Here is a 57419-nt window from a genome sequence, read left to right as displayed (position 1 = left end):
GGTTGGGGATCGTGCGCCCGGTCAGCCCGAACATCATCGGTTGAGCGTAGAGGCGAGAGTGCCCCCAGTGACCGGTGGCGCCCAGGTAGCCGGCTTCCAGGGTGCGCAGCCAGCTGTCATGGGAGCCAAGCCCCGCCCACTCGTAGCGCGCGCTCATGCGCAGATCGTCGTCTTCAGCCTGGTAGACCTGCCGCCACATCTCGGTGGCCGCATCGCGGGTCACATAGGATTGCGCGCGGGCCGGCCGCCCCAGGTTCATGATGCCAATAAAGAGCGTGATGAAGATCGGGATCGTCATCACAAACTCGGTCATGGAGGTGCCGCGCTCATCGCGCAGCAAGGCATTGATGCGTCTGATCATTTGGCCAACCCCTCAATACGCGCGCTGTTAAGACCCTGGACGGCAAGCTCAATGGCGATGACCTCATCGAGCATCTGCGAGAAGGCGTTGGTGCCGCTGAGCGAGTGCGGGTGCGTGATCAGGTCGGCGCCAAAGACCGTATCGAAGACGTGGGTGACCGTGGTCACATACGCCAGCGTGCCGGCCGAGTCGTGGAAGGCGTCGGCCAGATCGAAGTTCGAGAGCGCGTTCCACTCCCCGGGCAGCGCTACCGGGCGGATACGCGCGCTCCAGCGAGGCTCCCAGAGGTTGGGACGCTCGTTTTTCTGGAAGGCGTATTCGGCGCGCGAGAGCTTCCAGGTGCCGCCGGCGCGCGGGCTGCGCGCGCTGTAATCGGAGCCCATCACGCTGTAGTTCTTGCGACCTTTCTCGTCGTCCATCATGGACGCGTTGGGCCTGAAGCCAAACATCAGGGTCGACGTGCGCAGCTGCCAGGCCGCCGGGCTTGAGGGCGACTCCAGGATGAAGGGACGCCCCACCGTCCCGGCACCGGCGCTGTTCCAGACCCGCAACGCCGCGCTGGTCCCGCCACGCCGACCGCGCCCCATGCAGTTCTCCCACCAGGTGCGCGCGAGAATGGCGTCGGCCGGACGCACGATATGTTTGGAGTCCAGCAGCGTGCTGAACCCGGTGGCAACGGCCATCGCCATAATGCGCGAGGCCTTCATGGTGCCCGAGCCGCGGTTTTTACCCTCGGCGATCGCGATGCCCGACTTCAACGCGATATCGGCTGCGTGCCAGAGGCGATCATCGCCGGTGCGCGCCCGCTCACAGGTGTCGCTCCAGTTTCCGCGCCGCACCGGCAACGTCGATGCGTGGCGCTGGCTCGCATCAAAAGGCGGCGGCGGATACCCCACCGTCACCGGCGCCTGGTTGTAGATGCCCCGCGCCACCCCCTCGGTCCACGCCCAGAAGGGCGTGATCGCCACCATGTAGCGCTGGTAGTTATCAAACGCTTTGAGCTCCCGCGCATAAAAACGCGAGGTCAGCGAGCGCGAGCTCCAGTTGTAGATATCGTTGGGCAAGGGCAACGAGATCAAGCTGTTGATGGGCGGCGGCAACCAGGCGTAGTCCGGCGCGCCCCACTCGGTGCGCTCCGGCCAGCGCTTAATGCACCCGAACCAACTGTCGATCATGCACTTGCGGCGCTTGCGATAGATCTTGCCCCGGTCACGTCCCTCGGCGCTGACCAGACTTCGCGCCCCGGCGGCGGCCTGGGCCACCTGACTGCAGATCGACGCCAGCGGTGGCACCACCACCGAGGCCGCACACACCGCCACGGCCAGGTATGTGGCCATCATATTGATGTTGGAGAGCCACTGGTTGATGTTGATGTAGGTGTTGACCATCCCCACCGTCATGCGCTTGCCGACGTTGGTGTAGGCCACCATGTTCATGGAGCGGGCCTGAATCGACGCCTGGCTAAAGGCCGCCGCGTCGGTGCTGTGCTGCACGTGCACGTTGGTCGAGGCGGCGTCGCCGGCATCAAAGACCACCATCGCGCTGAGCAGCACAATCAGGCTGGCGGCCAGGGCCAGCAGCACCATCGCCCCGCCCTCATCTCGGTGCATCGATTTCAACATGGAGTTCATTATCATCGGCCTTCCTTCACGGCGTGCGGTGGTTGACACCATGAGGTTGACGGGGAAAGGCGTACTCATGATCCCAGGTGCGGTAGTAGCCGGGGCGGCCACCGGTGCCCGAGAAGAAGCGGCGCTCTCCGAAGAGACCGCCCACAAGGGGCATCGCCAGGTAGTGGTGGAACTGAAAACGCACACCGGTCGAGGTGGCGTTATGCACCACCCCGGGATCTTCTCCGGCAATCAAACCCTCGCCGACGTCGGTCATCATGTAGGCGAAGAGAAACTTGCGGACCGCGCGCCGATCCAGCGCATCGGAATCAAACGCCCGCGCCGCGCTCAACTCAGTGGTGGAGTTGTTGCCCCCCACCGGCATCAGCAGGCTGGCGATGCCCCCGCCCGAGACATCGAGCGCAAAACGCGCGTACATCGCCCGCGCCATCGCCTGCGCCTGCGGGCTGATGCCGCTGCCCACCATCTGCATATCGCCGGCGACCACCGGGGTCATCACAAGCGCCACCGCGATGCGCACGCGCTCATTGACCTCCGCCTGCGTCACCCCGCTTCGACCGCTGTCGGCCTCCGGCTGCCATACCCAGGCCGCCCGCGCCCCCTGGTAACCGGCCACCGGAATCAGCGCGGCGGTGATGTTCACAATCGAGAGCTGCAACAGCCCGAAGGTCAACAACAGGAAGACCGGCATCACCGCCAGCGTCTCGATAAAGACCGCGCCCTGCGCCGGCTTAAAGCGGCGTTGCAGGCGCGCCTCCTTGCTCGAAAGCCGCCCTCGCAACGCGCTGAACGCCCCGTAGAGCAGGCCCCAGCAGAGCGCGGCGATGCCCACATGCAAGCTGGCGCGAAGCGCCAGCGCGCTGGCGACCTGCGAAGACTCCGCCCCGCTCTGCCACATCAAATCAAGATGCGCCCCGGGAAGCTGCCACAACGCCAGCGCCACACAGAGCGCCAGGACACCGCCGCCGTGCAGCATAAACTGCCCGAGCACCTCTCCCGCCCCTTGCGGCGCGCGCCTGTGCACACGCGGCGTCTGGCGTGGCACCGTGCCCCTGTGCTCCTGCGTGTCTTTCAAACCTTTCCTCCACACAGTCGCCCCCTCTCCAAGCATCCATACATCGTGTGCTGCGGGGCGTGATGAACTCTAGTTAGTTCATACTAACGAAAACGTCACCGCAAATTCAATGGCAGCGGCATCACCTCCGCACATCACCACTTCCGCCCCGATAACGCTGTAAGCCGATGGTGATGGCATGGCTTCGGAAATAAGCATGGCACAGGTCCGGCAGGCGATGCCTGAGCATCGTCCAGGCTTTGCGACACCGCCCGCGACGCTCTCAGCGTAGTCAACGCGGCAGCAACGAAAACTCACAGCACACTAAGGCTGCGGCGCAATCGGCCCCACCCCGCCCCCCAACACCGAGATCTGCGCCGGCGTCGCGAACCCCTCGCCGGGCTGCGGCCCCTCGACGGCGCGATCTAAAAATCGCTCCGCCCACTGGTACACATCGCTCTCGGCGATGATCCGCCGCATCGAGCGCATGCGTATGCGCCGGCGGGCCTCATCCATTTGCACCGCCCGCGCCATGGCGTCGGCGGTGGTCTCCCGATCGTAGGGATTGACCAGCACCGCCCCCTCGCCGAGCTGCGCGGCCGCGCCGGCAAACTCACTGAGCACCAGCGCACCGTTTTCATCGACCTGGCAGGCGCAATACTCCTTGGCCACAAGGTTCATCCCGTCGCGCAGGGGCGTCACCAGCGCCACCACCGCCAGGCGGTAGAGTGCGGCCAGCTCCACCGGATTGACCCGGTTGTAGAGGTAGCGGATCGGCTGCCAGCCCGAGGTGCTAAAGCGCCCGTTGATGCGCCCCACTACCCGGTCAAACTCCCGCTTGAGCGAGCGATACTCGCTCACGTTCTCCCGGCTGGGCACCACCAGCTGAAAGAACATCACCTGCTCACAAAGATGCGGATGACGCTCCAGCATCAGCTCAAAAGCGCGCAGGCGGTGGATGAGCCCCTTGGTATAATCGAGTCGATCGATGCCCAGAAACATCCGGTACGCGCCGATCTCGTCCTGCAACGCCCGCACCCGCTCTTCGACCTCCGAGCTTGCCGCGCGCTCCGAGAACCCCTGAAAATCCATCCCGATCGGAAAGGCCCCGACCTCCACCCGCCGTCCGTCTTCGGCCACCAGCAAGGCCTCGCCACCCTCATGGCGCAGCACCCCGCCCACCCCGAACGCCTCGGCACAGCGCACGAAGTTGCGCACATCGCGCGCGGTCTGAAACCCCACCAGATCGTAGGCCAGCAGCGCCCTCAACAGCTCCCGCCGCCAGGGGAGCTTGGCGTAATTCTCCATACCCGGATACGAGATGTGCAAAAAATGCGCGAGCCGCCCCCGATGGCCCAGCTTCCTTAACCGCTGGCCCACCTCAAAGAGCTGGTAATCATGCACCCACACCAGGCCCTCGCCGCCCACACAGCGCATTGTCGCCTCGGCAAAACGCTGATTCACCGCGCGATACTGCTCAAAGTCCGCCGCATCAAAGGTGCACCGGTCCGCAAACCCATGAAAAAGCGGCCAGATCACCGAGTTGGAGAACCCCTCATAATACCCCTCATACTGATCCCGGCTCATCGTCACCGGCTCCAGCGCATAGCCCGCCCGCTCGCCAGCGCGCTGCAGCCCACCGGCCCAGCCCTGCCCGTCCTCCTCGACCACCCCGGGCCACCCTACCCAGCAGCCCCCCTGCCGCTCCAAGATCGGGCGCATCGCCGCGACCAGCCCCCCCGCCCCCGGCTCCACCTTCCAGCTCCCCCCCCTCTGACGCATCACCACCGGCAGGCGATTGGACACCACCGTCAACGGCCCTAACGCTGTCATGCTCGCTCCTGGTCTGGTGCTCGTTCTCGACGTGTTTGAAGCTCCCTACAAGCCTAGGCACCCCCTCGACGCGACAAGCTCGCCAGCGCCCTGGACTCCGCGCTCTTTCGGGCAAGAAGTTTTTGCCCGCCCCCGGATCCCCGTGTTAGCGTCGGTCCTCTGGTCGTTTGGGGCCAGATCACCATGCATCACAAGGAGATTGAAGATGTTGAAACGACTGCTGCTGTCCTGTTTGCTCGTCTCGGGCCTCTCGCTCACCACGATCGCCTGCTCGGGCGACGCCGACGAAGATAACACCATCGAAACCGACGCCGGCGAAGATACCGGGACCGACGCCAGCGAAGATGCCGGCGACGATGCCGACGAAGACGTCGACCCCGGCCCCCAGACCGGTGAACTCGCAGATCCCGACATCACCGCGGCGAGCTGCGAGGAGATCTCAGCCGAAGGCTGCTTCTCCAACGACGACTGCGGCGCCTCCGAAGTCTGCTTCGACGTCAGCCGCGGCGACGACGTGGCCTGCTGCGTGCCCGGCACCCGCGGCACCTTCGAGCCCGGCGACGCCTGCAGCCCGGAGACCGGTGAGCTTGAGTGCGCCTCCGGCCTCTGCGCCCAGTACGACACCGAAGAAGGCGAAGTCAGCGCCTGCACCACCACCTGCACCGGCGAAGTCGAAGGCGAATGCCCCGACGCCTTCCCCGAGTGCGTCTTCGGCATCTGCTCGCCGCCCGCGGCTGAGTAAGACCGTTAAGAGCGGCGAGTCCGACTCCTGAAGCCAACCTCCTCGCCCTCTTGCACACTTTAAAACGCCCGACGCTCTTGCGCGCCGGGCGTTTTTTTATGCGCCGCGCCCTCCCAAACCTGCGCACCGCCCCGCCCCTGGAAACTCGCCGCCCTTCGTTGTAGCCTCGCCGCATACGCCAGCGCCCCAACCGCCCCACCTCCCAGGCCTCGCCTGGAAACACGCGTTCCCGCGCGACCCCGGGCATCGCACCGCCGGCGCTTGCTACCACGTGGCGTGGCACCCTCGCCCCGACCCAATGATGACGCCGGGCAACCTCAACGCCCCGGCCCACTGACCCTGGATGGATGTATGAGAAACCTCCTCAAAGCCACCCTGCTCGCCATCGCCCTCGCCAGCACCACGCTCGCCTGCGAATCCGACACGAGCAACGCGGAGTCCACCGAAGCCACGGCCGAGCAGACCGCTCCCGCCGAAGAAGCCGCACCCGCCGAAGAAGCCGCGCCCGCTGAAGCGCCCCCCGAAGAAGCCGCGCCCGCCGAAGAAGCCGCGCCCGCCGAAGAAGCCGCGCCCGCCGAAGAAGCCGCGCCCGCCGAAGGTCAGGGCCAGCTCGAAGCCCCCTCCCTGGCTCAGATGGAAGACCTCGGCGCCACCGGCGCAACCCGGTGCAACTCCAACGACGACTGCAAGGCGGATGAAGTCTGCTTCTCCAACTCATCGGATCCCACCAACCCCCGCTACTGCCTCGCCGGCACCCGCGGCACGCGTAAATTCGGCGAGCCCTGCGATGAAGGCGTGGGCTCGCTGCAATGCGACACCGGTATTTGCCTCTGGTATCTGACTCCGGATGGCGAGCGCCGCACATGCACCATCCCCTGCGATGAAAGCACCGAGTGTCCCCAGCCGCTGTCCCGCTGCATCTTCGGTGTGTGCAATTCGCCCACCGGCGACTGAACACTCACCCTGCGCCAGACTCCCCGGCCGGCCCCCCCACGCCGGCCGGGATGTTCCTTGTTCAAAACGCACGGAGTTCTCTCATAGCCCCCTGGAAGCAACGCACGCTCGTCGCGCTCACAACCTGCCTGCTCGCCGCCTGCTCCACCTCCCAACAGATGTCCGACGCCCAGCCCCGCCCCTTCGCACTCGACACCTCCGACTGGCCCGAAGAGCGCCGCGCCCTCGAAGAAGACTTCCACACCTGGCTCGGCGAGTTTGTCTCGTTCGATGCAGCCCTTCGCCAGAGTATGCGAAAATTCAATAGCCTGCTTCAGGAGCGATCCGCTGGCCAGCAGGCCCTCGACGCACGCCTCCGAGACCACCTGAAGGGCTCCACCGACCCCGACCTCCGCGCCTGGGGCACCCTGCGCCTGGCCCAGACCTACCTCAACTTCGCCTGCCTGATCGAAGACATCCACACACCCTCCGGTATCACCGCCGAACAAGCTCGCGAGTTCCGAAACAACATCAGCACCCTGGTCTCCGACCTCTTCGCCAAAACCGCCACCACCCTCAACGCCACCACCGAGCAGGGCGTCGACACGTGGAGTCACCAGGCTGACTACCTGCTCCAACACCTCGATCCGCCCACCTCCGAAACCTGCGAATCGACCCTGGCGTTCTGGCGACCTTAATAAGGCACATGTGAGGCGCCCTTCGGGTCCGCCCTTCGTGACTGCTCAAAGACGCACAAGACGCTCCAGCGCTTCGAGGCCTGAGGCAAGCTTCCGCATCGTCACCGGCGTTGATGCGCCCTTCGCCTCGTCTCGAACCTGCTCAGGAATCGCCCTCACGCTCCAACAACACCCTCTTACGCTCCACCCCCCACCGATACCCCGAGATGCTCCCATCGCTGCGAACCACCCGATGACACGGAATCGCCACCGCGATCGTATTGGCCGCACACGCCCCGGCCACCGCGCGAGCAGCCTTCGGTTCACCAATGGCCCGGGCCAGCTCCCCGTAGGTCAGGCGTTGGCCGGGCGGCACGGCCCGCAGCGCCTTCCAGACCCGCTCCTGAAACGCCGTGCCCCGAATATCCAGGGGCAAATCGCAGCCCAGCTGCGGCGCCTCAACCAACCCAACCACCCGGGCGACCAGACACTCAAAGTCGGGGTCTGCACCCACCAGTTCGGCGTTGGGAAACTGGCGCTCCAACTCATGGACCAGCGCCTCGGCCTCATCACCCAGTGAGATCGCGCACACCCCCTTGCCACTCGCCGCCACAAGAATCGCGCCGAGCGAGCACTCGCCAACCGCAAAGCGAATCGCCACATCGGGGCCACCTTTGCGAAACTCGCTCGGCGTCATGCCCAGGCGCTCGGTGGCACTTTCATAGAAGCGCCCCGACGAACTGTAACCCGCCTCAAAGATGGCTTCGGTGACGGTGTCTTTAGAACGCAAGCCGTTGCGAACCCTCGCGGCACGGTGCGCGGCGATATAGGCGTGCGGCGTCAGCCCGGTATGCGCCTTGAAAAGGCGATGGACGTGGTGGGGGCTGAGCTCCACATGCGCGGCGAGCTGCGCCAATGAGGGCGCCTCATCCTGGGACTTGATAAAGCGGCAGAGGCGCGCGACGAGCGCAACCTCGCGCTCGCCACGGGGAGGCTCCTCCGGTCTGCAGCGTTTGCAGGCCCGGTAGCCAGCCGCACGGGCCTGCTCGACCTTCTCGAAGAATACGATGTTCCTGGCCAACGCCTGACGGGAGCCACACGAGGGCCGACAAAAAACGCCGGTGCTTTTCACCCCGTAGACGAAGCGGCCGTCCGCCTCGGGGTCGCGCGCTCGCACTTGCTCCAGACGCGCGGCAAACTCCGCATCGTCGCTCCATTCGTTGTCAGACATGGCGTTTTCTCCGGTCTCATCGCTCCAGGATACTCGACATGTACAGGGTGCCGTGCCGGGCCACACTCCGAATCTTGCTCCCAAATGTTGGTCGGGCGGCCCTCAAGAAGAAGAGCCGGGCTCGCTCGCGAGCCCGGCTCTTTCTCCAGGTCTTTCTCAGGTACGAATCACCTAAACTCACCACACATACAAACGCACATGTCCCCCGAACTCCACAAACTCCAGGTTTCTGTTCGGCAACACCCCCAGCCCCGGACGCCACTCCAACACCACGTCGATCGGAAGGGCCTGGAAGTTGAACTCAATCCCGCCCACCAGCGAGACCGCCGTCCCGAACTGATCGTCCTCCGACCCAATCGCCCCGCCAATCCCCACATTCCACGCCAGCGCGAGCACCTCGGAGCTGAAGAGCGCCGGCAGGTTCACCAGCAAATCAGCCGAAGCGGCCAGCCCGTCGCAGCTCCGCCAACACCCTGCCGTAAACTGCATCGACGTCGCCCCCCCGAAACTTTTCAGCGACAGACCGGAAGACACCAGCGTCGACCCTACGCCAATCCCAAAGCTCCCCGGGTTGCGCTGAGCGTGCGCATCCCCCGCAAACGACGTGCTCAGAAGAAGAGAAGAAAACACCAGGGCCATAAGAAATCGAATCATACCGCTACTCCAGGTCAATGATTTCGCCATCTGTCCAGGTCCAACAAAATTGCACAGCGAAGCTCGACACCGTCACAAGAATGTCACCCGAATGGGTGCATCCACAGTCGCAATGATGCCGAGCAGACCGGCCACGTCCCCCACGCGAACACCTCAGTTCAAGGCACGACGAAATGATGTTCGCCGCCCCGGAGAGGCTGCCCGGTCTTCCTGATCGTGTTAGACGAGATGTGTTGAGCCGAGGCAGACCCGACCCCATGGAGCCCCTCCCATGACCACATTCGTCATCACCATCACGCTAGTCGCCCACCTCGTCTTACCTTCGGTGCTGGTGTCGTGGGTGGCGTTAAGCCGCACAACCTCGCGTCTTTACTGGATTCTCGCAACGATTCTCACGGCGGCCTTCCTCGCCACGATGCACGTCGCCGGAGCCGGCTGGAGCTGGTTTGGCCTCGTCTGGCGCTGGATCTTTCTGGCACTTTTTGTGCTCTGCATCGGACACTTTCTTTACCACCGCTGGCGCGACCTGCCCTGGCTTCCCGCCAAAAAAGCCAAACCCTGGCTGGCAACCCTGCTCGTGGGACTTCTGGCCGCGTACTTTCTGACCTCGATCCCCTACCTCATCTCGGCTGGCTCCCACGACGCGCGCGCCACCGAGCTCTCCTGGCCCCTCGATGGCGAGGACTTTTTCGTGATTCACGGAGGCGGCAACGAAGCCGTCAACCACCACTATCGCGTCGACGCCCAGCGCTACGGCCTGGACATCGTGGCGCTCAACGCCTGGGGCGTGCGCGCCCGCGGGCTCCTGCCCCCCGACCTCGACGCCTACGCAATCTACGGCACCCCCGTGCTCGCCCCCTGCGACGGCGAGGTACTCGCGACGCGCGGTGATCTGCCCGACCAGAAGCCGATGGAGATGGACCCCGACAACCTTCTGGGCAACTTCATCACCCTCCACTGCCACGACCTCACCATCCTCCTCGCCCACCTACGCCATGACTCGCCAGGCGTCGAAGCCGGCGACATGGTCAAAGCCGGCCAGCCCATCGCCGAGGTCGGCAACACCGGCAACACCTCGGAGCCTCACCTGCACATCCATGCGGTCGAAGGTCGCGTCACCGACCACGACACGCTGGCCTTCGAGGGTAAAGGCATGCCCATGACCTTCGGCAGCCGTTTTTTGAAGCGGAACGATCGCGTTCAACCCAACTAAATGCGCCCGGAATCCTTCTATGACCGCTCCGCTAGTCGCCGAGCGCTGGTCGGGCCTCCAGGGCCTCGACCCCTCCCCGGTGCTCCCTGATGGCTGCCGCGATCTGATCCTGCGCGTCCCTCCAGACGCCGCCCCGATCCTGCACCTTAGCCCTCTCGATACCACCGCCCGTGAGGTTCAAACCGCTCCCGGAACCCACTGGCTGGGGCTCCGCCTCTACGCCGGCACCACCGCCCGCGACGGCCGCGCCATCGACGCCGCACAGCTGCTCGAATGCCCCGACAGCCGCGCGCTCATCAATAAGATTCACCAGCATCCCGACGAGGCCGAAGCCCTGCTCCGCGAGCTTATCTCCACTCACCTCGCCAGCCCTCCCCCCGTCTTTCTCGACTACCTCGCGGCACTCTCCAGCACCGAGAACGCGGCGACGTTTCCCCGCCAACTCGGCGTCTCCGATCGCACCCTCCGCCGCCACATCACCCGCGCCACCGGCGCCTCGCCATCCTTCTGGCGCCAGCTCTCGCGCATCCGCCGATGCGCGCGCCAGATCGCCCGCACCGAACTCCCCCTGGCGGACATCGCCCTGAACTGCGCCTTCAGCGACCAGGCCCACATGCAGCGCGAAGTTCGCCGCTGGTTCGGTACCACCCCCGCCCAGATCCGCGCCCAGGCCCCCACCTACGCGCTCCGACTCCGCGAGCCGGAGCGCGGGCTCTAGCTCACGCAGGCTCGTGCAGACTCGGCACCGCCGGCGGCCGAAAATGCGGGTTAACCACAAGCCCCAGCCGGTTGCCGAAGGGGTCGGCCAAAGACGCCACCCAGATCCCCTCCCCCGTATGCCAGGGCTCCACCAGCGCCCGCGCCCCCAGCCCCACCAGACGCTCAAACTCCGCCTGAATATCCCCCACCCCCCAGAGCGTCTCCGAGCCCCCCAACGATGGGGTGAGATCCCCGGATGCAGCCATCAATCCCAATTCATAGCCGCATACATCAAAACCAATATAACGCTCGTTCTCAAAGTAGGGCTCTACGCCAAACGCCTTCACATACCAGGCTCTGGCTTTTTGCAGATCGTCAACCGGGTAAACAACAGTTCGAAGTCCCAACATCTCGGCCTCTCGCGTTTCAGGTAAATGGAGCGCACATCCTACGCGCCGATCCCCACCAACGGTATTGAATAAATCGGCCAGATTCGCCACGACGCTCTATCTTTTTTCCCAATGCGCCCTCTTACGCGTTGACGCCTCCCGCCTGCCAAACATACCGTCGCTCTATTCGCACTATGAACGTTCGTCGCGAGCGCTACCGCGACCGCCCCCGATCGAAGGCCCGGGCACCACACAAGGTGCGCTCGGCTGCAGAGCCCTCGTTATACGTGCGCACCCGAGGCCTCCTGCCCCCCGACCTCGACGCCTACGCCATCTACGGCACCCCCGTGCTCGCCCCCTGCGAGGGTGAAGTCCTCGCAACGCGCAGCGATCTGCCCGACCAGAAGCCGATGGAGATGGACCCCGACAACCTTCTGGGCAACTTCATCACCCTCCACTGCCACGACCTCACCATCCTCCTCGCCCACCTACGCCATGACTCGCCAGGCGTCGAAGCCGGCGACATGGTCAAAGCCGCCCAGCCCATCGCCGAGGTCGGCAACACCGGCAACACCTCGGAGCCTCACCTGCACATCCATGCGGTCGAAGGTCGCGTCACCGACCACGACACGCTGGCCTTCGAGGGTAAAGGGATGCCCATGACCTTCGGCAGCCGTTTTTTGAAGCGAAACGACCGGGTGCAGACGCGCTAAATCAGGCCGGTATTGGGTTGATCCGCCACTCCCATTAGTCCCCTACTCCTCGCTCTCGGGCTCGTACTGGTGCTCGAGCTCGTACTGGTACTCGAGCTCGTACTGGTACTCGTACTGGTACTCGTACTGGTACTCGAGCTCGCGCTGGTACTCGGGCTCTGGCTCGAACCTATTAGAGTTTGCTGAGCATCGCGCCGACACGGCGGAGTTTGTTTTGTTGTTCATCCTTGTTTCTAAAGGGCAAAAGATCCAGGCACGCGCAGAACTCGGCCGCAGATCCGAGAGCGATGCGATAGTGATTCGCACGCGACGGCCCAGACCGGGACGCCCCCTCCGCGATATTCAATAAGAGAGACTCCGATGCACGAACGGTTTGATCTTTGAGGTTCGAACGACCGACTGGAAACTTCTCGTTGTTCAGCCAATCAACGACTTCTTTCGCAAGTTGATAACAGTACAGCCGTTCGTGATTGAAATGGTGCATGCCAACCTCCTTAATAAGTGGACACATTAGATGACGGGGTCGACGACCACACCGACTCGCCCCACTTTGTTATCGAGAGGTTCTCCCCTGGTTTTCGTGCTCCCCCCAAATTTCCTCAGCGAATCCTGAATCTGCATCCAAACCCCAGCTCCAGCACGACTACCAGCTCCAGCACGAGTACGAGTACCAGCTCCAGTACGAGTACGAGTACCAGCCTCCAGCACGAGTACGAGTACGAGTACCAGCCTCCAGCACGAGTACGAGTACCAGCTCCAGCACGAGTACGAGTACGAGTACGAGTACGAGTACCAGCTCCAGCACGAGTACGAGTACGAGTACGAGTACGAGTACCAGCTCCAGCACGAGTACGAGTACGAGTACGAGTACGAGTACCAGCTCCAGCACGAGTACGAGTACGAGTACGAGTACGAGTACCAGCTCCAGCACGAGTACGAGTACGAGTACGAGTACGAGTACCAGCTCCAGCACGAGTACGAGTACGAGTACCAGCCACCAGCACGAGTACGAGTACGAGTACCAGCCACCAGCACGAGTACGAGTACGAGTACGAGTACCAGCTCCAGCACGAGACCGACCTCCCCCCCGCCAGAAATACCCCTCCTCTTCCCCCCTGTTACATCTGTGTGTATTCTCCCCATCACCTGTTACACCCCACCCCCCTCCCCCTGGAGGCCCCCCATGTCCACCGCCCCCCTCATCGAAGACATCCTCAACGTCGAACCCGATGAAACGATGGAGGCCCACATCCTCCAGGGCTTTCACTACCGCACCATCGAGGCCCTCCAGAACTATCTCGATCTCTCCCAGGTCGAGATGGCCAAAGCCCTCGGCGTGAGCCGCCAGACGCTGATCCGCAACCTCAAGGCCAAAAAGCATCACCTCTCCTCCCAGCTCTCCGACCAGCTCTACCGCGTCGCCCGCATCACCCGCCGCGCCATCGAGGTCTTTGGCGAACGCGACGCCGCATCGCGCTGGCTCAAATGCGAAAACGCCGCGCTGGGCGGCCGCCCTCCCCTTCACCTTTTGAAAACAGACGCCGGCGCCGAAAAGGTCGCCGAGCTTCTGGGGCGCATTGAGTTCGGAGTCTACAGCTGATGATGCGCGCCTTTCGCCTCACCGATCAGAAATGGGCCGCCACCGCCTTCGACGGCGAAGGCGCCCGACGCTTCGGGGGCCGCTGGAACCACCGCGGCTCCGCGGTGGCCTACACCTCCGAGAGTCTCGCGCTCGCAACGCTTGAGCAGCTCGTGCACGTCTCCGCCGGCATTCCCCTTGCCGGCCGCGTGGCCATCCGCGTCGACATCCCCGACGACCTCCCCGTCCGCACCATCCTCCCCGACGAGCTGCCCGAAGGCTGGCGACGCGTCGACGGGCTGCGCGCCCTCAAAACCCTGGGCTCCGAGTGGATCTTGAGCCGGGAGAGCGCGGTCTTGCGCGTGCCCTCCGTCATCATCCCCTCCGAATTCAACCTCCTCCTCAACCCCTCCCACCCCGACCTCGCCCGTCTCACCTTCCACCTGCCCGAGCCCTACGCTTTCGATCCCCGCCTCCTGAGCTCCCCTTCCGGTTGAGCCCCCCGATTCCACTCTTCAGTTGAAATCCCCTCCCCGGGTGATAAGGTCTGCCGCATTCGCGACAGCCCCTGAAAACCCAACGCCCCACCCCGGGAGGAACGATGTTCTCTACCTTACGCCCGACCTCCGTCGGACGCGCCGCCATCCTTATCTGTCTCACCACCCTGCTCGGCGCCTGCGCCTCCACCGGCACCCAGCGCGCCTCCGGACAGACCGCCTCCCTCGACCTCCCCGACGCTCAGAAGGTCCGCGAGCTGGCCTCCGCCCCCGCCCCCTCCGTGGACGTCTCCGAGATCGCCGGCCCCATCGCCGTCGAACGCTGGGAGTTGGTTGCACCTCTGCCCACGACCATCGGCCACACGCCACTGACCACCACAAAACCCTGGGAGCAGGGCTTCGCCGCCCTCGTCAACGACACCGACAACGCCGTGCGCTCCCAGGCCGCCTCCTGTGTCGCCCGCCAATTCGGCCACTACTACGCCGCCAACGAGCGCTGGCCCGACCAGGAGCTCCAGACCTTCATCGGCGCGCGCTGCGGCTGGATCGGCGGCAACTTCGCCTCCACCGCCCTGCGCGTCACCGACAACCGCCCCCTCGATCAGGTCGCCGCTCAGTTCGACGACCACATCGCCAGCTTCCTGGAAAGCTCCCGCAAAGCCATCGACGGCCCGATGGACGCCGCCCTCAACATCGAGCGCATCGGCGACGCCACCATCGCCACCCTGGTGGCCGGCGAACGCACCATCACCCTCAAGCCTCGCCCCATCACCTTCGACGAGCGCGGCACCCTTGAAGGTCGCGTCGAAAACTCCCGCTACAACCACATTCAGGCCTACATCGGCGACGGCCCCCTGGGCGCCCGCTCCTGCGAGCGCGACCCGGCCGCGCGCTTCCCCTCCTTCCGCTTCCACTGCAGCGGCGACTCCCAGACCGAGCCCCAGGGCCGCGCCTACGTGGAGTTCTCCCTCAACGTGCGCGACCAGCTCTTCTCCGAGCTCGGCGGCAACACCCTCCTGGTGAGCGACCCGGACGAGCTGCGCTACGTCAGCGCCACCGCCTCCGTCCCCGCCACCACCGAGGGCACCACCTCCACCGAGCGACTCGCCGCACAGATCAACGCCTTCCGCGAGCGCGCCAAACTCACCCCCGTCGCCTTCTCCCAACCCCAGTCCAAAACCCTCGGCGAACTCCTCCCCCACATGCTCGCCGCACAGAGCGACGACGATGAGAGCCTCTTCTCCCTCTTAACCCTCGCCGCCATCGCCGGCTGGGACATCGACTCCCCCATCCTCTCCGGCGACTTCACCATGCGCGTCACCGCCCACAACGACCCGATCCGCACCATGGCCACGCTGCTCACCAGCCCCTCGACCCGCCACATGCTCTTCGACCCCGACTTGAGCCACATCGCCATGGCCGCCTCTCGCCAGGAAGGCGCCACAAGCCTCCTGCTCACCGGCTACAAACGCGTCCCCGGCCTCACCGGCGACCAACTCGTCGAACGCGCCCTCAACACCCTTAACAGCGCCCGCGAGGCCGCCGGAAACCGCCCTGTCATCGACTCCGGCAACTACCAGCAGGCCGCAACCCTGCTCTCCGGCGCCGTCGCCCAGGGCAAAGGCACCCCGGCCGAGGCCACCGACCGCATCGTCAACGCCATGGCACGCAATCTCGAAACCGAAGTCCGCTACTGGACCCTCGCCACCGACAACCTCGAAGACTTCTCCATCCCCGAAGAGCTCATCACCGCTCGCGCCCTTCGCGCCACCGTCTTCGCCGCCCCCTACCAGCACCCCGACGATCCCTGGAGCATCTACCGGGTCGTCATCATGTACGCCAAAGGCGACATCCGCTGATCCCCCGCGACGCGCTCGTCAGGCCCGACGAGCGCGTCGCTCTCACGCGCTGTAGTACTGGACGTTCGCTATGAAGTACCTCACCGCTCCCCCCTCGCCACGCCACCAGGCGCTCCTCCTCGCCCTCCTCCTCCTCCTGGCAGCTGCCTGCGCCACCCCTGAGCCCAACAGCCGCATGGGCGAGGCCCCCTCATTGGACCTTCCCTCCCGAGAGAAGATCCAGGAGATCGTGGCATCGCCCGCCCCCTCCATCTCCCTCGAAGAGCTCGTCGGCCCCCAGCCCGCCGAACGCTGGAACCTGGTCGCCCCGCTGCCCGACACCCTCGGCCACCAGCCTCGCCAGAACCTCGAAGTCTGGGAGCAGGCCTTCGCCCAGAAGGTCGACAGCCTCGACAACACCGCCCGCTCCGAGGCCAGCCACTGCGTCGCGCGCCAGAACGCCCACTACTACGTCGCGCAACAACGCTGGCCCGACAATGAGCTCGACACCTACATCGGCGCGCGCTGCGGCTGGATCGGTCCCGACCACTTCGTGCGGCTTTCGTACCTCAACGCCAACACGCCCCTCGACCAGGTCGAAGCCCTGGCTGCGGACAAAATCAACACCTTCATCAACGAAAGCCGCAACCGATACACCGGCCTCGTCGACTTCGGCATGCACGTCGAACGCATCGGCCAAAACGTCGTCATCGCCATGAGCGCCGGCCGACGCACCATGACCGTCACACCGCGCCCCATCACCTTCGACGAGCAGGGCACCCTGGAGGGTCGCGTCCTCGACGAGCGCTATGACTACGTCCGCGCCTACATCACCGTCGGCAACCTCGACGCCCGCCGATGCGAACGCGACCAGTCCGTACGCTACCCCGAGTTCCGCTTCCACTGCGGCGGCGACTCCGAGACCGAGCCGCGCGGTCGCGCCTACGTCGAGTTCTCCCTCTCCCTGAGCGACCAGCCCTGGTCTGACATCGGCACCATGGCCCTCTTTGTCACCGACCTCGACGACCCTCGTTACGTCAGCGCCACAGTTGCCGTCCCCGACGTACGCGACGCCTCCGACGCCTTCTCCCGCATCTCCTCCCAGCTCAACCGCATCCGCACCCTCTCTGGCATGCAACCCGTCGAACGCTCCGACGCCCAGTCCCGCACCATCAGCAAAGTCTTTCCTCACCTGCTCCAGGCCATTCAAGACAAGGACGCCGCCGCATCCGAACTCTACCAGGGCGCCGTCACCGCCGGCTGGGATATCGGCGAGCCCATCCTCTACGGTGACTTCACCATCCGTCACTACCGCGCCGAGAACCCTGCTAAGGTCATGGCCCTCATCCTCACCAGCCCCACCGCCCGCGATATGCTCTTCGACCCCAACCTCAGCCACATCGCCCTGGCCGCCGTTCAAAACGAGGGCTCCACAAGCCTTCTCATCGGCGGCTACAACCGCGTCCCCGACCTCTCCGAAGATGAGCTCGTCGCCCGCGCCCTCAACACCATCAACACCGCCCGCGACGCCGCCGGCAACCGCCCCGTCTACGACTCCGGCAACTACCAGCGCGCCGCCGTCATCCTCTCCGGTGCCATCGCCCGGGGTCAGGTCACCCCCGCCCGCGCCACCGACCGCGTCGTCAACGCCATGGTCAACAACCTCCAGACCGGCGTGCGCTACTGGACCCTGACCGCCCGCGACCTCGACGACTTCCACGTCCCCGATGAGCTCGTCAACGCTCGCCTCCTGCGCGCCGCCGTCATCGCCGCCCCCTACCGCCACCCCGACGATCCCTGGCACCTCTACCGCGTCATCATCATGTACGCCGAAGATGACATCCGCTAAATCGCCCTGAGGCAAAACGACAGCAGCCCCGCTTGATTCAAGCGGGGCTGCTGACTTCTCCTTCGATACCTGCCGTCCAGGCTTTACTCCGCCGGGGCGGTGACCACGACCTCGGTCGTCACCGAATCGTGTTGCGACGAAATCTCCAGACTATGCGTCCCCGCCGACAGCTCCTGCTCTCCCGGGCCCGTGGGCAGAGTCGCCTCAATCCGAACCCCCTGCCCCGGCGCCACAGGCGTCTCGGCATCCCCACCCTCGGTTTGGAGCTGAAGGCCAACAATACCCCCACCTTCCATCGTGATCTGCCCGGTGAGCTCGATAATGCCCTCGGTCGTCCCCGTATTCGTTCCCAGAACCACAACCTCCAGCGACTCGCCCTCAACCACCGTCAGCGTGCTCGCCTCGGTAACAATGCTCAGCTCAAAGAACGCACCTTCCTCGTCGATGATCGGCGCTCCCGCAACCACCACATCGGCAGTGACCGTCGTCTCACCCAGGACGACCTCCGCGCTGTAAGTGCCGGCATCGCCTTCGGCAGTCATCCAGGTAAAGCTGCCACCTTCAGCGCTCCCCGCCGCCACCGCGATCTCCGCCGTGTCGGTGAACTCCCCAAGCGTCAGCGTCACCGTCGCCGTGCCGTCCGCGTTACCGGTGTTCTCCACCGTAAACGCCACTTCCACAGCCTGACCTTCATCCACGCTGAGCGTGCTGCTGGCCTCATCCAACTCCAGCGAGAAGCTCGCCTCTGCAATCACATCGGCATCATCGTTGGTGTCGGCGCCTTCCGCCACAGGCCACGGCAAAAAACGCCATGGACGTGATCAGCAAGAGGGCCAGGATCGTGCTCTTTTGGGTGTGAAACGTCATATCAAACATCTCCTTTCCAGATGGATCGGTTGCGCTCATGGCATACGTGCCGCGCACCCGCGCGCAGCCACTTCATCGACGAGCAGTTAAGGGTTGCGGTGGGTTAGCAAGAAGGAAGCAAACCCGCAAGCCCACGCGGCCAGGTTCACCCGGGAGTCCCCCTCCGACATCCAATAAGCGGCTACTCCGGGTCCAAACATCACCGGGAGGCCCACACGCCTTGTCGAAACGCCCCTCTCCACGCATCCTCATACCCTGTCCAAGCTCCAACTCCGAGCTCCATCAGGCCCCCCCGCCTGCACGCAACTCCCACGCCCCACGCTCCCGACGGACTCGACCACCGTGCACACCCTCATAACAAACATCCTCGGAGGCGTCGGACTCTTCCTCCTCGGCATGGCCCTCTTAAGCGACGGCCTGCGCTCCCTGGGCGGAAACGCCCTGCGCGCCTGGTTGCAACGCCTCACCGGCAACCGCCTCTCCAGCGTCGCCACCGGCACCGTGGTCACCGCACTCGTCCAGTCCTCCAGCGCCACAACCCTGATGACCATCGGCTTCGTCAGCGCTGGCTTACTCTCCTTCACACAGTCGCTGGGCGTCATCCTGGGTGCCAACCTCGGCACCACCATGACCTCCTGGCTCGTCGCGCTCATCGGACTCAAAATTGATATCGGCGCCTTCGCCCTCCCCCTGGTCGGCATCGGTGCCTTCATTCACCTGCTCGCGCGCGCCAGGGGCGCCAAACTCGGCACCGCGCTCGCAGGCTTCGGCCTTATCTTTGTCGGCATCGACGTCCTCCAGACCGGCATGCTCGAGGTGAGCACCCGCGTCTCCCCGGCCGACTTCGCCATCGACGGTTTCGGCGGCCGCCTCCTCCTGGTCGGCGTCGGCATCGTCATGACCGTCATCATGCAATCCTCCAGCGCCGCCGTCGCCGCCACCCTGACCGCCCTCGCCACCGGCGCCATCGACGTCACCCAGGCCGCATCGCTGGTCATTGGCCAGAACGTGGGCACCACCATCACCGCCGCCATCGGCAGCATCGGCGCGACCATCCCCGCCCGACGAACCGCCCTCGCTCACATCCTCTTCAACGTCCTGACCGGTTGCATCGCCCTGGCCGCCCTTCCCCTCCTGATACCATCGCTAAACGCCCTCCTCACCGCCCTCCACGTACACGACGATGCCACCCACATCGCCGCCTTTCACACCGCCTTTAACCTCATCGGCGTCCTCCTCCTTCTCCCCTTCATTCACCCCTTCTCCGCACTCATCGAACGCCTCATCCCCGGCCCCGTCCGCCGCTTCACCTCCCACCTCGACACCTCCACCCACAGCCTCCCCCCCATCGCCCTCGACGCCGCCGCGACCACAATCTCCGAGATGCTCTCCGCCCTCCACCGCGCCACACTCGCCAGCCTCGACGAGCACAGCGACCGCAACGCCCATCCCGACTTCGAGCCCCTGGCCAGCGAACTCCGCGAAGGCATCGCTCAGACCCGCGCCTTCTTAAACGGCGTGCAAACCTCCGCCTCCGACGAACGCCTCTTCGCCCGCCACCTCTCCCTTCTCCACGCCCTCGACCACCTGGAGCGCTACCTGCGCTGGACCACCGAACACGGCAACCTGCAACACGCACGCATCAACCCCAACTTCTCCAACGCGCGAAAGCTCCTCATTAACCTTCTGCACTGCGCCCTCGACTCCCCCGATCCCCACGACACAACCTCCGTCGCCCAACTCGCCGAACTCTCCGCGCTCCTGGGCGCCGAACGCGAACGCCTGCGCCCTACCCTCATCCGCAAGAACGCCGCTCACGCCTCCGTCGACCTCTTCGCGGAACAGCGCTCCCTCAACGCTCTCACACGTATCGCCTACCACACCTGGCGCGCTCGCCATCACCTAACCCTCCCCGGCGATAGCAACGCCGACGTCCTCGACGCCATGAACTAACCTCCACAGACACTCTCATCGGGGTTGAGCCTCCCTCCAATCGCGCTACTATCACCCTCCTCCCTCAACTCCACTCTGCGCCCCGGCCCCCTCCCCATGACCTGGTGGCTCGAAGCACTCCTGGCAGCCTCTCCCATCGTCCTCATCCTGGTGGCGATGGTCCTCTTCAAACGCTCCGCCGCCACCGCCGGCGTCCTCGGGCTGCTCCTCACCCTCGCGCTCACCCTCCTCCACTTCGGCTTCCCCTCCCTCGCAAACTCCGACGCTCCTCGGATAACCGGACTTCTCGGCGCACTGGCCGAAGCCTCCTTCACCGCCGCCTCCATCCTCTGGATCATCTTCGGCGCCCTCTGCATCCACCGCCTCCAACTCAGCTCCGGCGCCATCGACACCCTGCGCCAACACCTCGCTCACCTCACCGACGACCCCAGGCTGATCGCCATCCTCATCGCCTGGTTCTTCGCCCTCTTCCTCGAAGGCGCCGCCGGCTTCGGCACCCCCGCTGCCCTGGCCGCACCTTTTTTGGTGGCCTTCGGCTTCTCCGCCGTCCACGCCGTCGCCATCACCCTGATCGGCTATGCCGTCGGCGTCTCCTTCGGCGCCCTCGGAACCCCCGTCATGGTGCAGCTCGCCACCACCCCCTTCAGCCCCCTGGACATCGCCCGGGCTACCTCCGAGCTGAGCATCCTCAGCGGCGCAGTGCTGCTCGGCCTGATGGTCCGCCAGGCCCACCAAAACGCCCCGACCACCCCCGCACCCGACGCACCCCGGGCCTCCATCGCCGGCTGGTACCTGCTCGCCGCAGCCGGTTTCCTCCTCCCCATGGCATTCATCGCGCGCCAGGTCGGCCCGGAACTTCCCACCATGGGCGCCGCCCTCGTCGGCACCACCCTCCTCATACTCGCCATCAAACTCCGCGGTCGAAACACCACCGACACCCCTCAACCTCCCCCCCAACCCGACGACGCCTCACCTGCCCCCATGCCCCTCTGGAAAGCCGCCTCCCCCTACCTCGTCGTCATCGTCCTGGTCCTCCTCACCCGCCAGCTCGACACCCTCAGCGCACTGCTGCGCTCCGTCGACATCAGCTGGCAGCTCTTCGACCTCTTCCACGGCCACCTCGAACCCCTCTTTCACCCCGGCACCATCCTGATACTCGCCTTCCTCATCGGCGCCCGCATGCAATCCGCCTCCTGGCGCCAGACAGGTCAGGCCGCCTTAGCCGCCTTGCACATGCTGCTGCCCGTCATCCTCACCCTCATCGCCATGCTCAGCATCTCCCGGCTGATGGTGCACGCCCACATGATCGACGCTCTGGCCGAAGCCGCCGCCCACACCGGCTCCGCCTGGCCCCTCTTCGCTCCCCTCATCGGCGCGCTCGGCACCTTCATCACAGGCTCCGCCACCGCCTCCAACATCATCTTCACCGACTTCCAACTCACCACCGCCGAACACCTCGGCCTCAATCCCTTACGCCTCGTCGGCGCCCAGGGAGCCGGCGCCGCCATCGGCAACGCCATCGCCCCCCACAGCATCATCGCCGGCTGCGCCTCCGTCGGCATCAACGGACACGAATCGGAAGTCATCAAACGCACCCTCCTCCCCGCCACACTCGCACTATCCCTTACCGGCCTGCTTGTCTGGCTCCTCCTGAACTAGACGCTCCGCCCCACAAAGCGACATCCGCCCCCTCTTTAACATCACATTCCAATATGCAAATCTCGCCAGCAAGATTTGCACATTGGCCTCCCTAACTTAACTTCTCGCCAGCGAGATCCGCTACTCGGAACCCCGAGTTGCCATTCTCGCCAGCTAGATCCCCTACTCGGAACCCCGAGTTGCCATTCTCGCCAGCTAAATCCCCTACTCGGAACCCCGAGTTGCCATTCTCGCCAGCTAGATCCCCTACTCGGAACCCCGAGTTGCCATTCTCGCCAGCTAAATCCCCTACTCGGAACCCCGAGTTGCCATTCTCGCCAGCTAGATCCCCTACTCGGAACCCCGAGTTGCCATTCTCGCCAGCTAGATCCCCTACTCGGATGCCCGAGTTGCCATTCTCGCCAGCTAGATCCCCTACTGGACGTCTCCAGCTGCACTTCTCGCTACCGAGATCCCCTACTCCACGCGTTGACCTGCCGTTCTTGCTACCAGGATCCGCTACTCCACGCGTTGACCTGGCGTTCTCGCTAACGAGATCCGCTACTCCACGCGTTGACCTGCCGTTCTCGCTACCGAGATCCGCTACTCCACACGTTGACCTGACGTTCTTGCTACCAAGATCCGCTACTCCACGCGTTGACCTGCCGTTCTCGCTACCGAGATCTGCTACTCCACGCGCCGACCTGCCGTTCTTGCTACCGAGATCCCCTACTCCACGCGTTGACCTGCCGTTCTTGCTACCGAGATCCCCTACTCCACACTTGGACCTGACGTTCTCGCCAAAAAGATCCCCTACTCCACGCGTCAACCTGCTCGCCTCGCCGCCGAACAGAATTACTCGTCCTCCACCCTCCCCATCGTCGCGCTCAACCCGGGAGCGCGAACCATAACCTGGTGCAACCCGTACGACGCACCGATCGCATTCGCAGAGACCTGCCGCGGCGTCGTCATCGTATCGAGCAGTGTTACAAACTCCCCGACCACCGCCGACTCCCGCCACGCCTCCAGGTCCAGCGCCGTCGCGCTCGCGCTGCGCAGCTCGATCACATGCGCCGCGTGCTCCCGACTCGGCAACGCCAGGCTCGCCACCAGAAGGTTGCGCTCCGCCGGCACCGCCCCTTCTCCCTCCCCAAACACGAACACCTCCAGCTCCACCTCGAGATGCCCGGGCTGCTCAGCCCCCTGCGGCGCATCCACACCGCGAATCCCGCGCAACAACACCCGCACGGGCCCGGCCTCATCGGCCTCGCCGCCCAACCCGTAGCGCATCGCAAGCTCCCCCTGATGCATCTTCAAGCGCGTGCGATGCGTCAGAATATGCAGGTGCGTCGTCACCCCCAGCACGGCATCACGTCCCAACGCATGCAGCGGCGCCACCTCCCCCTCAATATCCGCAAGGTTCGTCCCTACCCCCGCAAAGTACGTCGACGTCCCCACATCATAACTCAGCCCGGCCGGCATCAACGCCACGTTGTCCAGCCCCAGGTCATACCCGCGAAAGGTCACCAGCGTCAGCGGCTCAAGACTCCCGCTCAACCGCTCCGTGAAGAGCGCATTGAGTTGTTCTCTCACGGGTTTCTGCACCCGCTCCGGCAGGCTCTCTAACTTCAAGTCCACCCACAGACCGCCAAGCCTCGGAATCTGATTGGTATCCAGGCGAATCGCCAGCTGGCTCTCCCCCACGCGCACAAACTCCAGAGGCGCCACCACCGAGAACTCCCCGGCATAAGGCTCGTCCTCCCGCTCTCCCAGCAGCGGGAGATCCACATCGAATCGCCCCGCGATCTTGCCCCCGATCCTCAAACAATGCTCACACGCCTGATCCGGCCGAAGCTCCAACTCCAGAAACTCATGCTCCAGGCGCACCGGGATCTCTTTTCCCGCCACGCTCAAGACCCCGTCCTCGATCGGCAACGCCCCCAGCACCTGGCGCCCGACCTCGCGTTTCATCAACTCCCCTATCGCCGAGGGCCGAAACGCCACCCCCATATGCAGCGGCACCGCCATCGCCTCCTCCCCTGCCTCCGCACTCCCCAGAGGCCGCGTCGCTTCAAGCCCTGCGATCTGCGCGGCCAGCGCCTCCGCGTACGCCTCCTTCACATCCTCCTGCGTCAACGTCGGCTGCGACACAGCCTCGCCATCCGACTTCGTTCCCGTCGTAGAACAGGACATCAGCCAGGCACACAGACACACCAGCACAGCGAGAGATGAAAGGCGGCACATACGCATCGGAGAGCTCCGTTTCGAAATAAGGCAACAGGCGTTCGAAAGCACCCTCTCCCTTACTCGCCACCGCGATCGCGTTCAAGCCATCCCCCTTCCCCATCTCCCCTCTCCGGGAACTCGCCACCTCCTCATCGCTCGCCAACTCCCCAATAGAAAAGGCCGGCATATGCCGGCCCTCTCCAGATGCGTTCACGCCACGTTGGCGCTCTACTCACCTGCTTAATCGGCAGCGAGCACCACCACCTCTGCCCTCATCGACTCCGCGTGCGGCTCGCAATAATAGGGGAAGGCTCCCACATCATTGAAGGTCACCTCGGTGCTATCCTCCGGAGCGAGGTCGCCGCTGCTAAACACAGCTCCCGGCTCCTCCTCGGGAGTACCCGAGGTCACCGTATGCGTCTCCGTCCCCACGTTGGTCCAGACCACCGTCGTCCCCTCCACCACCGTGAGTGACGCAGGGCTAAACGCAAAATCATCAATGGCCACCGCGCACACCTCTTCGGTGTCCACGCACGTATCCCCGCAGCGGGTCAGGCCAGCCTCACACACGCAGCTCTCGCTGCTGGCCTCGTAGCTCAGATCCCCTGCGCACTCCTCCGTGTTGTCGACATCATCGGCAGGCTCGTCGGCCTCACCACACCAGCGCACCCATGGCGAGCGCGGAGGTCACAAGCCCCATCATCACTCTTTTGTACAGCATATCCACTCCATGATCTCGGAGGCGACCTCGGGTCGCCCCCTTCGTAAAAGAAACGTTGAAGAGGTAAACGAGCATCCTGCAAGGGCAAGCACAACGTTGGGCGCCGCGCCTGTCCGACCTCGCGCAAAAGAATCGCGATCAGCGTCGCCCGAGTATCCGCCGCAGCCGTCGCCGCAGCGATGGGGTCGGGCTCCTCATCTGCGTCGGGCTCGTCCTCAACGTCGGGCTCGTCGTCTGCGTCTGCATCCTCACCGGCATCCATCTCCATATCGGGCTCTTGAGGATCGTCCTCACCGCCACACGCGGTCGACAGGGAGAGCGAGCCTACCAGAAGGGCCATCAGGCAAAGTGAAAAGCAGCGTGTCATCGGTACTCCATCGTTCGAGTTCACAGACCGCCGTTCGCCCTTCAAGACGCCCGGCGCAGCGGGGTTACACACGGAGTACGCTCGCCGGCCACATCCGGTTCATAACTTTTTTCAACGCCCGACCTTCACCACGTTATGTTGTGCTCTGACCTCTATGCCAACGACGGAACCAGTAGAGCCCCTGCACCCCGATTGAATACTCCAGGAACGCTCCCGTACTCTACCCTGACCCAGTCGAGTACTCTCCCCGACGGCCGTGGAACACGTGATGTTTTGCAGAGCGCAAGGTGCATGTCGTCACGTCCGGTAGAACGCGGTCATCGATGCCGGATGCAAACCCCACGTTTTGAACGAAGTCTTATGAGACGCGCATGCTTTCATTGATGATGACGATACCCTCGACACCACAAAACGCTCACGCGAACAACGAACCCGTCCCCCCCGAAGAGCCCCGAATTTGGTACGGATGGCAGCTCATTGCGTTCGACGCCCTCGCGCTTGCCATAACCACGTATGCGTTTGGCAACTTGGGCTACGGCGCACCTTCCTCTATCGACGTAGTGCTCAGCGCCGGCATCATCATCTTTGCCCTCGGCTCTCCCGCCCTACATCTCATTCATAAGCAGCCCTGGCAGGCGGCTTGGAGTCTGGGGCTGCGCGTCGGGACCCCGCTCCTCGGAGCGATGACGATGGACAGTGGCGGCTACGGCGCAGTCAGTGCCATCGGTCCTTTTCTGGGTGCCCTCGCCGGAGCTGCCTTAGCCCCCCTTGTCGACTACGCCTTGCTGGCGTTCAAGACCGACACGACCTCACAGAATGGGTCCGTGTAGGTTCTTCTTCATTCGAGGCGTCGGCACTTGTGACAGGTCGCTAGCACGATGATGGTTGTCGAAAGGTGACATAGCCATTCTCGCCAGCAAGATCCACAACTCCACGCGTCGACCTGCCGTTCTCGCTACCTGGATCCGCTACTCCACGCCACGACCTCTCCTTCGCCCTTCCGCCGGATCATCTGCATCGATGGTCTGGCGCGCAGCGGCGATCTAAGAGACTGCCTCGGCGCCTGAGGCACCTTCCCCTCCTCCCCCCGACACACTCCACCTCCCTCCCCCTGGCTCTCCCATGACCTCCGAATTCACCACGCCACATCGCATCGCCGGCCTGCGCCGCACGACCACCGAGGACTACCTCACACGCATGGCCAGCTTGCAGGCCTACATCACCGAACACCTCGACGAGGACCTCTCCCCGGAGGTGCTCGCAAAGGTCGCGATGATGTCCAAACACCACTTTCACCGGGTGTTTCGGGGCATGTTCGGCGAGTCGGTTGCGGAACATCTGCGCCGGCTTCGGCTGGAGCGCGCGGCCATCGAGGTGCGTCGCAGCGAGCGCACGTTGCTGCGCATCGCGCTCGACGCCGGTTACGGCTCCCACGAAGCCTTCACCCGCGCGTTCAAGTCCCACTTCGATCTCACCCCCTCCCAGCTCCGAGAGACCCTCCCCCCGAACTACGACCGCCGTCTGGCGGCCGAGCACCGACCGACCCTTCCCCAGGCGCCCCTCGATGTGCAGCTCCGCCACCGGCCGGCCACCCCGGTGATCATGCTACGCCATTGGGGGCCCTACCTGGAGATCGGACCGGCCTTTAACCGGCTGCTGGACTGGGCCCTGGAGCGAGGGGCCGACCCCGAGTCGATCGAGCTTCTCGGGGCCTATCACGACGATCCGGAGATCACGGCTCCAGAGAAGCTGCGCTCCGATGCCTGCGTGGTGCATCCCGGCGACTGGGTGGGTGATGGCGAGCTTGTCGCGTCGGAGCTGCCGGGGGGAACCTTTGCGGTGGTGGTGCACCGCGGGCCTTACGAGACCCTCTTTAAGACCTACCTGCGCCTCATTGGCCAGTGGCTTCCGAATAGCGGCTACGAGGCCAGCGCCGAGCCTCTACTCGAACGCTACCTCAACCATCCGGCGCACACCCCACCCGAAGACCTTTTGACCGAAGTCTGGGCGCGCCTCCAACCCGCCTCCGCCCACCTTTAAGCCGACACCCTCGGGGCCCCCTCTTTCCCTTGCCCGGGCCCCCGAAGCTGCGAGGTCTTAAGAGCCCTCCTCCAGGCCGATCTGCAGCTCCACCTGCGGTCCTGCCTGGCCAAAGCGGTAGATCTCCAGATCGACCTCGTAGGTGCGCCGCTCGCGCTCCTCCCAGCGCTCCCAGACCTCGGTCCAGCTCGCCCAGACCGTCTCTGGGGAGCCGTCGGGCAAGGTGGCGCTGGCCCAGGTTTGCGCCGGGACCTGCACGCGGCGCATGCCCTCGGGCACCTCGCGCTCCGCGTCGCATTCCACGGCGAGGAGCATGGTGTAGGGGGCCTGCCAGTCCCCCTCATAATCAGTGTACACGGCGTAGATCGTGCCCGTTTCACCGAGCTCCGCGAGCAACTGTCCCTCCATCACCTTCTGCCAGAACGCCGGGATATCCTCCCAGGCCGTGGCGTGACTGCTGCGGATGGGGAGTCCGATCAAGGTACGGGCAGGCTCTTCTTTTCGATGAAATTCAAGGGTCATGGGCGTTCCTTTTGTTAAGGGTAAGTGTCGCTCTCAGCTGGCGACGTTGCACACCCTAACCGGCATCTCAGGCTCGCGTTTGATAGCGCGTGCTATCTTCGCCGCGATTTTGCTGACCTCCCTGGAGCGAGCTCCGATGCGTTCTTTCCCCTGGCCCTGGATCGCCCTTATCGCCCTGACGCTGACCCCCTCGCTGGCCTTTGCGAGCGACATGTGCGATCTGGCGCACGTCTACCTCATCCCCGGGTTCGGGGTCGTGCTGCTCATCGCGGCGCTCGGGTACGTGGCCCGCAGCCGCTGGAGCTTTTCAGGCGTGCTCTGGCTGAGCTGGCTGCTGGGGGCGGTCATCATCGCCATCGATCTCTTTGTCGCCCTCGCCAGTCACGGCCCTTTTGAGCTCGCGCACCCCGGCTTCCTCCTGGCGTCGGCCATCAAGCTCGCGCTGCTCATCGCCCTGGAAGCGCTCTACCGACGCTTTGGAAACCGCTGATGGCCCTGCTCACCCTCGTTCACTGAACGCCCTTTCAAGATGTATGAGCAGAAAAGTGCTCTAGAGCCCTTCAAACGCGACTCGATGATCGCCAGAAAGGCTCGAAAGCCCTTAAGCTCCTCATCGGATCTCGATTTCAGGGCTCCAAAGCCCTTAAGCTCCTCATCGGCTCGCGATCTTAAGGCTCCAAAGCCTTACCTCGCCTCATCCATGAACGCCGCGAAGGCTCGAAAGCCCCGGGTTTCCTCATCGAATCCCGATGTTAAGGCTCGAGAGCCTTCAGACGCCTCCTCGATGCTACCCCGGAAAGCTCGCAAGCACGCGGCCCCCCGATCCAGGCGCGCCGAACGTACTCCCGTGCCCCCGGTCGCCTCGACGACATGTTTAACCTGTCCGGAAGCGCTGCAGCTTCGGTGGTCCGAATGCTTACGCAAGGGCTCTGGCCCTGTTTAAACATAATCCACCAGCTCCTCTTCGATACGCATCAAGCGGCGAGTTAACAACGCCGCCGGCGCCAGCCCGAAAAGGCGTAGCGCGGCGGCCGCCCCCATCAAGAGCAGCATCGCCCCCAGGCTTTCGTAGCCCAGCAGCGGCCCGAAGATCTGGCCGAGGGGCGCGCCTTCGGCCATCGCCGGGGCCAGCCAGTCATCGACGAGCGGTCCGGCCAGCACGTAGCAGAGCGGGACGAGCGACCAGGCGATGGTGCGTCGAATCGCAAACACACGCCCCTGGAGCCGCCCCGGCACCTTACGCTGCCAGAGATCCTGGGAGATGCCGCTCTCCAACGCGTGAAAGAAGAGAAACGCGCAGCCCGCCGCCGCAAACCACGGCGCGCCAAAACGCGTCGCCCCAAACGCCAGCGCAAGAAGCGCGGCGCTGGCCGCCATATCGCAAAAGACCGTCGCCCACACGCGCCCCGACATGCGCGGCCGCGCGACGAGCCACACCATGCCCAACACAAGCCCCGTGCCGGCGGCCGCCATCGTCAGCCCCGTCACCTGCTCCGAGCCCGTAAGCTCCACCAGCGCCGGCAGCGTGAGAATGGGCAAAAACCCGCCCAGAAACTGGCTCAGCGCGAAGAAGATCTGCAGATAGAGAAGGCCCGGGCGCTCGCGAATAAAGCCCCAGCCCTCGCTCACGACCGCGCGCAACGAGGAGAGCACCTCTCCCGCTCGGCGCCAGTCCCCGGGAGGTGTGGCGGGAATCGGCACCGCCGCGATGACGATCACAGCGAAGAGAAAGGTCGTCAGATCGAGGCCGATCACGCCCGCATACCCGATGAAAGGCAGCGCGAGCGCAGCGAGCGCCGGCGCCAGCAGATGCTGGCCCGCCTCCCCGGCGTAGATCATCGCGCTGGAGCGTCCCAGATGGTGTGCGGGCACCATCTGCGTCATCGTGGCGGTAAAGGTGACCCACTGCAGCGCCCGACACAGCGCGCTGATCGCCAACAAGAGATAGATGGCGATAAGGGTGAGCGAGTCTGAATAAACCAGCCACGCCAGCCACGCCGCGCACACGCCGGCCACCCCATTGCACCAGGTCATCACCGCCTTTCGCGGCAGCACGTCGGCCAGCACGCCCCCGAGCGGCAAAAGCAGAATCCCCGGCAAGGTCGCCGCCACCGAGAGCAGCGCAAAATCGGTGGCGCGGCCGGTCTCGGCGTACACCCAGGCCCCCAGCGCAAAGGCCGTCAGCCCGGTGCCCGTGATCGAGAGCATCTCTGCAGCCCAGAGCCATAAAAAGCGCTGCCAGGAGCGCGCATCAGCCATCGAGCTTCCCCTGCGCCGGGCGCATGCGCCGGGCATCGCGGTCCCAGAAGAGATGCGTAAATGAGCGCCGCAGATCCTCATCGCTCAGCGGCTCCACCGCCGCCAGCTCCGGAATCGCTCGCCGCGCCCGCTCCAAATTGTAGTTGGGAATGCGCGGGTTGAGATGATGCACATGATGCAACCCGATATCCGCTGTAAACCAGCGCAGCACGCCTCCCAACTTCAAATAACTGGAGCCATACACCGCGGTGTTGGCCTTATGCCACTCTTCGTCTTCGGCATAGTACGTATGCTCAAAGTTATGCTGAATCCAGAAGAGCACCCCACCGGTGCCAGCCCCCAGTACCAGCGAGGGCACCAGCACCAGCACGCTCACCCACCATCCCAGCGTGAGCACCACAAGCGCGTGCAAGGCCAGGTGGGCCGGAAGCGTCCAGGCAATGGCGCGCAACATCGCCTCGCGATTATGCACGGCGTCTTTAAAACTCTCGCGAAAAGGGAAAAACCCCCGCGGAACACGCCGCTCGATCAGCAGACTATGCGCCCCGAGCAAAAAGATATTCAGCGGCCGCACCTTTTTGATGCGATAACGCGCCTCCGCCGGCCGCTCGGGGATCTCATCGAGCGTCATCGGCGAATTCATGTTGTCGACGCCCCGTTTGCTCAGTCGTCCCTGGTGGTTGTGATGCCAGTGATGCTCGGTTCGCCAGGGCTCAAAAGGAATGCTCGTGATCAGTGAGAGCAACGTGCCCAGCACATCGTTGACACGCGCGGAGCGAAACGCACTTCGATGGCCCAGGTCATGCTGAAACACAAAGATCCGCATGAAAAACCCCGCCCCGAAAGGCGCGAGCAAGAGCAGGTAGGGCGAGGGCCCCATCCAGGAGGCAAAGCCCAGCATCAGCAAAAAAAGCACGAGCGTGCTGCCGATCTGCCAGGCCGCCACCGCATCGCGCGCCTCGGTAAAGGGCCGCGAGGCCAGCAGAACCGCGCGGCTCTGCTCGGCGTCGAGAAAGGTGCGGACCGCTTCAGGCGTATCGCTTATCTGCGTCATAAAAAGACCTTAAGCGCCCGGCATAAGTCGGGTCGCGAGCACAAAGAAAAGGAACAGAGGCGCGGCGAACACGAGGCTATCGACCCGATCGAGCAGACCGCCGAACCCGGGCAAGAGCGCGCCCAGGTCTTTGATGCCCAGGCTCCGCTTGATGCCCGAGACCGCAAGGTCGCCCAGCACGCCCAACACACAGAAGGCGATAGCTAGTGCGAACCCCGGCGTCGCCCCAAAGGGGGTGATATGCGCGCCGAGCAGGGTGCCCAGCGCCCCGGCAATCACACTGCCGCCAATCGCCCCTTCCCAGGTCTTACCCGGACTGATGCGCGGTGCCAGCGGCCGGCGACCCGCGATCTTGCCGACGACGTACTGCATCAGATCGCTGATCTGGGTTGTCACCACGAGAAAGAGCACCAGGCCCTGCCAACCATGCGCACCCACGTCGATCGGGAGCCAGGCCAGCGTCGGAAGGGCAAAGAGCGACCACGCCCCCAGCATCACCCAGAGCAGAAGTCGCCTAAACCTGGCACCGAACTCCCCGACGCCCTCGCTCCACACCAGACAGAGCGGCAGAAGCGTGAGCGAGGCGATCGGAAGCACCAGCATCGCCGCCAACCACTGCTCGGCAAAGAGCAGCGCCGCGCTCAACCCGATCAACGCGTAGCTCGTCGCCGTCACACGACGGGAGAAGGGACGCGGCGAGGCGCGAAAGAGCTCAAATAGCGCATGGGCGCTCACCCAGACAAAGCCTACGGTAAAGAGCGCGCGCCCCAGAAAAAGCGTTCCGATCAAAAAGATGCACACCGGAAACCATGAGAGCGTACGCGCCCACAGGTCGCGGTGGCGCGCCGGATCGGTGCGCACAATCACACTGACCGCCGTCGTTCCAAACGCCATGAAGGCACCGATCGCCCAGACAACATGGAGGAGATGCGTGCTCATAAGACTGCGCTACCCGAGGAGGTTCACGATGGACATGATTATGCGCCTTCCCTAACACGCCCCCGCCTCTCACTCAACGCTTCGCAACCACCAGGAAGCGCACCATGCGTAGCGAACACCGGCGAACCAGCTCCCTGTGATGCGGCGCGACCCGCACCACATGCCCTGCTGAGCGCTGATGGCCAGCGGCGAACCCTTCGTCGTCTACCAGCACATGTCGACCTGCCCGAGCACCCCGACCATGAACGCGGTGCTCTCCCTGATGGAGCTCCCCGACGACCTGCCTCTCTACATCGACCACGACTTTGCCGTGCTTGATGGCCGCGCTCCCGACGCCATCACCACGCTGCCCGCCTCCTCCTTCGTCGCCTTCAAAGACGGCGACTGGATCGACCTCTACCCGGCCATGGTCTCCCCCGTCGCTCAGACCATGAACCACTTCCTCGCCAGAAACGGTCTTATCGCCGAAGGCCCCACCTCCCCCCTCATCGGCCCCGACGCCTTCACCAACGCCGACGACTTAGCTCGCGGCCTCACCCTGGGCCGCGTCTGGTCCTCCCTCGCGCTCCCCGACCACGACCTGCGCGGCATGCGCATCAACGACGGCGCCATCGCCGGAAGCGACTTCTCCGGTGCTGATCTTCGAAAGGCGCGCTTCACCAACACCCTCCTCAGCCACACCTCCTTCGAGGGCGCCCGCACCGAAGGCATCACCCTCACCAACGTCACCCTGCGTCAGGTCACCTGCGTCGATGGCTCGGTGCGAAGTGGGGACGTGGGCGATTGCTTGAGCGAATAACACGCCTCCTTCGCCTCCTATCTCCGCCCCACAAAAAAAGCCCGCAGCGCGTGAGCGCTGCGGGCTTCTTGTTTTTTCTATTGCGAACTCAACCTGCCACACCCAGCTCCACCCTCCCCAACCCCTCAACCTCCAGGGTCACCTGGTCGCCGGGCTTAAGCGCCACCGCCTTCGTCGCCCCTCCCGCCAGCACCACCTGCCCCTTCTTCAGCCCCTCACCACGGGCGTTGAGCATCTTCACAAGTGCGGCCAGCGAACGCGCCGGATGCTCCAGAATCGCCGCCGATGAGCCCGTCTCCACCACCTGACCGTTGACGCTCATCACCATCCCCAGGTTCCCCAACTCCAGGGTCGCCGGATGCTTGAGCTTCGTCCCCAGCACATAGCCCGTCGACGAGGCGTTGTCGGCCACCACATCGATCAACGTGAACTTAAAGTCCTTGTAGCGACTATCGATGATCTCCAGCGCGCCACACACACCGCTCACCGCCCGCAGAGCCTCCTGAGGCGTCGGCGTCCCGCTGAGGTCTTCCCCCATGATGAACGCGATCTCCGGCTCCACCCGCGGATGGCAATAGTCGCCATGCGCGATCGTCGCCCCATCCGGGAGCGTCATCGCGCTTGTGAGGTGCCCGTAAATCGGCTCATGCACCCCCATCTGCTCCATCTTCGCCCGGCTGGTCAGCCCCATCTTCATGCCCACCAGCGACTCGCCGCGCTCAAAGCGACGCGCCATCGAGGCACGCTGAATCGTATACGCTTCGTCGAGCGTCAGCTCCGGAATCTCCGCGGTCAGCATCACCAGCGGGGTCGTCGTGCGGGCGGCCTCATCGACCTTCGCGGCAAGGCTCTGAATCGTCTCTTCACTAAGCGCCATAACGTCTTCCTCTTCATGGAAAAAAGGGCAATGCGACTACCCGGATCAACGTGACTTCAGCTCCATCGCCACGTCGAGAATCATATCTTCCTGACCACCAACCATGCCTCGCCGGCCCAGCTCCACCAGGATATCGCGCGGATCCACCCCAAAACGCTCGGCGGCCCGCTCGGTATGCAACAAAAACGACGAATACACCCCGGCATACCCTAGCATCAGCGCGTTGCCGTCGGTCTGCACCGGCCGACGCTGCAGGGGCCGCACGATCTGGTCCGCACAGTCGATAAGCGGATAAAGCTCAAGCCCCGTCGCAATGCCCGTGCGCTCACACACCGCGATCAAGACCTCCAGCGGGCAATTCCCCGCCCCGGCCCCCATCCCCGCCACCGAGCCATCCACGCGGTCGGCCCCCGCCTCAATCGCCACAATCGTGTTGGCCACGCCCAGCCCCAGGTTGTTGTGGTTATGAAAACCCACCTGGCACTCGAGCGCCTCGCGCAACGCCCCGACCTTCTCGCGCGTCTCCTCCATCAGGAGCGCGCCGGCCGAATCCGTCACGTACACACAATGCGCCCCGTAGCTCTCCATCAGCTTCGCCTGGCGCACGAGCTCGGCGGTCGGCGTCATATGCGCCATCATCAAAAACCCCACCGTATCCAGCCCCAGCTTACGCCCGTGCTCGATATGCTGGCGCGCCACATCCGCCTCGGTGCAATGCGTCGCCACGCGAATGGTGTCCACCCCCATCGCTTTCGCTTCATCGATATCCGCCCGCGTGCCAATCCCCGGCAAGAGCAGCGCAGCGAGCCTGGCGTACTTGAGCTCCGCGCGCACCGCCTCGATATACTCGCGCTCCGTGTGCGCAGAGAACCCGTAATTAAACGAGTTCCCCTGCAAGCCATCGCCGTGGCTCACCTCCACAATATCGACCTTCGCCTCATCGAGTTTTCTGGCGACCGCCACCATCTGCTCCACCGAATACTGGTGGCCCAGCGCGTGCATCCCATCGCGCAGCGTGCAGTCGTTCACAAGGATCTTTTTCGACGAAGTCGAAGTCGTCATAACGATTCTCCAGGCCTCTTCGGCAAACGAACTTAGCTGACCAGCAGCTCGCCCATCTTCAACGCGGCAGCCGTCATGATGTCGAGGTTCCCGGCATAGGCCGGCAAGAAGTCACCCGCCCCTTCCACCTCCAGCAGCACCGTGGTGTGCACGCCGGTCCGCGGCGCCTCCCCCGGAACCCGCAGCGGATTCGCCTCATCAAACACTTCAAGGATCGGCTCGCGCACCAGGCGATACCCCGGCACATACTCCGCAACCTTTTCCACAACCCTTTCCACAGAGCTGCGGATGGCCTCGGTATCGGCCAGCTCCGAAAACACATGCACGGTATCGCGCATGATCAGCGGCGGCTCCGCCGGGTTCAAAATGATGATCGCCTTTCCCTTCGCCGCGCCTCCCACCTCTTCGATCGCCCGCGACGTCGTGACCGTAAACTCATCGATATTCGCCCGCGTGCCCGGACCGGCGGAGCGACTCGCAATCGCCGCGACGATCTCCGCATAGGCGACCTTCGCCACCTGACTCACCGCCCACACCACCGGAATCGTCGCCTGCCCCCCGCAGGTCACCATATTCACGTTCGGCGCCTCGCGATGTTCCTGAAGGTTGCACACCGGCACCACATAAGGCCCGATCGCCGCCGGCGTCATATCCACCACCCGTTTTCCGGCGGCCTTAAGAAGTTCCGCATGCCGGGCGTGCGCATAGGCGCTGGTCGCATCAAAGACCAGCTCCACCTCTCCAAAACACGCGTCCTCCATCAACCCCTCAATCCCCCGATGCGTCGTCGCCACGCCCAGCTCAGCGGCGCGCTTTAAGCCCTCCGACGCCTCGTCGATGCCCCCCAGCATCGCGAGCTCCAGCACCTCAGAGCGCTGCAACTTCATCATCAGGTCCGTCCCGATATTGCCGGAACCCAGAATCGCCACCTTCACCTTACCCATCGCCTCACTCTCCAAATCGCACCGTCACTCGCCCCAGCCCCGAGATCTCCGCTTCGACGAAATCGCCCGCGGCCACATCGCACACCGGCCCCAGCGCCCCGCTCAACACCACCTGCCCGGCCTTTAAGCCCTGGCCAAACTCCCCGAGCTTATTCGCCAGCCAGACCACCGCGTTGACCGGATGCCCCAGACACGCCGCCCCCGCCCCCGTGGAGACCATCCGACCGTTCTTGCGCATCGCCATCCCGCACAGCCGCAGGTCCACGTCTTCGATCTTTCGCGGCCGCCCGCCCAGCACAAAAAGCCCGCTCGACGCGTTGTCGGCGATCGTATCTTCGTAGGTGATCTTCCAGTCGGCGATGCGCGAATCGATGATCTCAATCGCCGCCATCACATACTCCGTAGCGTGCACCACCTGGGCGGCCGTGACCCCCGGACCGCTCAGGTCTTCCTTGAGCACAAAGGCCACCTCCGCCTCCGCCCGCGGCTGCAAAAGCGTCGAGGTCGACGCCACCATCGAATCGTTCACCACCATATCGCTCAAAAGCAGCCCGAAGTCGGGCTCACTGACCTTCAGCCAGCTCTGAATCGCCTCGCTCGTCAGCCCGATCTTATGGCCCACCAGCCGCGCAGGCCGCTTGCCGTCGAGCCCGTGGCGAAGCTCTCGCCAGCGCCCCACCAACCCCTGAATCGCGTAGGATTCCTGCACGCTCAGCCCCTCAAAACTCTGGCTCAAAGGCGCACAGGGGGTCTGACTGAACTGGGCATCCCAGAGCATCTGCGCGGCACGCTCCACGCGCTCCGGATCATGGGTGGTCATAGGGGCTCCAGCGGGGTGTGTGAGAGGTTGTCGACAGAGGAAAATTCGCGCGAAGGCAGCGTTCAGACGATTGCCGCCCCCTTCAGGCCAGCGCCACCATCGCCCAGTACGTCGCCCCCATCAAGAGCGCCGGCAACGCCATCTTCCAGCTCGCGCGCGCCATCAACCCGCCCAGCACCACCGTGCCCAGCCCCAGCGGCATGCTCATATAAGGAATCGGAAGCCCCAGCGCCGCGGTCAGCGGCGACTCAAAAAAGATCTCCAGCCCCAGCGTCGCAAGCGCGATCACCCCGGCGGCCACCCCCATCAGCGCCAGGGTGCCGTTCGCATACGAGCCAAAGAGTTTTTGCAACTTCGGCCGCTCCCCTTCCGGCAAGGGCTGGGGCCGGGGGGGCATCGGAATCTTGAACATCACGCTCTCTCAGGCGGCATTCGCTAAGTGACTCAATCTCAACGGGAAAGCGGTACCACACCGCCCCGAGCAACCACCCGGACCTAAACGAAAAAACGGTTGCTGTAAAACTCCGCCATCCGCTTAAAGGTGATGGCCCCAAACGCATTGACCGCAAAACCCGCCACCACACACGCCTTAAACAGACGCGTCAGCGGCCGCCGCCCCACCGCCAGAAGCACGATCAGATACGCCGTAAAATCCAGGCTAAAGCGGTAGCCAAACTGCTCGTAGCCCGTGTTCTGATACAAAAACCCCGGGATCGCGATCGCCGCCACCGTCGCCCACAGCGCACGGTGCAAGAATCGCTCACCCGCATCGCGCCGCTCCCTGGGCCACAGCAGGTACGCAAAGGCCGGCGTCGTCAACAGAAGGCTCATCCCGTGACGGCTCACCACCACATAGGGGTAACTCGTCTGCAGCTCGGGCATCAGCGTAAAGGCCGCCGAGAGGTTTTTGCCCAGAAAATGCCAGTGAAAGAGCCCGTACTCCACAATCCGCCCGATGCGCCCCTCGGCTAGGTAGCGGTGCCCGAACTCCGTAAACGACTCAAAACGCAGGTAGTTCATAAAGAGCAGGCTCAACCCCACCACCAGACACGGGATGCAGAAGAGCACGAGCTTTTTAAACTGCTCCTTATACTGCGCCGGCACCACCAGCCGGCCCCCGGGGAAGGCCACCATCAAAAAGAAAAAGATCGCCGAGAACACAAGCGGCGTGCGCGTCGCAAAGCCCAGCGCCAGACACACCCCCGCCAGAAAGGGCCGCCGGGCATACAACCCGAAGTAGATGTAGCCCAGCGTAAACGTGATGCCCACCACCAGCGCCGTAAACCACACCTGCCCCAGCACCGCACACCACAGATGCACCGTCCCAAAGCCAAAGAGCGCGGTCAGCCAGAGGTTATCGCTGCGACTGCGCTCGGTGACGCCGGTGGCCGACAGGCGCTCCAGCAACAAAAACATCAACAGCACGTTGAGCGCCGCAAACACGATGGTGAAGAGCACATCGTTGGTCTCCCAACCCCACACGGCCACAAGGGGCATCATCAAAAATCCCGGCCCCGGCGGAAAGGAGACAAAGTAACGCCTGGTCTGCTCCGCCCCCCGCATCTCCGCCCGCGGAATCTCCATCACCTCCCCGCTCAAAAGTTTAAACTCCCCATGCTGCGCCCGCCCCGCCCAGTTCCCCTTGACCACCTCCCCGCTGCGCAGCTCAATCTCCCGATAACTCGCCCAATCATTGCGATGATGCGGCTCGCGATCGAGCTCAAAGGCCACCAGCCCCTCGCGCGCTGCGGCGGCTTCATCGCTGAAGGTCGCCGCGATCATCTGGTTGTAGGTATGCGCCAGATACACAAAGTGATTGTCCGGACTCGGCCCTTTGAGCCGGTCGCCGCTAAACGCCGCAAAGACGGCCAGCGAGAGCAAAAAGATCCCCACCATCCACTGCCAGCTCACGCGGCGATGGGTGGAAGGGGGCTCGGAGTGGGGCGTTGAAGTCGGCTGGGAGGTCATCGTTCGTCTACCAAGGAAAAGATCACAATTGAGCATCACGACGCCGTGAGCAGAAGTTGACGTCGATGGCTGCGAGGTTGAGAGCTTCTCGGGCAAGGCGCGAAACGCAGGCGATGCTTTAGAGCATCGTCGAGGCTTTGCAACGCCGCCCGAGATGCTCTCAACGCAGCAGACGCGGCGTCAACGATAGCTCACGGCGTCATAGCGCGCGCCCTCCAGGAGAGCGCGCGGACCATACACCTGCGAGCCTGTGCCAAACAATGCTCGCGCCCCCCTCCCTCAGGGCAATCGCAAAGTCCCACGAGTTTTTTTTATGGAGAACCCACCCAATCCGTAGGGAGGGGTCTTGTGCCCCTCCAGAACTCCCAAGGCGGGGACCCACAAGGGCTCCCCCTACGGTGGCGGGTGGTGGGGATTTATTTTGCGATTGTTCTGATCCGCCCCCACCCCGCGCGGGAAACACGCTGCCGCCGCTGCAGTTGCATTGTGCCCGGCGCTTCGTTTTAGTAAGGGTCCACCTCGTCTTGAACCATCTCGATGGGAACGCCCCTTTTTCACCAGGGATCTGCCGGTGTTACGCCCCTACGCTACCTCTCTTGTCGTCCTCCTGCTGGCCTCGCTGCTCAGCGCCGGCTGCGCAAGCGTCGAGCCCGACTGGAACATCGAGCCCGATGCGTCCTCGCCAGACACCGACGCGCCAGACAGCGGCCAGCCCGACCTGGGCCTCCCCGACGCCGACCCGACCGACGTCGGCGAAGACGCCGACGCCGCCCCCGAAGACGACGCCGACACCACCGAGCCGCTTCCCTGCGACGGCCTCTGCGGCCCCAACGAACAATGCCGCGACGAGGTCTGCGTCGACCTCTGCGACGAGGCCGGCTTTGTGTGCGGCGACCACACCCTTTCCGGTCAGGCGGTGAGCTGCGGCAGCTGCGACCTCGGCGCCTGTCAGGAAGGACAATGTGTCGACGTCTGCGGGGAGGTCGGCGCCGAATGCGGCGACATCTACATCGACGGCACCCGGTACAGCTGCGCGGACTGCGCCGGCGGCGAGCGCTGCGCGCCAAATAACCTCTGCGTGGCGGACCAGAATTTTGTTGATCTTAGCGCCGGCGCCGAACACACCTGCGCGCTCCGCCCCAATGGTCAGGTCCGCTGCTGGGGACGCGGCGACGATGGCCAGCTTGGCAACCGCGCCTACTCCGGCAGCCAGTTCCCCACCGCATCCTTCAACATCGACGGCGCCCTTCAGGTCAGCGCCGGCAACTTCCACACCTGCGCGCTCATGGGCGACAACCGCGTGCGCTGCTGGGGCCTCAACGCCCAGGGCCAGCTCGGCACCGGCACCACCAACAACGCCAACCAGCCCATGGCGGTCACAAGCCTCCTCGACGTGACGCACATCTCCGCCGGCGGAAACCACTCCTGCGCCCGAACCTCGCTGGGGCTCGTGCGCTGCTGGGGCTTCAACGCCCAGGGCCAGCTCGGTGGCGGCAACCTCACCGCCACCCTCTCCAAGATCAATGTACAAAACCAGGGCGGCGGCAACTTCGACCAGGTCGTCGACATCAGCCTGGGCAACAACCACTCCTGCGCGCTGCGCACCTCTGGCGAGGTCTGGTGCTGGGGGCTCAATGACAAAAGCCAGCTCGGTGTGAGCGGCACCCAGGGCGCCACCACCCCGCGCCAGGTCTTCAACCTCCCGGCTTCGCGTCGCATCAGCGCCGGCTACGACCACACCTGCGCGCTGACCCTCGACGGCGACGTCTACTGCTGGGGTCGCAACGACAACGGCCAGCTCGGCCGCGGCACCTCCGGCTCTCCGGGGCTTGCCCAACGGGTCAACCTCCCGGCCGACGCCGTCGACGTGGCCGCCGGCTGGTTGCACACCTGCGCGGCCCTCGTCGACGGCAGCACCCACTGCTGGGGCGACAACGCCCGCAGCCAGCTCAGCCGCGCCTCCACCCTGGGCGACAGCGCCTCACCCATCTCCGTCCCCTTGCTTGAAGAGGTCTACCGCGTGGCCGCCGGCCGCTACCACAGCTGCGCGCTGAGCACCTCCGGCGAAGCCTTCTGCTGGGGTGCGGCCGAAAACGGTCAGCTCGGCGACGGCACCCAGGGCGACGCTAACAACGTGCGGATCACCCCGGTGCAGGTAGCGCCTTAAGCCCGTTGCGGCTACGATGCCCTGCGCGCGCTGCAACCACGCGCGCCCGATGCTCCTCTGACGTTGATGTACTGCCCGGATCTATGATGGACGCCTCCCTCTTCTCCACCCTCGCGCTTCGCGGCGCCGCCTCCCTCGCTCTGACCCTGATGTTCGTTGGCTGCTCCGGCGACAGCGACACCGCCGACCCGGTCGAGCTCCCCGACACCGACATCGAGGATGTCTCCGAAGACACCGGCCCCGACGCCGAGCCCGACCTCGACAGTGAGCCCGACACTCTGGCCGGCCCCCCCAACATCGACGTCAGCCCCATCGCCATCGCCTTTGAAGACGTGCGCCTTGGCGAAGAAGACAGCGCCATCGTCACCATCCGCAACACCGGCGAAAGCCCGCTCATCGTCACTCGCCTGGCCATCGAGCACTTCCAGCTCCCGGGCACCACGCCCCAGTTTCGCCCCGGCGATGGCTGGGCCGACAGCTTCGAGCTCGCGCCCAACACCTACCGCGACGTGACCATCCGCTGGGAGCCCACCCTCTACACCGGCATCGGCGGCCGCCTCATCATCGGCAGCGACGACCCGGACACCCCCGAAGTCATCATCCCCATCCAGTCCACTTCCGCCTACGCCCAGGCCGAAGCCCCGCGCTACGTCAACTTCGGCTCGGTCAGCGTCGGTGAGACCGCCACCCGCGAGATCACCGTCTACAACCGCGGCTTCGACCCGCTCAACATCACCGCGCTCACCTCCACCGGCGACGAGGAGTTCGCCTCCCAGTTCAGCGCCCGCGCGCTTGAGCCCCAACTCCCCGCCTTCCTGCAGCGCAACGATAAGATCGACCTCGAGCTGAGCTTCACCCCCACCACCGAGGAGATCGCCAGCGGCCAGCTCACCATCGCTGCCAACCTCCCCGACGGCCCCGACATCATCGTCGAGCTCCAGGGTAACGGCCCCGCCCCCTGCATCCGCACCAGCGGCGACCTCGACTTCGGCGAGCTCCTGCCGGGCGCCGAGACCAGCGAAGATATCGTTTTGCTCAACTGCAGCCGCGACCGCTCCCTGACCATCAGCGAGCTTGAGCTCACCAACGACGGCGGCGGCGTCTTCAGCCTCCCCGCCCCCCCCACCCTCCCGCTCGTGCTGGGCATCGCCCAGACCGAGGCCATCGCCATCGACGCCAACCTCAACGTCGAACAGGAGGCCCTGGGTCAGCTCACCCTCACCACCAACGACCCCACGCAGAGCGAGGTCGTGTTGCAACTTCGCGCGCGACCGGTCGACGAGCCTGGCGAATAACCCTTTGATCTAACAGCTATTTTCGACACATCTGAGAGCTCGCGCAAAACGCGGGCTCTCACTGCTCTGCCCTCCCCGCGATCTGTTCTGTCGCCTCCCTCACACTTCTCTATACTGCCACCGGCCCTCCCCCTCCCTCCTTGCCGCAGGCCCCGCATGCCCTCCCTTCCTCACCGCTCGCCAGTCCCCGGCCACCTCCTCGCCATCCTGTGCCTGGCCGTTCTCAGCGCCTGCTCCTCCCCCGAACCCGAAGCGCCGATCGTCGTTGAAGAAGAAGTCCCCCTCTACGACTTCGACGACGCCGCCCCCTGGTACCCCTGCCCCGACACTGCCTCCTTCGACGAGCGCGTCGTCGAGGTCGTGGCCATGGACCGCGTCCACCAGTACTTCGGCGATGAAGACCGCCGCACCGTCGAATCGCCCGTGACCTTCCCCGAAGGCGACTGGTCGCAGGTGGGCCTCAAACTGGAGCTGGCCTGCCCCGAGGGCATGGTCTGCGACCACTGGGACCGCACCGCCAGCCTGGAGCTCATCGCCAACCCCGACGCCGCCGAAGGCGACCAGAACCCGGTGGAGCTCGCCCGCCACATCACCCCCTACCGCCGCGGCATGTGCCAGTACATTGACCTCACCCCCATGGCAGGCCTCTTCACTGGCGAGCGCGCGCTGCGCTCCTTCATCGACACCTGGGTGGGCCCCGGCCATGCGCAGGGCGAGGGCTGGGAGGTGAGCGTGAGCTTCTACTTAACGCCGGGGTATCCCGAAGCGGCCGACGAGGTCATCAACCTTATCCCTCGCCAGGCCATCACCGTGGGTGAGATCGAGCCCGACCAGAACGTCGCCTCCCAGCTCCCCGAGCTGAGCTTTACGCTCCCCGAGGGCTTCCGCCGGGTGGAGGCTCACCTCACCACCACGGGCCACAGCTTTGGCAACACCCGCAACTGCGCCGAGTTCTGCGAGATGCGCCACGATCTTCTCCTCAACAACGACGCGCTCTTCTCCGTGAACCCCTGGCGCGCTGACTGCGCCCAAAACCCCGTCTCCCCCCAGGCCGGCACCTGGGAGTACGCCCGCAACGGCTGGTGCCCGGGCGCCGTCGCCGTGGGCGATCGCGTCGACCTCACCGACGCAGTTCAGGCCGGCGAAAACACCCTCTCCCTCGACATCCTCCTGGCCGACGGCAGCGAGTACGACAACACCTCCCCCGTCGATCTTCTCCCCTCCACCCAGGTCGCCCTCAAGCTCTACGTGTGGCGCTGATCGTTCGCCCCAAAAGGATGACCCACGGTCGCCAATATCCATGACCCTGGGTCACCCCAAGAATGACCCCGGGTCACTTCCAACGATGCCCCTGGGTCACACGAAGTCCTTGTTTCGTGCGCCTGATCGGCCCATCGCCTTTGCGCGCCCTCACGGGCAAGACCGGTTCCGAACACGACCCACGGTCGCTCCTGAAGATGACCCACGGTCACCTGACAGACGACCCACGCTCGCCCTTAAGGATGACCCACGGTCACTTCTAAAGACGACCCACGGTCACTTCTGAAGACGACCCACGGTCGCCCCTGAAGATGACCCACGGTCACTTCCAAGGATGACCCACGGTCACCTGACAGACGACCCACGCTCGCCCCTGAAGATGACCCACGGTCACTTCCAAGGATGACCCACGGTCGCACGAAGTCCTGGTTTCATGCGCCTGATCCACCATCCATTAGGCGATCGCCCCCTCCTCCCTACCTTTACCTTGAAGACCGCCTCGAACCCCGCCGCCCGCTTCTGCCCGCGCTGAGGTCATCGCATGACGGACTACCGGATCAGTGCCACCCCCTCCCCGACCACCATCGCCCGGGTGCTCCGGGGTTTGCGTTACCCGGTGGGTCGAAACGGGCTCTTGCAACACGCCACCGATGCCTACGCCGGCGAGTTGATCCTCTCGGCGCTCAATTGCATGCCCGATCGGACCTTCGTCGACCTCGACGACCTCCTGCACGCCTATAAATTCGAGCGCCACATGCCCGGCGGCCTACCCACACCCGCACCTGGCCCCTGAGGCCGCTGGCTTCGCTGGCCATCGCGCACCCCGGTGCGACATTTAGCCCCGTTGCCACACCCCACTCGAACGGGGGGAGATGTTTTCCAACGCTTCTGCCACCGGCGCGCGTTCACGCTTGTCGCATGCCGCCCCCCCCTCTCCTCGCCGAGCTGCCCCATGCGCCCACACACCTCCCCGCTGACCCGCACTCTTTTACTTCCGCCTCTCCTTTTGCTCGGCACCGCCTGCGGCAACGCCGGCGACGACACCACCACCCAACCCCTCACCCTAAACTTCGCCGCTCAGGTCGGCGATGAGGCGTTTGCGTGTGGACAGACCTATGAGGGCCTGGGCACCACCGAAAGTTCCTTTGAACCCTTCGACTTCCGCCTCTTCATCAGCGAGATTGAGCTGCGCGACACCAACGGCCAGTGGCAGCCCCTCAACCTCGATCAAGACGGCACCTGGCAGCACGAAAGCCTCGCTCTCCTCGACTTCGAAGACGCCACCGGACGCTGCCAGAACGGCACCACCGAGACCCGCGACATCGTCACCGGCACGCTCCCCGAGGGCTCCTACGACGCCCTTCGCTTCACCATCGGCGTGCCCTTTGAGCTCAACCACATCGACGCCGCCACCGCACCCGCCCCGCTCAACCAGAGCGCGATGTTCTGGAACTGGCTGGGCGGCTACAAATTCATGCGCATCGAAGGCGCCACCACCGGCCTGAGCACCGGCTGGCAATTCCACCTCGGCAGCACCGCCTGCGAGCCGGCCGAAGGCGGCGGCGCCACCTCCTGCGCCAACGCCAACCGCCCCCGGATCGAGCTGAGCGATGTCGACTTCGACGCCGACACCCTCGTCTTTGACCTCGCCAGACTCCTCGCCAGCGCCAACCTTGATGCGCACCAGGAAGGCACCCCGGCCGGCTGCATGTCCGGTCCCACCGACACCGACTGCCAGCCGATCTTCTCCGCGCTCAACCTCCCGCACAGCGAGCAAAGCCCCGAGCCCCGCCAGGTCGTGCGCATCCAGAGTCGCTAAACCCCGCTCCACGAGCCAACATCCCCAACGTCGAGCCCCCACCGTGACCCACGCGCTGCGCCCCACTCCCGCCCTCCTCCTCGTGCTCGCCAGCGCGCTTGCGGCTCCGCTCGGCTGCTCCGAGGCCACCTCCCCCGAGGTGGCCTCGCCACCCATCCCCTCGCATTTTCCCGCCCCCCGCATCCCCCCAACCAACCCCTGGACGGTTGAAAAAGCCGAGCTCGGCCGCGCCCTCTTCTACGACACGCGTCTCTCGGGCAACGGAACCCAATCCTGCTCCAGCTGCCACCCCCAGTCTCGCGCCTTCACCGACGTCCTCCCCCGCGCCATGGGCTCCACCGGCGAAGAACACCCGCGCCGCAGCATGACCCTGACCAACGTCGCCTGGAACCAGACCTACAACTGGGCCAACCCCCTGGTCACCACCCTGGAGCAGCAGGCCCTCACCCCCCTCTTCGGCGAACACCCCGTCGAGCTCGGTCTGGCCGGACGCGAAGACGAACTCATCGCTCGCCTGCAAAACGAACCCTTCTACCGCCAGCGCTTCGCCGCCGCCTTCCCCGACGCCGACGCGCCCATCACCCTCACCCACATCACCTACGCGCTCGCCAGCTTCCAGCGCACGCTGGTCTCCGGCTCCAGCGCCTTTGACCGCTTCATGTACGAAGGCGACACCTCCAACTTCCCAGAGTCCGCGCGCCGCGGCATGAGCCTCTTCTTCTCCGAGCGCCTGGAGTGCTTCCACTGCCACGGCGGCTTCAACTTCTCCGACGCCACCGACCACCAGGGCCTCACCACCACCTCGGCCCCCTTCCACGTCACCGGTCTCTACAACATCGACGGCCAGGGCGCCTACCCCGCCCCCAACACCGGCGTGCACGAAGTCACCGGCCGCCCCGAAGACATGGGCCGCTTCAAAGCCCCCACCCTCCGCAACGTTGCGGTGCGCGCCCCCTACATGCACGACGGCAGCGTCGCCGACCTCGACGCCGTCATCGACCACTACGCCGCCGGCGGCCGCACCATCCCCGACGGTCCCAACGCCGGCGTCGGCTACCTCAACCCCAACCTGAGCCTCTTCGTCCCCGGCTTCTTAATCACCGACGAGGAGCGCGAAGACCTCAAAGCCTTCCTCCACAGCCTCACCGACCACAACTTCCTCACCAACCCCGCCCTTGGCCCCCCTGCCGATCTTCCCCCCTTTGAGCCGCAGGTTGGCGAGTGAGATGAAGGTGGGAGCTGTCCACTTTCGCCTCAACCCTTACTACGCCGTGAGCAGAAGCCGACGTCGATAGCTGCGAAGCCGAGAGCTTCTCGGGCAAGGCGCAAAACACGGGCGATGCTTTCGCATCGTCGAGGCTTTGCAACGCTGCCCGAGGAGTTCTCGGGCGCAGCAGATACGGCGTCAACGATAGCTCACGGCGTAATCGCGCGAAGCTCGCGCATCACGCGGCTGAGTTCCTGCAGATACGTGTTGAGTTCTTCGCCATGCGCCCTGGCAAAAAGCTCCAATGTGGCATGACGCGCCCGCACCTCTCCACGCTCAATACGCCCGACCTGCCGCGTAGAAACCCCCTCGATATCGGCCTGACGCAACCCTTTACGCTCGCGAATCTTCCGCAGCGCAGCCCCCATCCGCTGCTCATCGCGCTGACGCGCCAACATCAACTCGCTCTTTAACGTCGGGTCGAGCACCACACGAACCGACTCGACATTCAAATGAACGTCGAGGTCAGGCCAGTAGATATAAGCCCCATCATCGGCCACCTCGAACGTATGAACCTCATCGCGGCTCGCTTTCCGCAACGCCTTAACCTCGCGCACCTCGACCTCCAGCGTCTCCAGCGCGCAGGTCCGCACAAAGAGCCCCCCCTCCATGACCGTGGCGTCGGCAATAAGCTCGTCCTGAGCCCCCATCGCCCAGGCGTTTACAATGCGACGGAAGACCCGCATGTCGGAATGCACCAACGTGTGTTTAAGCGTGCGCAGATTCGCCCGCTCCAACATCGCCAGAATCCACCGGGTATCATGAGACTGCTCCACCAGAAGCCCCCGCAAATGCTTTTTGCGATTGGCCGCCCGCACCACATCCGCCACCTCCCCGAGATGCATCGCAGATGTCAGCACAAAGAGGTTTTCAAACCCCTCCCAATCCTCGCACTCCAACTCCCCGCTGACGCTTACCCCGTCGCGCTCAAAACCTCGCGACTCAACCCCTCGCGCCAACACATGAATGGTCGATTTTCGTGACTTCATAAAACCCCATCTACAACGAACGGTTGTTAATAGCGCCCTTATCAAACACAGGACATAACACACTCACACACGAAACCTAAAAGTCCTTCATCGATCCGCTCTTAGCACGATTCAAAATCCCTTGACCCAAACCTACACGCACCTACACTCAACGCCGTCATGCAGACCGGTGGAGGGATAGGCCCTTTGAAGCCGGACCAACCTGCCAATCCCGGTAAGGTGGTAAAGCCTGCGCAACTCCCTTCCTGCGGAGCGCACCATGTCTCACGATCCTCGCCAGACCCCTCACCTGCACATTCCGACGACCTACGCGTACGCCTACCGCCGCGGCTACTCCTACTTCACCCTCGCCCCCGACACCCACACCCACATGCGCTGCAAGGTCTGTGACGCGGAGTGCTTCGCCGAGCGCAACCTGCGCGCCCCCCGCGGCATGGCCGAGTCCATGGCCTATCACCACGGCCAGCTCTCCGAGGCCGACCTGCGCCCCTTCGACCGCTTCACCTGCCCCAACGCCGAGCACCCCTGGCATAAAGAGGCCCAGGCCCTCGCCATTGAGCGCGACACCCTGCAAAGCCCCGGTCTTCGCGCGGTGGTTCAGTCCGACCTGGACACCCTCCTCCGCGAGCACACAAAGACCATGTAAGCCATTGATTTAACTGGATAATTGGACAAAATCAGACAAACCACCGCGCGCCCAGGCCGCGGTGGTTTATTCATTCAAGGAAAATGCCGCAAATCATCATCAGGCCTCCGATTCCCCGCTTCATTCCCCTCGCCGGTCCTCCTATATCTTGCCCATCCATGGCCCCGTCTAGAACTTCTAGATTTAAATACACTCCCGCACCGCCATCACATCCGCAACGACACATCACCGACGGCGAGGTAGACTCACCCCTTCATCACCGTCATGGACGTGGTCGAACGCCGATCGAAGGATACCGATGCGCACCCTCCTTTGTTGCCTGATACTCGTGGTAACGGCCTGCAACCCGTCCTCCAGCACGCCCGCGCCGCCGGTGGTGCCCGCTCAGGTCAACGCCCCCGGCGACCACTCCCCCTCCTCCTCACAAGACCCGTCGATGAAGAATCGCGTCGCCCCCATCCCAACCTCCCCCGTGGAGCCTTCGCACGTTGTCTTCGTCGGCCGCCCTCACAAAGCGCAGCAGCTCGACTGCGCAAAATGGGACAGCCCGGACGCCACCCACAACCTCCCCGCTCAACCCATGAACGACGCAACCGACTACCCGACCCGACACCAGGTCGACTTCACCGAGGTGGTCCCAGTCCAAAACCCCTCCGACGTCGAAACCGACCCGCACGACACGTACCTCTCCGGCGAAGGCATCGAAGCCCGGGTCGCTTTCGCCATCGGCCCACAAGCCTTTACCTATCAGGCGCGGCTGAACCACGACGCCTACGACACCGAGCTCTGCGAGCACCTCAACGCTCTCTTCACGTCGCCCTTCGTCGTCGTTCACGCCTACCCGGTCCATGCCGACCGCGGAAACTCTGTGCCCGATCACGCGCACGGTCTCTGGCTCGAGAGCTGGGGAAGCCTTGGCACCGACCCCACCTGCCAGAGCCGCGGGTTTTCCGACCGGGCGTCGGCGCTGACCTACGCGCGCTCGATCATCGCGACGAACGAGTAGCACGCAATACGCGCGGAGAGTGCGGCGCCTTCAAACCCGCACATCAACCCGGGCGACGCCGTCAGCGTCGTCTTAAAAACGGTCGGCACCGCGCCAGACCTCCACATCGCTCAAATCGCCCGCCCGCACCCGAAACACATCCAGATGCCCCCACGCCGGATCCAGTGGCCCCATCAACAGCCGCTCATAGCGCTCATGATGCTTTTTCCAGGTCTTCGCCGCCCACAAAATGATCGACTCGCGGCTCAAAAACCCCCGCGCCAGACTCTCCACATTGCCGTTGCACACAACCTCTCCCGTCACCCCGCGTCGCAGCGTCCGCGCCACGATCTGCGACATCACCTGCGTAAACGGAAGATCGAGCCACACCACCGCCTCCGCCCGCCCCCACACCACATCCCGCACCACCGAGTAGTTCCCATCCACCACCCAGCGCTCCCCGCGCGTCGCTGCCTCCACATCGTCGCAAAATGCATCCCACGGCCGCTCCTGCCACCCCGGCAACCAATGCAACCGGTCGAGCTCCACATGGCGATTACTCGTCTGCCACGCCAGCCGATTCGCCAGCGTCGACTTCCCCGAACCCGAAGTTCCCACCACCACATAGCGGTCGTAGGGAGTGCCATCGGCGCGGTAGAGTGTTTCCAACGTCATGATGTGTACCCGGTTTAAGTCGAATGGTAGCGCTACCCCCGCTTACGTTGGCCCTGCATACGTCGAGAGCCACCTCAACGCCAACGCATCTTGTGCACACCACATCGTCAAACCTCTTGACCTCACTGCACCAATAACCCTTATGCCCCCAAACGAGTTCCAGCGCTGACCCCGGTTCACCCTTATGCTACCCTTCGGCCTATTCAACCAGTGATGTTTTTTGAAACGACGCGCGTACGCCGCACCCATGTCCTGAGCCCTGTATGTTTGCCAGACGTCCTGTCTTCAGTTTGCACCTCGTCATCTGGACCGCCACCCTGGCGCTCTGCCTCACCTTCGCACTCCCCACCTTCGCCGAAGACGCCGAAGACACGTCGGCCCCCACCTGCGCCGACGATGAGATCTTCGATCCCGTGCTTGAAGACTGCCGCTACACCTATAGCATTCGCTACACATCACGGGACACGCTACCGGCCATGATCGAGGCCTGCGAAGAACACGAGTCGATGCTCGCCTGCGCCACATGGAGCGTGTGGGCCTGGCGCCGAGGCGGCTGGGAAAAAGTCTCGGAGCGAGCCGGTCAACTTTGCGAAGAGCGCTGCAACGCGGGCGACCCGGCCGGATGCGGCTGCCTGGCCCACCTCGTTGGCACCGGATCAGCGGGCTTTGAACGTGACCGCCAACGCGGCAGCGACCTCGCTCAGCAAAGCTGTGCAGGAGGCGTAGGTTGGGGCTGCAACATGGCCCGCACTCTGCACAACGACACCGTCAGCTCGGACCGTGAGCGACGTGTCGACGACGCCCTACGCGCCTACGAGCGCGGCTGTTTGCTCGGCGACCCGTCGAGCTGCGCCAACCTCGGTTTTTTTGTGGGGCACACGACCCGGGGAGGAGACACGCTGACCGAACACATCGCCCGCACCTACTTTCAAGAAGGGTGTGAGAAATACATTGGATGGGCCTGCGGCGTTTACGGTGAAATGCTCTACCTCGGCATGGGGGGTGACACGGAACTTGAGGAGGGGATTGCATTTAACAGACGCGGCTGTGCGCTCGGCGACCCCATGAGTTGTAAACGTCTGGGCGACCTCTATCTGGGCTCAACGGAGTTGTCGTTGCGGCCTGATTACCAGCTTGCGTTTGAGTACTTCGGCTATGCCTGCGATTCGCGGGACGCCCGCGCCTGTCATTTGTGGGCCACAATCGCCGATCTCGCGTTTCCTGATCTTGAGCCCCCCACCCGCCTGGAGGAGGCCTATAAAATCGCCTGCTTCCGAGGTCGCTCCGAATCTTGTGTCGCGCTGAGCAACCTCTATCTATCCGCACGCAAAGACTGGCCCGCTCAACCCGAAGCGGCACGCAGCACCCTGGAGCGCAGCTGCCGCCGGCATGCAGATGACTCCTGCGTGGCGTACGGTCAGCTCGTGGAACAGGGCATCGGTGGCGAGGTCGACCTGGACGGCGCGCTCGAAGCCTACGAGCGCGCCTGCCAGAACGATGAGCCGAAGGGATGCCAGTGGGCCGGCGCATTATTGATGCACGAAGAACCTGAACGCGCCTTCGATATCTTCACCGAAGGATGCGACCGTCGCGTTGGAAACAGCTGCAACTGGTTGGCGCTTTGGCTGGAAACGCACGCCTCTCAAGAAGACCAACGCTACATCCTCGGTTTACACCAACGCGCCTGCGAACTTGATGAGCCCCGCGGCTGCATCGACCTTGCACTCATTTATGAAAAGGGCCGCGGCGAGTTCGATGCCGATCCACCTCTCGCCATGAAATACATGGCGGGGGCTTGCCGACTCAACGATTACATCGCCTGCGCGCACATCGGGCGCTACCTGCGAGACGGCGTCAGCCACAACGCTTCATGGGACGAGCGCGCCGTCCCGCTCCTGACCGCGCTTTGCGTGAACCCCCTCCCGCACCGACGAGATATGCACCGCGCCTCGACCCTTACCTGCCGCTGGCTCGCCCAGAGCCACGCTGACCGCGACCTTCACTCCCAGGCGCTCGATATTGCACAACGGGGCTGCGACCTGCGCGACCCTGATAGCTGCGCTCTGGCTGCGGAACTTCTCAAAATCGAGAACTTCGAGCCCGTCACACACCATGACGCCATAACCTACGAGGCAAAAGCCTGCGACTACGGCGACCTCTCCTACTGCTCGGATATCACCAACGCCGAACACGAATCCCCACCCTCTCAGTCGGAGCATCCCCGATGAAGTCCCTTACACCGGTCGCTTTACTCGCCAGCACACTCCTCTGTCTCACCGCCTGCTCCACCCCCACTCCGACCGATCCCCCCGCCCCCTCCGAAACGCCTTCAACCCCCGACCCCGCAGATCTCACCCTCCCCACCCCACAACCTCCCCCACCCACCACCGGCCCCGAAGAAGAACGTTTCACACCTCCCCCGGCCCCACCCGAAGCCCCCACCACCCCCGAAATTCCCGAAGTTGTCGACGAACCCGCACCCGCCGACGCCCCCACCGCCGAGCCCCACCCCACCCGCTGCCAGACATCCAAAGAATGCGTCGCCGTCAACCTCACCCGCGAGTGCTGCAGCGCCTGCACCGACTCCGCCTACCACCGCGACTTCGTCCCCCACCTGCGCGCCCACTGCGACGCCAACCCCCAACTCAGCTCCCAATGCCCCGCCCTGGGCTGCGCCTTTGAACCCGCCACCGCCGCCTGCATTGAGGGGCATTGCCGGGCCATCACCACCCGATCATCGATCTTCGGGATGTGAGAACTCCAAGAAGCGCGCCCCGAACCCCAAAGAACCCGACTGCATCCAGGGCAAAGCTCGCCAATCCATCCTTCGCACCCTAAAAAATCCGACTGTATCCAGGGCAAAGTCCAGCAAGGAGCAAGGACGAAGCTGTGGCAGCGCCACCGCGAGTCCGCAGCGACGCCGCTGGCTTTGCTCTGGTGCGGTCGGCACCCTATACTCCGGCCGACGTCGCCCTGAACCGATTGGCTGGCCCCTTGTTTTTGTGTACGCCAGCCCCTGGACCTGGAGCCTTGTATGGCTTTGCGCAAAATTTTCCTGACCACCCTCCTCGCCGCGATCACCCTGCCCGCCCTTGCCAGCGCGCAGTACGTCGACCCCAACGACGCCGTGCGTTTCGAGTCGGACATCTCCAGTGATGAGTTCATGCTCACCGCCCGCGCCCGCGCGGTGGCCGTGCCCGGATTTTTGCTGGGCCTCTTCTTTGAAGAGCACCCCACCCACTGGTCCGAGGGCAACAGCAACTTGAGCTACGGCGCGGAGTTTGTGTGGCGCAAAGACCGCCGCTACGAGCTCAGCGCGGCCTTTGATTACGCCGACCTCTCCATGCCCGAGGCCTTCTGGCAGGAATCCGGCGACACCGCCCAGCAGGCCGAATGGACGGAGCTCGATATGCAGGTGGCCTCGGTGGTCTTTTCGGCCTACTGGTACTGGGATGTGCAGGAGTGGTTCGCCCCCTTTGTGGGCGGCGGCATCGGCCCGGGCTTTATCCTGGGCGACATCGTGCGCTATCAGCCGCGTCGCAACTCCCCCTGTTACAACAGCCTCGGGGGCGGCGCCGGCGAGTCATTTACGCCGCCGGAATGCCTCACGGCCGACGGTGAGCCCGACCCCAACGCCATCGACTTTGATAACCCCGAGATCGAGAGCCGCGTGCCCCCGGTGGTGCCCATCATCAACATCAGCGGTGGTATGCGCTTTAACCTGGGCCCGCACGCCGTGCTCAAGCTCGAAGCCGGATTTTACACCTACGTCTTCGCCGGCCTCTCGCTGGGCGGGCAATGGTAAGCCCTTGATTTAAAACACCTTTTCAACACAGCAAACTCACCCTCTCACACACCTACGCACTTGAAGGAGTGTTGCATGAACAAGGTCTACGAATCAGCAAGCGCGGCGATCTTCGACATCGAAGACGGCCAGACGCTCATGAGCGGGGGCTTTGGCCTCTGCGGCAACCCGGAGAACCTCATTCGGGCCCTGGCCGAGCGCGGCACCGGCGATCTCACCGTGATCAGCAACAACTGCGGCACCGACCACTACGGTCTGGGGATTTTGCTGCAGAACCGACAGATCAAAAAAATGATCTCGAGCTACGTCGGTGAGAACAAGAACTTCGAGCAGCAGTTCTTGAGCGGTGAGCTGGAAGTCGAGCTCAACCCGCAGGGCACCCTGGCCGAGCGCATCCGCGCCGGCGGCGCGGGCATCCCCGCCTTCTTCACCCCCACCGGCTACGGCACCGTCGTCGCAGACGGCAAAGAGACCCGCGAATTCAACGGCCGCAACTACGTGCTGGAGACCGCGCTCACCGCCGACTTCGCCTTTGTCAAAGCCTGGAAAGGCGACACCCAGGGCAACCTCATCTTCAAAGCCACCGCCCGCAACTTCAACCCGATGATGGCCGCCGCCGGGCGCATCACCATCGCCGAAGTTGAAGAGCTGGTGGAGCCCGGCGAGCTTGACCCGGATCAGATTCACACCCCCGGGGTCTTTGTGCAGCGTATTATCAAGGGTGAGAGCTACGAGAAGTGGATCGAGCAGCGCACCACGCGCCCGCGCCCCGAGTAACGTCGATCCTTTCGAGCCCACTTTTCTCTCCATCTTTTTGCGATCTTTACGAGGTCAACGATGAGCTTAACCCGCGAACAACTCGCCATGCGCGCAAGCCAGGAGCTCGAAGACGGCTCCTACGTCAACCTGGGCATCGGCATCCCCACCCTGGTCGCCAACTACATCCCCGAGGGCGTCAACGTCGTTTTGCAGAGCGAAAACGGCCTGATGGGCATCGGCCCCTTCCCCTATGAGGGCGAAGAAGATCCCGATCTTATCAACGCCGGCAAACAGACCATCACCACCGTGCCCGGCTCGGCCTTTTTCGACAGCGCCGAGAGCTTTGCCATGATCCGCGGCGGCCACATCGACGTGACCATCCTGGGCGCGATGCAGGTCAATGAGCGCGGCGACCTGGCCAACTGGATGATCCCCGGCAAGATGGTCAAGGGCATGGGCGGCGCCATGGATCTGGTCAGCGGCGCCAAACGCGTCGTCGTGCTCATGACCCACACCGCCCGCGACGGCTCGCCGAAACTTCTGGCCGAATGCGATCTTCCGCTCACCGGTGTGGGCTGCGTCGACCGCATCATCACCGACCTGGCCGTCTTTGATGTGGAGGGCGACCACCTCGTGCTGCGCGAGCTGGCCGAGGGCGTCACCCTCGACGAAGTTAAAGAGAAGACCCAGGCCCGTTTTGAGGTCGCCGACAACCTCAAGACCATCAGCCTGAGCTAAGCTCACACCGCATCACCTCCGCCGCCTGCCGCGCGCTCGTCACTCGCATCTTTTTGCGGGTCACGCGCCCGGCAGGCGGCTCTTTTACAACGCCTTCCCCCTCCCTCCCCTGCACCTCCCCTCCCCACGGACACCCCTGTTTATGAGCACTGAGATCGAAGCGGGCGCGCTGATTGAGTTTTCCACCGGCAACGACCACCGCCTGGGCGTGGTCACCGACACTCTGGGCAAAAAGAAGCTCATCGTCTTAAGCGAGGGCGGCGACGAGATGCGCCCGGCCCGCAACGACGTGACCTTCGAGCTGGGCCGCGCCCCCGCCGACGACACCCACCGCGCCGGCCAGAAACTCAAGAGCACCGCCGAGGCGCTGGCCGAGCTCAAGGGCGAGGTTGACGTGGCGATGCTCTGGGAGTTCGCCCGGGAGTTCGACGAGGCTCAGGGCCCCGGCGCGCTGGCCGAGCTGATGTTTGCCGAAGACAGCCCCAACCACCGCCTGGCCCTGGTGCGCGCGCTGCGCGAAGACTCGCTCTACTTCAAAGCCAAACGCGACGGCACCTATGAGGCCCGGGACGCCTCCCAGGTCGAGCAGCTCCGCGAGCAAGTCGAAGCCGAGGCCCGCAAAGAGGCCGAGCGCGCGCTGGTCTTCGACAAGTTGGCCGACGTCCTCAAAGCCCCCGCCGAAGATCGCCCCGCGATGATGCAGGAGGCCATGCGCATCGATCCTTTGCGCGACACGATCTTTTTGCTCCAGGATTTTGCCGCCCACGGCGAAGACTTCACCCACCGCGCCCGCGCCGATGAGGCCCTCGACGAGCTGGCCAAAGCTGCCGGCCGCGGCTTCTCCGGCCACAACCACCTCAAAGCCTTTAACCTGATGCGCGAGCTTGGGTTGTGGGACGAGCACTACAACCTGGCGCTGCATCGTTTTCGCATCGACGAGGCGCTCCCCGAAGCAGTGGTCGCCGAGGCGCAGCGCCTGGCCGACACCCCCTTTGAGCCCGAGAGCTGGCGCGTCGATTTGAGTGACCGCTTCTGCCTGACCATCGACGACGCCTCCACCCGCGACATCGACGACGCCCTGGCCATCAACCCCACCGAAGATGGCGGCTGGGAGCTCGACGTGCACATCGCCGACCCCTCGGCGATCGTTCCCCCGGACTCGCTCCTCGACAAAGAGGCGCGCCGCCGCGCCACCTCGGTCTACCTGCCCACCGGCGCCATCCCGATGTTCCCCCTGCAGCTCAGCGAAGATCGCATGAGCCTTGTCGAAGGCGAACTTCGCCCGGCCATCACCACCCGCGTGATCTTCAACGCCGAGCTTGAGCTCGTCGACACCCAGGTCATCCCCTCCCTTGTGCGCGTCAAACGCCGCCTCACCTACGACGAGGCCGACGCGCTGCTCACTGGCGAGGGCAACGACCATGTCAGCCAGGTGCTCACAAACCTTCAGCATATCGCCAGCGAGCGCTACGCCTGGCGCGCCGACCAGGGCGCGACCAACTTCGAGATCCCCGAGGCGAAGATCGTCGTCGACACCAAAGCCGATCCTCCCGAAGTGCAGGTCGAGACGCTCCCCTCCGACTCCCCCTCCCGCCAGCTGGTCAGCGAGCTGATGGTGCTCTGCAACGAGCACATCGGGCGCTTTTGCGAGCGCAACGAGATCCCCACCATCTACCGCATCCAGGAGTCGCCCGATCTTCCCCTGGACGACGCCGAGATCCTGGCCGTCCCCGAGGGCCTGCCCCGCACCTTCGCCACATTGCGGCGCATGAAACGCGGCGATCTCTCCACCCGCCCCGACAGCCACTTCGGCCTGGGGCTGCACACTTATGTTCAGGCATCGAGCCCGATTCGCCGCTACTCCGATCTCATCTGCCAGCGCCAGCTCAAGGCCCACCTCTCTGGCGAGCCCCTACCTTATAACGCCGAGGAGATGCTCCAGGTGCTGGCCGCCGTCGAGAGCTCCATCCGTGAGGCCTCTCTGGCCGAGCGCGAGACCAAACGCTACTGGCTTTTTGAACATCTCAAAGCCACGCGCGGTGAGGTGATGCACGCTATCGTGTTG

55 protein-coding genes and 1 riboswitch (2 of these 56 running past the window's edge) are annotated in these 57419 nt (G+C 64.4%); of the genes, 30 read left to right on the top strand and 25 right to left on the bottom strand.

From position 1 onward, the window contains the following. The 4 genes from FRC98_RS15825 to FRC98_RS15810 all read right to left on the bottom strand — a co-directional run. Positions 1-361 carry the 5' portion of a TadE/TadG family type IV pilus assembly protein gene (locus FRC98_RS15825; protein WP_146982411.1) on the bottom strand. 464 nt of this gene lie to the left of the window's left edge, so only the first 361 of its 825 coding nucleotides appear in the window; it begins with the start codon at positions 359-361; the stop codon falls past the left edge of the window. Then, positions 358-1983, bottom strand: coding sequence for a hypothetical protein (locus FRC98_RS15820; RefSeq protein ID WP_146982410.1), 1626 nt, complete (start codon positions 1981-1983; stop codon positions 358-360). Before FRC98_RS15820 ends, FRC98_RS15825 begins: the two co-directional genes overlap by 4 nt. Positions 1984-2008: 25 nt before the next feature. Beyond that, positions 2009-3067 carry a hypothetical protein gene (locus tag FRC98_RS15815; RefSeq protein WP_146982409.1) on the bottom strand — a complete coding sequence of 353 codons (1059 nt, stop codon included), beginning with the start codon at positions 3065-3067 and terminating at the stop codon, positions 2009-2011. 303 nt (positions 3068-3370) lie between these two features. Then, positions 3371-4879, bottom strand: coding sequence for an alpha,alpha-trehalose-phosphate synthase (UDP-forming) (locus FRC98_RS15810; RefSeq protein ID WP_146982408.1), 1509 nt, complete (start codon positions 4877-4879; stop codon positions 3371-3373). 205 nt (positions 4880-5084) lie between these two features. Between FRC98_RS15810 and FRC98_RS15805 the strand changes: the two genes are divergently transcribed. The 3 genes from FRC98_RS15805 to FRC98_RS15790 all read left to right on the top strand — a co-directional run bounded on the left by FRC98_RS15805 (position 5085) and on the right by FRC98_RS15790 (position 7252). Next, complete coding sequence (locus tag FRC98_RS15805) at positions 5085-5621, top strand: hypothetical protein (RefSeq protein ID WP_146982407.1); 537 nt, start codon at positions 5085-5087, stop codon at positions 5619-5621. A 351-nt stretch (positions 5622-5972) separates the two neighbouring features. Next, positions 5973-6575 (top strand): hypothetical protein, encoded by a 603-nt coding sequence (locus FRC98_RS15795; protein ID WP_146982405.1) that lies wholly within the window; start codon positions 5973-5975, stop codon positions 6573-6575. 50 nt (positions 6576-6625) lie between these two features. Continuing rightward, positions 6626-7252 (top strand): hypothetical protein, encoded by a 627-nt coding sequence (locus FRC98_RS15790; protein WP_146982404.1) that lies wholly within the window; start codon positions 6626-6628, stop codon positions 7250-7252. A gap of 142 nt (positions 7253-7394) precedes the next feature. Here FRC98_RS15790 and ada read toward each other — a convergent pair whose 3' ends face one another. After that, positions 7395-8462, bottom strand: coding sequence for a bifunctional DNA-binding transcriptional regulator/O6-methylguanine-DNA methyltransferase Ada (gene ada / locus FRC98_RS15785; protein WP_146982403.1), 1068 nt, complete (start codon positions 8460-8462; stop codon positions 7395-7397). Between the two features lie 177 nt (positions 8463-8639). Continuing rightward, positions 8640-9116: a hypothetical protein gene (locus tag FRC98_RS15780; RefSeq protein ID WP_146982402.1), complete on the bottom strand. Its 477-nt coding sequence runs from the start codon at positions 9114-9116 to the stop codon at positions 8640-8642. A gap of 271 nt (positions 9117-9387) precedes the next feature. Between FRC98_RS15780 and FRC98_RS15775 the strand changes: the two genes are divergently transcribed. Then, the gene (locus FRC98_RS15775; protein ID WP_146982401.1) at positions 9388-10329 is read left to right on the top strand and encodes a M23 family metallopeptidase; all 942 of its coding nucleotides are present in this window, start codon (positions 9388-9390) and stop codon (positions 10327-10329) included. Between the two features lie 19 nt (positions 10330-10348). Next, the gene (locus FRC98_RS15770; RefSeq protein ID WP_146982400.1) at positions 10349-11047 is read left to right on the top strand and encodes a helix-turn-helix transcriptional regulator; all 699 of its coding nucleotides are present in this window, start codon (positions 10349-10351) and stop codon (positions 11045-11047) included. A gap of 1 nt (position 11048) precedes the next feature. Here FRC98_RS15770 and FRC98_RS15765 read toward each other — a convergent pair whose 3' ends face one another. Beyond that, a complete protein-coding gene (locus FRC98_RS15765; RefSeq protein ID WP_146982399.1) occupies positions 11049-11438 on the bottom strand; it encodes a VOC family protein in 390 nt (129 codons plus the stop codon). Between the two features lie 266 nt (positions 11439-11704). Here FRC98_RS15765 and FRC98_RS15760 point away from each other — a divergent pair, with 266 nt between their 5' ends. Beyond that, positions 11705-12130, top strand: a complete 426-nt coding sequence (locus tag FRC98_RS15760; protein WP_230467679.1) for a M23 family metallopeptidase — start codon at positions 11705-11707, stop codon at positions 12128-12130. Positions 12131-12172: 42 nt separating this feature from the next. On the opposite strand, the gene FRC98_RS21645 is transcribed toward FRC98_RS15760, so the two are convergent. The 3 genes from FRC98_RS21645 to FRC98_RS15750 form a co-directional block, all read right to left on the bottom strand. Beyond that, on the bottom strand, positions 12173-12331 hold the full coding sequence (locus FRC98_RS21645) for a hypothetical protein (protein WP_230467678.1): 159 nt from the start codon (positions 12329-12331) through the stop codon (positions 12173-12175). Then, positions 12303-12614 carry a four helix bundle protein gene (locus tag FRC98_RS15755; protein WP_230467677.1) on the bottom strand — a complete coding sequence of 104 codons (312 nt, stop codon included), beginning with the start codon at positions 12612-12614 and terminating at the stop codon, positions 12303-12305. Before FRC98_RS15755 ends, FRC98_RS21645 begins: the two co-directional genes overlap by 29 nt. Positions 12615-12773: 159 nt before the next feature. Continuing rightward, positions 12774-13103 (bottom strand): hypothetical protein, encoded by a 330-nt coding sequence (locus FRC98_RS15750; protein WP_146982396.1) that lies wholly within the window; start codon positions 13101-13103, stop codon positions 12774-12776. Between the two features lie 210 nt (positions 13104-13313). Here FRC98_RS15750 and FRC98_RS15745 point away from each other — a divergent pair, with 210 nt between their 5' ends. The 4 genes from FRC98_RS15745 (at position 13314) to FRC98_RS15730 (ending at position 17893) form a co-directional block, all read left to right on the top strand. Beyond that, a complete protein-coding gene (locus FRC98_RS15745) occupies positions 13314-13730 on the top strand; it encodes an Xre family toxin-antitoxin system antitoxin (protein WP_146982395.1) in 417 nt (138 codons plus the stop codon). Then, entirely contained in the window at positions 13730-14206 is a 477-nt protein-coding gene (locus tag FRC98_RS15740) for an RES family NAD+ phosphorylase (protein WP_230467676.1), read from the top strand. Before FRC98_RS15745 ends, FRC98_RS15740 begins: the two co-directional genes overlap by 1 nt. Positions 14207-14310: 104 nt before the next feature. Then, positions 14311-16065, top strand: coding sequence for a hypothetical protein (locus tag FRC98_RS15735; RefSeq protein WP_146982394.1), 1755 nt, complete (start codon positions 14311-14313; stop codon positions 16063-16065). 70 nt (positions 16066-16135) lie between these two features. Further along, the gene (locus FRC98_RS15730; protein ID WP_146982393.1) at positions 16136-17893 is read left to right on the top strand and encodes an RNA-binding protein; all 1758 of its coding nucleotides are present in this window, start codon (positions 16136-16138) and stop codon (positions 17891-17893) included. Positions 17894-17976: 83 nt separating this feature from the next. Here FRC98_RS15730 and FRC98_RS15725 read toward each other — a convergent pair whose 3' ends face one another. Next, positions 17977-18696, bottom strand: coding sequence for a hypothetical protein (locus tag FRC98_RS15725; RefSeq protein WP_146982392.1), 720 nt, complete (start codon positions 18694-18696; stop codon positions 17977-17979). Positions 18697-19102: 406 nt separating this feature from the next. Between FRC98_RS15725 and FRC98_RS15720 the strand changes: the two genes are divergently transcribed. Next, entirely contained in the window at positions 19103-20713 is a 1611-nt protein-coding gene (locus FRC98_RS15720) for a Na/Pi cotransporter family protein (RefSeq protein WP_146982391.1), read from the top strand. Between the two features lie 96 nt (positions 20714-20809). Continuing rightward, positions 20810-22372 (top strand): L-lactate permease, encoded by a 1563-nt coding sequence (locus FRC98_RS15715; RefSeq protein WP_146982390.1) that lies wholly within the window; start codon positions 20810-20812, stop codon positions 22370-22372. Positions 22373-23206: 834 nt separating this feature from the next. On the opposite strand, the gene FRC98_RS15710 is transcribed toward FRC98_RS15715, so the two are convergent. Continuing rightward, a complete protein-coding gene (locus tag FRC98_RS15710; RefSeq protein WP_146982389.1) occupies positions 23207-24544 on the bottom strand; it encodes a hypothetical protein in 1338 nt (445 codons plus the stop codon). A 273-nt stretch (positions 24545-24817) separates the two neighbouring features. Then, complete coding sequence (locus FRC98_RS15705; RefSeq protein ID WP_146982388.1) at positions 24818-25246, bottom strand: cupredoxin domain-containing protein; 429 nt, start codon at positions 25244-25246, stop codon at positions 24818-24820. Positions 25247-26036: 790 nt separating this feature from the next. Between FRC98_RS15705 and FRC98_RS15700 the strand changes: the two genes are divergently transcribed. Both FRC98_RS15700 and FRC98_RS15695 read left to right on the top strand, forming a co-directional pair. Continuing rightward, complete coding sequence (locus tag FRC98_RS15700; protein ID WP_146982387.1) at positions 26037-26495, top strand: hypothetical protein; 459 nt, start codon at positions 26037-26039, stop codon at positions 26493-26495. A 292-nt stretch (positions 26496-26787) separates the two neighbouring features. Then, entirely contained in the window at positions 26788-27705 is a 918-nt protein-coding gene (locus tag FRC98_RS15695) for an AraC family transcriptional regulator (RefSeq protein WP_146982386.1), read from the top strand. A 57-nt stretch (positions 27706-27762) separates the two neighbouring features. Here the strand turns inward: FRC98_RS15695 and FRC98_RS15690 are convergent, their stop codons facing one another. Beyond that, positions 27763-28227, bottom strand: a complete 465-nt coding sequence (locus FRC98_RS15690) for a GyrI-like domain-containing protein (protein ID WP_146973191.1) — start codon at positions 28225-28227, stop codon at positions 27763-27765. Positions 28228-28363: 136 nt separating this feature from the next. Here FRC98_RS15690 and FRC98_RS15685 point away from each other — a divergent pair, with 136 nt between their 5' ends. Further along, the gene (locus tag FRC98_RS15685; protein ID WP_146982385.1) at positions 28364-28717 is read left to right on the top strand and encodes a DUF4175 domain-containing protein; all 354 of its coding nucleotides are present in this window, start codon (positions 28364-28366) and stop codon (positions 28715-28717) included. 449 nt (positions 28718-29166) lie between these two features. Here FRC98_RS15685 and FRC98_RS15680 read toward each other — a convergent pair whose 3' ends face one another. Genes FRC98_RS15680 through FRC98_RS15670 form a run of 3 tightly spaced genes read right to left on the bottom strand, consistent with a single transcriptional unit; the run spans position 29167 to position 32479 of the window. Further along, on the bottom strand, positions 29167-30486 hold the full coding sequence (locus tag FRC98_RS15680; protein ID WP_230467675.1) for an MFS transporter: 1320 nt from the start codon (positions 30484-30486) through the stop codon (positions 29167-29169). Further along, on the bottom strand, positions 30479-31540 hold the full coding sequence (locus FRC98_RS15675; protein ID WP_146982383.1) for a fatty acid desaturase family protein: 1062 nt from the start codon (positions 31538-31540) through the stop codon (positions 30479-30481). Before FRC98_RS15675 ends, FRC98_RS15680 begins: the two co-directional genes overlap by 8 nt. Positions 31541-31549: 9 nt before the next feature. Next, positions 31550-32479, bottom strand: a complete 930-nt coding sequence (locus tag FRC98_RS15670; protein WP_146982382.1) for a phosphatidate cytidylyltransferase — start codon at positions 32477-32479, stop codon at positions 31550-31552. A 178-nt stretch (positions 32480-32657) separates the two neighbouring features. Between FRC98_RS15670 and FRC98_RS15665 the strand changes: the two genes are divergently transcribed. Continuing rightward, positions 32658-33278, top strand: a complete 621-nt coding sequence (locus FRC98_RS15665) for a pentapeptide repeat-containing protein (protein ID WP_146982381.1) — start codon at positions 32658-32660, stop codon at positions 33276-33278. Positions 33279-33366: 88 nt separating this feature from the next. Here FRC98_RS15665 and FRC98_RS15660 read toward each other — a convergent pair whose 3' ends face one another. The 6 genes from FRC98_RS15660 to FRC98_RS15635 form a co-directional block, all read right to left on the bottom strand. Continuing rightward, positions 33367-34155: a 2-keto-4-pentenoate hydratase gene (locus tag FRC98_RS15660; RefSeq protein ID WP_230467674.1), complete on the bottom strand. Its 789-nt coding sequence runs from the start codon at positions 34153-34155 to the stop codon at positions 33367-33369. Between the two features lie 45 nt (positions 34156-34200). After that, complete coding sequence (gene dmpG / locus FRC98_RS15655; protein WP_146982380.1) at positions 34201-35217, bottom strand: 4-hydroxy-2-oxovalerate aldolase; 1017 nt, start codon at positions 35215-35217, stop codon at positions 34201-34203. Positions 35218-35249: 32 nt separating this feature from the next. Then, complete coding sequence (locus FRC98_RS15650; protein WP_146982379.1) at positions 35250-36161, bottom strand: acetaldehyde dehydrogenase (acetylating); 912 nt, start codon at positions 36159-36161, stop codon at positions 35250-35252. 4 nt (positions 36162-36165) lie between these two features. Further along, a complete protein-coding gene (locus tag FRC98_RS15645) occupies positions 36166-36981 on the bottom strand; it encodes a 2-keto-4-pentenoate hydratase (protein WP_230467673.1) in 816 nt (271 codons plus the stop codon). An 82-nt stretch (positions 36982-37063) separates the two neighbouring features. Beyond that, a complete protein-coding gene (locus FRC98_RS15640) occupies positions 37064-37393 on the bottom strand; it encodes a hypothetical protein (protein ID WP_146982378.1) in 330 nt (109 codons plus the stop codon). Between the two features lie 83 nt (positions 37394-37476). Continuing rightward, positions 37477-38949: a hypothetical protein gene (locus FRC98_RS15635; protein WP_146982377.1), complete on the bottom strand. Its 1473-nt coding sequence runs from the start codon at positions 38947-38949 to the stop codon at positions 37477-37479. Positions 38950-39520: 571 nt separating this feature from the next. Here FRC98_RS15635 and FRC98_RS15630 point away from each other — a divergent pair. The 6 genes from FRC98_RS15630 (at position 39521) to FRC98_RS15605 (ending at position 46715) form a co-directional block, all read left to right on the top strand. Then, complete coding sequence (locus FRC98_RS15630) at positions 39521-41116, top strand: RCC1 domain-containing protein (RefSeq protein ID WP_146982376.1); 1596 nt, start codon at positions 39521-39523, stop codon at positions 41114-41116. A gap of 83 nt (positions 41117-41199) precedes the next feature. Beyond that, positions 41200-42411, top strand: a complete 1212-nt coding sequence (locus tag FRC98_RS15625; protein WP_146982375.1) for a choice-of-anchor D domain-containing protein — start codon at positions 41200-41202, stop codon at positions 42409-42411. 156 nt (positions 42412-42567) lie between these two features. Continuing rightward, a complete protein-coding gene (locus FRC98_RS15620) occupies positions 42568-43671 on the top strand; it encodes a peptide-N-glycosidase F-related protein (RefSeq protein ID WP_146982374.1) in 1104 nt (367 codons plus the stop codon). 541 nt (positions 43672-44212) lie between these two features. Next, positions 44213-44464, top strand: coding sequence for a DUF2795 domain-containing protein (locus tag FRC98_RS15615; RefSeq protein ID WP_146982373.1), 252 nt, complete (start codon positions 44213-44215; stop codon positions 44462-44464). 159 nt (positions 44465-44623) lie between these two features. Beyond that, positions 44624-45490, top strand: coding sequence for an MbnP family copper-binding protein (locus FRC98_RS15610; RefSeq protein WP_146982372.1), 867 nt, complete (start codon positions 44624-44626; stop codon positions 45488-45490). 43 nt (positions 45491-45533) lie between these two features. After that, positions 45534-46715 (top strand): methanobactin export MATE transporter MbnM, encoded by a 1182-nt coding sequence (locus FRC98_RS15605; RefSeq protein WP_230467672.1) that lies wholly within the window; start codon positions 45534-45536, stop codon positions 46713-46715. Positions 46716-46906: 191 nt separating this feature from the next. On the opposite strand, the gene FRC98_RS15600 is transcribed toward FRC98_RS15605, so the two are convergent. After that, entirely contained in the window at positions 46907-47746 is an 840-nt protein-coding gene (locus FRC98_RS15600) for a DUF2442 domain-containing protein (RefSeq protein ID WP_146982370.1), read from the bottom strand. A 154-nt stretch (positions 47747-47900) separates the two neighbouring features. Further along, positions 47901-48012, top strand: a riboswitch (SAM riboswitch). Between FRC98_RS15600 and FRC98_RS15595 the strand changes: the two genes are divergently transcribed. Next, positions 48006-48392 carry a hypothetical protein gene (locus FRC98_RS15595; RefSeq protein ID WP_146982369.1) on the top strand — a complete coding sequence of 129 codons (387 nt, stop codon included), beginning with the start codon at positions 48006-48008 and terminating at the stop codon, positions 48390-48392. (Overlaps the previous riboswitch by 7 nt.) A gap of 298 nt (positions 48393-48690) precedes the next feature. Beyond that, on the top strand, positions 48691-49398 hold the full coding sequence (locus FRC98_RS15590) for a hypothetical protein (protein ID WP_146982368.1): 708 nt from the start codon (positions 48691-48693) through the stop codon (positions 49396-49398). A 72-nt stretch (positions 49399-49470) separates the two neighbouring features. Here FRC98_RS15590 and FRC98_RS15585 read toward each other — a convergent pair whose 3' ends face one another. Next, complete coding sequence (locus tag FRC98_RS15585) at positions 49471-50052, bottom strand: P-loop NTPase family protein (protein ID WP_146982367.1); 582 nt, start codon at positions 50050-50052, stop codon at positions 49471-49473. Between the two features lie 263 nt (positions 50053-50315). Between FRC98_RS15585 and FRC98_RS15580 the strand changes: the two genes are divergently transcribed. The 6 genes from FRC98_RS15580 to FRC98_RS15555 form a co-directional block, all read left to right on the top strand. Next, positions 50316-52280 carry a tetratricopeptide repeat protein gene (locus tag FRC98_RS15580; RefSeq protein WP_146982366.1) on the top strand — a complete coding sequence of 655 codons (1965 nt, stop codon included), beginning with the start codon at positions 50316-50318 and terminating at the stop codon, positions 52278-52280. Then, the gene (locus FRC98_RS15575; RefSeq protein ID WP_146982365.1) at positions 52277-52807 is read left to right on the top strand and encodes a hypothetical protein; all 531 of its coding nucleotides are present in this window, start codon (positions 52277-52279) and stop codon (positions 52805-52807) included. The genes FRC98_RS15580 and FRC98_RS15575 overlap by 4 nt, the downstream gene beginning before the upstream one ends. 279 nt (positions 52808-53086) lie before the next feature. Beyond that, positions 53087-53857, top strand: coding sequence for a hypothetical protein (locus tag FRC98_RS15570; protein WP_146982364.1), 771 nt, complete (start codon positions 53087-53089; stop codon positions 53855-53857). Positions 53858-53932: 75 nt separating this feature from the next. After that, entirely contained in the window at positions 53933-54634 is a 702-nt protein-coding gene (locus FRC98_RS15565; protein ID WP_146982363.1) for a CoA transferase subunit A, read from the top strand. A gap of 60 nt (positions 54635-54694) precedes the next feature. Further along, positions 54695-55354: a CoA transferase subunit B gene (locus FRC98_RS15560; RefSeq protein WP_146982362.1), complete on the top strand. Its 660-nt coding sequence runs from the start codon at positions 54695-54697 to the stop codon at positions 55352-55354. Positions 55355-55496: 142 nt separating this feature from the next. Beyond that, a protein-coding gene (locus FRC98_RS15555; RefSeq protein WP_146982361.1) for a ribonuclease R family protein crosses the window boundary here: on the top strand, positions 55497-57419 show its 5' portion. 201 nt of this gene lie beyond the right edge of the window; the window shows 1923 of its 2124 coding nt (coding positions 1-1923); its start codon is at positions 55497-55499; the stop codon falls past the right edge of the window.

It is taken from the genome of Lujinxingia vulgaris, from assembly GCF_007997015.1.
GTDB lineage: Bacteria > Myxococcota_A > Bradymonadia > Bradymonadales > Bradymonadaceae > Lujinxingia > Lujinxingia vulgaris.
This window is presented reverse-complemented; position numbering and strand designations above follow the sequence as displayed.

Coding starts and splice junctions, on each gene's coding strand:
- FRC98_RS15610 (WP_146982372.1), top strand. CDS start 44,624: ATGCGCCCACACACCTCCCCGCTGACCCGCACTCTTTTACTTCCGCCT.
- FRC98_RS15685 (WP_146982385.1), top strand. CDS start 28,364: ATGCGTTCTTTCCCCTGGCCCTGGATCGCCCTTATCGCCCTGACGCTG.
- FRC98_RS15710 (WP_146982389.1), bottom strand. CDS start 24,544: ATGTCCTGTTCTACGACGGGAACGAAGTCGGATGGCGAGGCTGTGTCG.
- FRC98_RS15695 (WP_146982386.1), top strand. CDS start 26,788: ATGACCTCCGAATTCACCACGCCACATCGCATCGCCGGCCTGCGCCGC.
- FRC98_RS15565 (WP_146982363.1), top strand. CDS start 53,933: ATGAACAAGGTCTACGAATCAGCAAGCGCGGCGATCTTCGACATCGAA.
- FRC98_RS15575 (WP_146982365.1), top strand. CDS start 52,277: ATGAAGTCCCTTACACCGGTCGCTTTACTCGCCAGCACACTCCTCTGT.
- FRC98_RS15570 (WP_146982364.1), top strand. CDS start 53,087: ATGGCTTTGCGCAAAATTTTCCTGACCACCCTCCTCGCCGCGATCACC.
- FRC98_RS15620 (WP_146982374.1), top strand. CDS start 42,568: ATGCCCTCCCTTCCTCACCGCTCGCCAGTCCCCGGCCACCTCCTCGCC.
- FRC98_RS15615 (WP_146982373.1), top strand. CDS start 44,213: ATGACGGACTACCGGATCAGTGCCACCCCCTCCCCGACCACCATCGCC.
- FRC98_RS15675 (WP_146982383.1), bottom strand. CDS start 31,540: ATGACGCAGATAAGCGATACGCCTGAAGCGGTCCGCACCTTTCTCGAC.
- ada (WP_146982403.1), bottom strand. CDS start 8,462: ATGTCTGACAACGAATGGAGCGACGATGCGGAGTTTGCCGCGCGTCTG.
- FRC98_RS15805 (WP_146982407.1), top strand. CDS start 5,085: ATGTTGAAACGACTGCTGCTGTCCTGTTTGCTCGTCTCGGGCCTCTCG.
- FRC98_RS15625 (WP_146982375.1), top strand. CDS start 41,200: ATGATGGACGCCTCCCTCTTCTCCACCCTCGCGCTTCGCGGCGCCGCC.
- FRC98_RS15665 (WP_146982381.1), top strand. CDS start 32,658: ATGGCCAGCGGCGAACCCTTCGTCGTCTACCAGCACATGTCGACCTGC.
- FRC98_RS15640 (WP_146982378.1), bottom strand. CDS start 37,393: ATGTTCAAGATTCCGATGCCCCCCCGGCCCCAGCCCTTGCCGGAAGGG.
- dmpG (WP_146982380.1), bottom strand. CDS start 35,217: ATGACGACTTCGACTTCGTCGAAAAAGATCCTTGTGAACGACTGCACG.
- FRC98_RS15635 (WP_146982377.1), bottom strand. CDS start 38,949: ATGACCTCCCAGCCGACTTCAACGCCCCACTCCGAGCCCCCTTCCACC.
- FRC98_RS15745 (WP_146982395.1), top strand. CDS start 13,314: ATGTCCACCGCCCCCCTCATCGAAGACATCCTCAACGTCGAACCCGAT.
- FRC98_RS15585 (WP_146982367.1), bottom strand. CDS start 50,052: ATGACGTTGGAAACACTCTACCGCGCCGATGGCACTCCCTACGACCGC.
- FRC98_RS15810 (WP_146982408.1), bottom strand. CDS start 4,879: ATGACAGCGTTAGGGCCGTTGACGGTGGTGTCCAATCGCCTGCCGGTG.
- FRC98_RS15650 (WP_146982379.1), bottom strand. CDS start 36,161: ATGGGTAAGGTGAAGGTGGCGATTCTGGGTTCCGGCAATATCGGGACG.
- FRC98_RS15670 (WP_146982382.1), bottom strand. CDS start 32,479: ATGAGCACGCATCTCCTCCATGTTGTCTGGGCGATCGGTGCCTTCATG.
- FRC98_RS15590 (WP_146982368.1), top strand. CDS start 48,691: ATGCGCACCCTCCTTTGTTGCCTGATACTCGTGGTAACGGCCTGCAAC.
- FRC98_RS15660 (WP_230467674.1), bottom strand. CDS start 34,155: ATGGCGCTTAGTGAAGAGACGATTCAGAGCCTTGCCGCGAAGGTCGAT.
- FRC98_RS15780 (WP_146982402.1), bottom strand. CDS start 9,116: ATGATTCGATTTCTTATGGCCCTGGTGTTTTCTTCTCTTCTTCTGAGC.
- FRC98_RS15680 (WP_230467675.1), bottom strand. CDS start 30,486: ATGGCTGATGCGCGCTCCTGGCAGCGCTTTTTATGGCTCTGGGCTGCA.
- FRC98_RS15770 (WP_146982400.1), top strand. CDS start 10,349: ATGACCGCTCCGCTAGTCGCCGAGCGCTGGTCGGGCCTCCAGGGCCTC.
- FRC98_RS15755 (WP_230467677.1), bottom strand. CDS start 12,614: ATGCACCATTTCAATCACGAACGGCTGTACTGTTATCAACTTGCGAAA.
- FRC98_RS15600 (WP_146982370.1), bottom strand. CDS start 47,746: ATGAAGTCACGAAAATCGACCATTCATGTGTTGGCGCGAGGGGTTGAG.
- FRC98_RS15775 (WP_146982401.1), top strand. CDS start 9,388: ATGACCACATTCGTCATCACCATCACGCTAGTCGCCCACCTCGTCTTA.
- FRC98_RS15795 (WP_146982405.1), top strand. CDS start 5,973: ATGAGAAACCTCCTCAAAGCCACCCTGCTCGCCATCGCCCTCGCCAGC.
- FRC98_RS15580 (WP_146982366.1), top strand. CDS start 50,316: ATGTTTGCCAGACGTCCTGTCTTCAGTTTGCACCTCGTCATCTGGACC.
- FRC98_RS15740 (WP_230467676.1), top strand. CDS start 13,730: ATGATGCGCGCCTTTCGCCTCACCGATCAGAAATGGGCCGCCACCGCC.
- FRC98_RS15645 (WP_230467673.1), bottom strand. CDS start 36,981: ATGACCACCCATGATCCGGAGCGCGTGGAGCGTGCCGCGCAGATGCTC.
- FRC98_RS15715 (WP_146982390.1), top strand. CDS start 20,810: ATGACCTGGTGGCTCGAAGCACTCCTGGCAGCCTCTCCCATCGTCCTC.
- FRC98_RS15820 (WP_146982410.1), bottom strand. CDS start 1,983: ATGTTGAAATCGATGCACCGAGATGAGGGCGGGGCGATGGTGCTGCTG.
- FRC98_RS15690 (WP_146973191.1), bottom strand. CDS start 28,227: ATGACCCTTGAATTTCATCGAAAAGAAGAGCCTGCCCGTACCTTGATC.
- FRC98_RS15730 (WP_146982393.1), top strand. CDS start 16,136: ATGAAGTACCTCACCGCTCCCCCCTCGCCACGCCACCAGGCGCTCCTC.
- FRC98_RS15735 (WP_146982394.1), top strand. CDS start 14,311: ATGTTCTCTACCTTACGCCCGACCTCCGTCGGACGCGCCGCCATCCTT.
- FRC98_RS15790 (WP_146982404.1), top strand. CDS start 6,626: ATGTTCCTTGTTCAAAACGCACGGAGTTCTCTCATAGCCCCCTGGAAG.
- FRC98_RS15595 (WP_146982369.1), top strand. CDS start 48,006: ATGTCTCACGATCCTCGCCAGACCCCTCACCTGCACATTCCGACGACC.
- FRC98_RS15560 (WP_146982362.1), top strand. CDS start 54,695: ATGAGCTTAACCCGCGAACAACTCGCCATGCGCGCAAGCCAGGAGCTC.
- FRC98_RS15765 (WP_146982399.1), bottom strand. CDS start 11,438: ATGTTGGGACTTCGAACTGTTGTTTACCCGGTTGACGATCTGCAAAAA.
- FRC98_RS15700 (WP_146982387.1), top strand. CDS start 26,037: ATGCTTTCATTGATGATGACGATACCCTCGACACCACAAAACGCTCAC.